The following is a 57,671-nucleotide window of genomic DNA, read 5'->3' as shown; positions in this document are numbered from 1 at the left end:
ATGATAGGTTGCAGCAGGTGCTGCTTGCTTATAAACAGTAGATTTCACGTAGTCATCAGCTTTAACATAAGTGAGCAAAGAATTTGCGTATGTATTAAATGATCCCTTTCCGCCATAGATACTGAGCAGTCTCTCTATTTCCGCCTGGATCGCATGAATCTCATTCTTTGCGGCTGGGCTATGGTCTATATCGTGCAGTAACCGTCTCTCTAATCCATAGAAATATAAAAATACATATCCGATATCCGCTTCTGGGTCGTTTTTCCCTGAAGATAGCCATTTTAAATATGCCCCCCTTGCCTCCGGAGAAATTTCCGAATATGAGGGCCAATAATCCGTTTTACGAATGCGATAGTCACAATTATATTTTTTTATCGGCAATTGGGGGTCTATAAGAGCACAATCTACGTTATATCCGGCGGGCGCCCTCAATCCATTACCTACATACACCATCCCACCAGATATCATATTCTCACAGACATTTATCGTGCTCCCCTGTCCAATCCAGAAGCTATCACTATCGGTCCGCGTTCCTTCCCCACGAGAGTAATTGCGCTGAGAAGGGTATTGATGTGAATTAACAGTGTTGTGATTGGGTGAGTCCGTCGTTTCAGAAGCTTTGTCCTTTGAAGAAAAGATTTTTACTAATACCCAGATTACTATTCCAAAAAGGCCCAACCATAAGAAAAATGACCCTAATTTGATTATTACCCCAAGTAAGACCAGTGCTCCTAATAATTGCAGCATACCGTTCCCCCTATGTACACATAATTATTAATATATTCTATTTATTCCAATATTCACCTTTAATAAGATATACGAAATAAATGAAAATATACTGTCCTTTCTCATCTGCTCTAAAAGCAGCGAATGATAATCTTTCTCGCTCGAAGATTATCTGTGAATTTATGGGATTCAATACAAAAACACGGGGGCAGGGATGTTGTATTGATGAAGAACAGCAAAATAATCTTTCAGGGGTAAAGTTATGTTAATTCACTGAATTGGTTCTAATTTGAGATCAATTCAGTCATCACAATCATCTGTAAGCTTGTCACATGAATATTTGTGAGAGAGCCACCCTGTGCAGGGGGGCTCTCTCACAAAGTACTGGAATAATAGTCCACGGAAACCCTCACGATGTAACAAAACGTTCATGATAAATCATCCATTCGGCCATTTCCATCCTATTACTCTCTAAAAATAACGATTAGACAAAATAGTTAAATGTCCAGTGACAATGAACGCCCTTGGCGGTTTTAGTAATAGTACCATATATTTTTTGACTTTCATGTTTTAAGACAACCATCTGGCAAAGCGCAAGCGTTTCTTCATCCGAGCGTGGTTTCTTGCGGAAACCCTTGTTAGGTATATGCCCACCACGTACCGACTCTGCTTTTCGAGCAGCAGCTCTCACAGCTAAATCTTCCTTATAATCCATATGACACCTCTGTTAAGAACTAAGAAACCGTATTAATATAATAGTGGTAAAAATCATCATTGATCTGAGCCCTCCCGTACAACTTGCCTTGCTTTAAATGCTGTAACAAATTGATTAATCTGCTATAAATCTTTTTATTATTCCATATATATTTTTTTCAATAAATTCGATCAATATTGGAATTTTTTTCTTACTGAAATAACGTATGCTTTAACAGATCGCACTTGTTATGTAGGTTTGTTATTGAATCTCTAGTTGCAGTTGTCTGCAATAGACAATCAGACTTCGCATCAAGTTCATCACATTTATGCATTAACATTCTTAAAAGCTGATTATTCTCGCCTAGTTTTCTTTCTATGCTTGATAGCTTATATTCAATATTTTCTAATCTATTGATTATTTGAGATTCTTCTGCTAAAAGTTGCTTTAGCCCGTCTAGGAGTTGCTGATGTTTTTCCAAGATTTTCACCTCCATTATCAATTCTTCAACGTAAATGAAATAACCTTTCTACATAGAACCTAATATCTCCAACGACCTTTACAATCTCAGCACTGCCAATCGCAAAAATTGCTACAGGCAATGCTTTTTAACCTACCTGTTGTACAGCAATCATCCAAACCTCGAGTTCATTATCTTTTAACTACTGTAATTCATTCATTAATAAACTTGCAGAGATTTCGCAGTTTCTTCGCAAGCGTTCCTGTGTATACAAATACTTCCGTAAGATCATTAAAAAAATTCCGCTATCAGATACAGATATAGCTACAGTTACATTAAATGTTGACTTTTCCTTAACGCTTATCTTTTCAATTAATCATGCTAGAATGGATTTATCTACTATTTAAGTAATCTGTTTGATTTCGAAATAGTTTCAGTTGTGGTAAAATAAATTTATCCTTCAAGTTGAACAACGTCAATTGTTCTTACAAAAAGGATATCTCTTCAATCTCTATTTTAGATTGACTTCCTTTCGGAGCATTTCCATAATGAAAACTACTGCACCGCCGACTTCTCTCCCGCCTTCACTTCCCATTGTATATTCATCAATTGGCGATAAGATATTGAGGCAAGAAGATATATACCACCCCTCCTTAGGGTTGGTACTTAGTTTGATTAAGAGGAATTTGTGCCCATTTGTTACAATGAGCTCTTCTACACCTCTCAAAACTTTAGCATGCCTGATACCCTCTTCTATGCATTTTGTTAATGGGTGCCCCAGAGGCTTCACTTCCATAATTCTAAAACAAGTAAAATTTTTTGTGGTGAAAAAACCAGCATCTGCATTGCAATATTGGTATCTGATGTGTGTATCTGACCATTCTAGTGCATCTAATATAGGCGATATAAGATATACAATGGTCTGTTGTTCAGTAATTTGTACCCTCTTTTCCATGTACCATTTGCATTTATTTCGTACCACATTCATTATATTGATAAATCTTGTGGCTGTATTGAGAGAAATTTCGTTTATTATTAATCTATTTATTATGTCTTGATCACTTAGGATCATGGGAGTATCGGGTAGATCTTCTTGCTTCACAGCTACACCATTTTTGATAATTTCCCATATTTCATTCCATACATTCGGATTGGCCTGCCCAATTCGACCCAAAAAGCAATGTCGGAACCCACCTTCGTAGGTGATCATTTCATCTGAGGGATTAATCTTCCATATCACTTTGCGTGCATGTTGCATATCTAAACCCAGTAGATCCTGAAAAACTAAATGGTGATCATATCCTCCTTCCACTTCGCCAACGGCACAAATTTTCCAACTTCTGTCGCTTAGGTAATCTATCATAACTACTTTATCTCCTGGTAGCATTTTAGTGCTGATTATATCAAAATAATCATCCTTGTCCTTATAAAGCGCCTTTTCTATTAGAATACATCCATATTTAAGGCAATATTTATTTATCGTTTTCCCTGAGTAATGCCAGAACTGCACCTTGTTATCTACCATATAGGCACCCCATACTCTTTTTCCATGCCTTCTCATCCTTTTTTTTGAATTATAGTCAATATTATTTGCCCTTTGGTCAAACCTTATTCCATTATAATTCGTCTTCATGTAACATGAAATATATGGAATTTAATTATGAAGCATCTTATTTTAAAAGTATCGTACAAATCTATATAGATAGGTGAGGAGTACCTGATGATTGGTCACAAGCTTAAATTGTTACGAGAATCCAAAAAACTTAGCCAAAATCATGTTGCCGATGCTATTGGAATAGATAATACTTCATTAAGCAAGTACGAGAATGATAAAAACATTCCAGACCTTTATACACTTCACGCGTTATCAAAATTTTATTGCGTACCATTAACTTATTTTTTACCAACGAAACATACCGAGCAGATTGAACTCACTAGCGTCTTAGAACATCAAGTTTCATTTGACGGTTATATATTAAATGATTACGATAAAAGCAAGATTTTTAGGATTTTACACATTCTCTTTGAAGATAAAAAAGGAAGCTAACCCGTTATATCGGGTTAGCTTCCTTTTTTGTTCTTGACGGCCAATCTGCTGCCGAAGCTCCTTTTTTATAACACTTGATTATATGTAAGCACAAAATAAAACCATAATACGAAATTGCAAATATGTCGTCAATATCATTAGACCTCACCGAATCCCTAATCATTATAAAAGATTACATTCAAGATTTTTTAAGAGTTCAGATTACCCAGAACCTTTTGTCTGAATTGAACTAAAAGAAGTATTTATCTCTTCAACTAAAATCCTAATCTCTTCAACAATTCGTTGTCTACGTTCAGCAGGTTGTATATCTATAATGGACACCTCGTTCTCCATACTTCGCCATTTTTTTTGTTGTGATAACCATCCATCAAGGGCCTCAATAATCTCAATTTCTTCTTTAGACAGCATCCCTCGATGCTCCTGAAGCCAACTCTGTTCTTTGCCAAAAGAAGCTTCAGCAATCGCGGTCAATATGGAAATTCTGCACATTTTTAAGCCCGCATCCTCTACTGTCTTTGCAAAACCCATCCATTCCCCACCTATTCGTTTTACATCTTGGGAAGACAGCATTGTCCAAGGATTTTTCTTCGTTCTAATGTTTTTAATTGCTTCTAATACACCGTCCAGATTAGAAAGAGGTCGGCTACTACTCGGAAGAGCTGAGCGGTGATCCCATAGTTTTATAATTGCCTCACAACATTTTTCCCGAGCCTGACTGCGTAAACTTGGATCGGTCATCACATTATCGGCTGCGTCAATTAATTCAGCAACATAGTGTGCCATCCATCTTCCAAGTGTATCAACGCCAGGCTCTAGAGCAAGCTCCTCAACGAGTTTTTTCCCTAATGCAATAACGTTCTCGGAGCGTTTCGAGAGTTCCGTCCGCGTGGATGAGGTAGATTTTTGCTTTACCTGGGACATATTTTCCTTTTCCCTCCTTATCGACCCAGCGGTCAATCGTACATTTAACGATAAGGCAACGTTGTCTTTCATTGAGATAATCCAACAGAGTATTCACATCTACCCGTAGTCGATGCCCCACTGAATAAAATTCTCTATATTCACGATCAGTCAGCGGTTGTTCGTTCCAACACTCCAGAAGAGTCACCATATAACCACTCTTCTCTTTCCGCCAATATTGCTTCCTATCAGGCGAATATTCGAGGTTAGCCCATTCTACGAAATCTACTCCTGGAATCACCAGAGAACTTGATATATGGTTACTTAATGGATCATCTTTGTCTATGCCTTCACTATTTGCTTCCATTACTCTAAGCCATCCTTTGAGTTCAAATCCTTCTGAAAAAATTTCTAACTCATCCTTCTCATCAGAAGGAACACGGTAGTCATTAGGATTAACAGCAGTCTGCAATGCGCGCAAAAGTGCGGATGCAGTATCGGGATTTACTAAAGCACTTGAAATATGCATCGATTCAGAAGCCCCGTGGATCGCACGCCTATAGGACCCATGCAATACGAGAAATTTGGGAACTGGCGATTCAGTCAATCCTATGAGTGGATCAAAAGCGTCTGGTGAAATTTCTTTATCCCAGTTTTCACCTACTTTCTCATCCAGCTGCCAATAGATATCCTCAAGCGGTAAAGAATCACGTATATCAGCTAACCAATAAGCAGGCCATGTTAATGTCCACCTTCCAAGCCAGTGACCATATAGATCATTCTCCCATTTGTCATATAAAACCGGACGAGTTTTTAGTAGTTCATCTGCTACACAAAACATTGAATGCCATTCAGCGTAGGTTTGAACAGTCTCAATAGTTGGTCCACTGCATTGTCCATGGGAATATAGAGCATAATCATATCTTTGTCGTATCCAGTCCCTCTTATAATCTATGTCTGCAGGCATGCCCCACCTATCACAAATCCATATTTCAGCCAGCTGAGCTATTGTATCTCGGTCTTCTCCAAACACTCCTGCTAAAGGATTGTACCAATATGGCAGGGTGTCCATGGTATTGAAACTAAACCGAAGCTTTTTAGAACTCGTGTGACGATTACATGAATAGTGTCTATTCTTTGCCTTATTTAGGGGTAAAGTACTTTTATTAATAGCTGATAATGCAGTTATCTCACTTCTGGAGTATATCCCCGGCTCATGTTTGTTTAGTTTCAATGCAGTAGATTGAGCAAAATGCCGTAAGAGGGCATGAGGTACGTCAGGTTCTAATGCTTCTTGCATAATTTTTATTGCATGATTCTTAATGGAGGTTGGATGTTCTCCTGCAAGACGTTCGAGAAGAATAAAAGTCCATAACCGAGCTGACAACCAAAAGAACCCATGTTCATAATCAATCATTGTAGCGCAGCACTTATCATCACATAATGCTACTAATAAATCAATTATTTCATGATACCCTTGATGCACCATTCGCCGAACTGCATGCGCCGCTCGCCAGCGTAAGCGTTTATCGGGGTGCCCCAATAGTCTCCAAATGAGCTTAGCAACTATTTCAACACTATTTTGAGGTGGACGAAGTTCTTCCCGCCACACCCCATCTGCACACGCCTTTGGTATTTTAGTAGAAAGCCGTTCAAGCAACCATTGTAAAAAAGTTTCGGTTTCTGTAGCTGAAAGAGAGATCCTCAGCTCTTGAATTACTTCATACGTTATCTCAGCCGAAGACCCTACAAATTGGGGAAGAACGCCAACAACTACATTGTATAGTTCTGCGTCATTTACTCCAAATATCGATTGGAATTGTTTCAATGCGTTAGATCTAGAATGATAACTAGTCATCATCTCAAAAAAACGTCGTCCTACGAAATCTGCACCTTTTTTCTCCCGCCAATCACGTACACTGGGATGAATTAACCATCCCTCTATCCGATTGTTAAGAGCCTCTAAAAGTAAATCCACCGAAAGTTTTTCTGCTTTAACCATTAGCAGCGCATCTAGTTGTGTTGTATAATCTCTCACGGTACAACAGTGTTGCATCCGACATAATAACTCTTTTTGAAATTCACGTCCATATCTATCAAACTTGCGGACTTCATCAATTGCTAATTCAATTTCATCAGCGGTAAGGAACGACCGACTCTTAAAAATTTCTTCCCAATTAGGCACTTCTAAATCATTTGCCGTTTTACACGCAGTATCATATACATTGGGCTTTTTATGCATACTTTCAAGAAAACTCAAAAGCTCTATTAGGGAAATAACGCCCTTACTATGTTCAACATTATGCATTTTTGCCCAATGAACCACAGCCGTTGCTCTTGACTTACGCTCACTAATTGGAGCATGGAAACAAATATCTTTCGCAATTAGGGATAATAACTCTATGGCACGCACTTTCCCTTCCGATGCTAGTACAGCATCAAGGATTGTCATTGCAAGCTGCTCATACCTGTTTTTATGATTTTCCGATAAAATACTTAATGAATACGCCACCGTGGGGGATATGAAGCTCCTACGAACAGCAACCTCAAGTACTTTAAATATTTCATCTTCAATATTCCTCACGCCTCGATCATCCCACCTACTCAATATAGCGAAAACAGAGGCCGGATCAAGGAAGAACACTCCTTTGATAGCTTCTTCCCACGGGAAATGATCCCAACCATCCATACGTCGATGGCAGTCCTCTACGAAGCGTGCAAATTGATATGCTAGTTCTGCATTAGAATATAACGAATTATTCGATACCTTATTAGCAATAGAAGATATACAAATTATTTGAGTAAATACTTCCTCATCAATCTCCGAAGCAGCTTCCACGGCAAGTTTGAAGTAATATCGAGCAACATCCGGGGCAATCATCTCGGCAACCCGAGTACACTGCACTAATAATTCAATTTGCTCCTTAGATGTTCTAGGCGCTATTTCTAAATCTTGACGTACCTCATCTAGCAAACTAAGTGCCTCCACGTGAAGCGTTTGCAAAGCGACTACTTTCCCTGCCAGCAGCAACTGAAAATTAGCAATATCTCCAACCCTCTTTTGGGATATTATTCCTATTATTTTTTTTACCCACGAATTAGGAATTTCACGAACCATAATTGCTGCATCAGTTAGAGCCTGTACCATTAAGCTATAAATAGGTAACGCATTATGCCTAAACTCAACCATATAGTCCCGTTCAATTTTCCCAAGGCACTCATCCATTCCACTTTGAAAATGTGCCGATGAAATATTACCTAAAACTACATCAGCTCTTAATTCATACGCAGGTAATAGAAAACCAAAAACGTGATCAAATTCACTCCGTTTTGTTTTAAGAGCTTCTAATTCTTTGTATGAAAGATCTTTTTTCACATCCCGTAGCTCATCGGGAAGAAAAATGTCCAATGTGATTTGCTGATTAGTCAGTTTCGCTTTTAGCGCCCGTGAACGGAGTATGCCGACGACGCGGTCAACCTCATCACCAGATAAGTATGGCATATAGTTGAGGATCGGAGGAGAAAATATATCTACTATAATGGGTAGAAAGCATCGTAATGATTGTACTCTAGCGACTTCTTCGCAAAGCGTAATACCTGCCAAAGAAATGCTCACATGCGGTTTGTCCCCACGCAAGCAAAATCGATGCCATACCTTCGCCGCTCTCTCTACCAATACTAGAGGAGGATTATTGTTAGTTTCCTTATAAGCTTTCAAAATAGCAAGACATATATCAGCCCGAATAGGGATCGCAGAGAAATGTCGTTCAAATACATCAACCCCGTCTACGCGCAGGATTTTTGCTGATAGACGATATACACACTCATATACAAAACGTTGACGAGTAAATCCATTTAACCAGCTTCTAATCTTATCCGCTCCGCGTAGTCTTAACATTGCCTCTAATCCGGATGCAATATCTTCAGATTTAATAGGATATCTATGTAGTCCTCGCTCTTTTTCTTCACATGTCGAGCGCCATCTGAGCCAACCGAAGGCTTCTTTTAGCTTCTCATCAGCTTCTTCTCTTGTTGATTCAAACCTTGACAGCACTGCCGCACTATGAAAAAGACTAGAAATCGGCCATTCTTGTTTTTCAATATCTAAATGAAGTCTTTGAACAGTCTGAGCATCACCAAATGTCTCGGCTAAATCAGCATTCTCAATAATCAACGTTCTTACTGCTTTATCTGCTTTAACCGTTTCCGCAGCAATCCAAAGAAGCTTTATAACCACTGAACGTTCTTTCTCATTTTTCCCCAACTCGATAGCAGACCTAATGCGTTTAAGTAGGAGTTCTTGTCTTTCTATTGGATCAGCAGTAGCACTCTCAATATTTTCTTGAAGTACTAAATCGCTTAGATCTTTAAAGCGATTTGTACGGGCTAAAAAAGTATCTATATGGTAAGCGGCGTAACTATCTACATTACGATTTTTATAAAGTAAATCACTAATACGATGTATCATTCCGGCCGTATCTGTAGTCCGTTGACGTAAATGATCCTCGAAATCCTGGTCGCTAAAGGATATCGAACCATCATTTTCAATTAAACCAAGGCGAGTTTCAACACATAAACTCTTTATGGTATCCGGTACAACTCCAGCAAGTTCAGCCGCATAAGCTAGAGGTACTGGTCTAGGCAAGGCAACTAGCGCTTCGCAAATCCGGTCAATTTCTTCAGATACCCCATGCCGTTGCTTCGCCTCATTCAACCAGCTTTCAATCAGCCCCCCCAAAGATTTACCATCTGGGCGTAACGGAGATAAAACAGCATCAATACCCTGACTCCTCAATTCAAGGGCATACCCCTGCACTCGTGGAATACCTTGAGTTAGTCGATAAAATTCTTCTGCTTGAAAATCAGTTGCATCAGGGAAATATAGTCGTAAATGTTTGGAGCTTTCTGCTGCATCAAACCCCACAAGTTCCAGTAGTTCATGATCTGGTAAGTTGAGCATTATCTTATTCTCAGTACGACAAGTAACCACCAATCGAGAGCCATTTGGAAACGGTTGCCTTACAATATCATCAACGAAGCTCTTTTCGTTCTTGTCCCTAGCAGCGCTAGCACTATTATCTGCAGCATCGATAGCAATTACAACTAACGCTTCTGGATTCGATGTTCTTATTAAAGAGATGGTAGTTTGAATTCGAACTAACAATTCTCGCATATAATCTTCAGAAGTTAAATTGAAGTGTAAAAGAAGAGGCCCTCCCACTTGAACGGCAAGTTCATTAACGATTTGCGAAATTGCCCTGCTGTGTGAATGGCGTGTATCTGCTGGATTTAGGTAGGTTCCTCCCCCATAACAATCAAATACAATTACAATAGAGTGCGATGGCAACTTGTCTTTGATTGACTGAACAAGCGTGGTTTTCCCCTTTCCACCCCCAGAATGAATACAAATTATTTTTTTCGTACTTGTTTGAATAATTCGTGCAAGTTCTGCAGATTCATTTCTCTCAAGTATTTGCTGAGGCAACTCTAAGCATGGTTGTGCTGGAAATATTTTTTTATAGTTACATCCAAATATAGGAAGAATATCATATTTTGTTAATGGTGGTTTATTAGCAGCCTGCGGCATCATACAATCCCAAATTAAATCCTTCAACTGTGTATATTGGGCCTTTACATCTCCTGGTCCAAAGCACCCCAATTCTTTGATCAAATTAACACTCTGTCCAAAGCGAGATTGTTCGCCACATTCAGAAACATCCAGTACTCTTAGAAAATCAAGAAACATCCGCGAACTAAGACTAGAACTGTTATATAAACGTTCAATTTCCACGTATTCGTCAGCAGAAATGCTATTTAACAACATTCTTGTAGTCCCCGGATTTTGTTTATTAAGACATTCCTTTACTGCTGCAAGGGAACGGCTCAATAGTTCACTCGCAGGCCGGTTACTTACCAGTTTTAATATCAGCTTCTGTATAACTGCGCCTTGACCATAGTCACTATAATAGCGTTCAAATGTTTGGGCAAGCCTGTGAACAATTGATCCTGTCCAATTATTAGTCGTAGTTTTTCTCTTGCCCCTAACTTTACCCTCACTTAATCGCGCAGCTGTCCATTCTTTTTCAGGGGTTCTAGTACTGTACTTAAGCTGAGACAAAACTATTGTTTTGGCTAAAGTAAAGCGTTCTCCTCCATAATATTCCGCAAGGTCAATTGCTAGTAATTGATCACCCTCTGGATCTAGAAATTTTGCCTCTTCTGGATGTGGGCCTTCTATGCTGAGCGCAAGTAAGTCTGATTTGGGTATTAGAAGACTTAGTGCTTTTCGTCCAGCCCATAGTAGGTGAAAGTCATCACCAGCACTAGATTCTCTAGCTCCCGGTAACTGTTTTGTCTCGTCCATATCTTTTCTCCCCATTCTAGACTTGATTATCATATGAATTATAAATTTGCATCTAAGTTATTGTTTACTACCTGATTAAAGTTCACATTTATATCAAAGCCCTTTGCGACATCCTAAAGCCTATCTATATGAGTACTTCTCTAACAGCTTACATTGTCTATGATATAGTTTGGGAAATCAGCTATTTTGGCATTGCTCTACTAGTGATTATAACCCATTGCACGATAATTTCGAAAAGTAGATATTAATACTGTATTTACCATTAAAATACAAACTCCTGCAATTTTCCTCTTATTGAGTAGATTCTCTCTTTCCCAGTATCCCGCTAATTTAATATAGCTGTAAATATTCCAGAATTAACCAGATTTACACTAATCTCATAAGTGCCTTATTTCTTGGCGACATACATAACAATCATAAACTTATATTCAGAAATAATTCATATATGAGGCTAGCGGTGAGGACTTTATCACTTGTACGTTCTGTGCAGGTCAGGCCGACAATATGCCTACCCCAATTCATCACCGAAAGAAAGATATATTTTATGAATTAATGATGCATATGTAGTTGGGATAACCACTGTCCAACATTATTTGCAACTTAGAGATTTGTTCCAAGAATATTCTTTTAGGAAATTTCTAGTTTGATCATCGGTATGATTCTCCAGTGAGAGTTCTTTCCCATTCAACTTTTTACATTCTTACAGCAAATTACAAAATAAAATGGGATATTCAATGCCAGTTGTGGCTAGAATATCCCATTTTTATTGTTTGCCTTAAAAAATATTGCAAAATAACAAAATTTTTATTAATAAAAATAACGAGCTTTTTTGACAATATTTTACCTGAAGAATTCCATAATTATTATCTAAATAAGTTTATTAAGATTAATTTGGCTTATTTACTATGAAATTCTCTTAATTTTATTTTACCATAAATAGTTTATTCTACCCATAAACACAAAATTATATGTATCAAGAATGATTAAAATTTTATATTTATGGAAATATATTCTACAAGATTCCCTCGATATACTAATCTGATCGATTACTATCCTGAATAACAACCGTAAAAAAGCAGGGTAAAAAATGAAATTAACAGATCTAGATAATAGTCTTTATAAATGAGAATTGATGATGGGCAAGAAACATAATGGACTACTTTATACAATTACGTAAATATAGTTAAAAACTGGAAAGGTCGTGGTACATATATCCATAGATATATCTAACGTAAACCTACCTGCGACAGTAACATCTGGATACTCATCTGTCCCTAAATATCGTTACCGTCTGATAGAGGAAACATTTAGCGAAAAATATAGAGGTCAATTGCAGAATAAATTTCTACTGGAACTCGCAGCATGCTATATGGCAAATGAAGGCAAGACCGTAACTTGCATAAAGGGAGTAAATGGGGCCTTCGGGGCTTTATGTGAGTATTCACTAGATCGCAACGTGCACTCATTGAACGATGTGGTTAATTCTCAGACTATCCCAAAATTTCTTGATTTTATAAAACGATCATATCCCAATAGTTGGAATATGTCTTATGTTGCATTGCGGACCTGCCTTAAAGTGCATTTCCCAGATGTCGTTTGGCCTCAATTACAAAAATTTACCACTACTCCAACTGAAGGTCATTCTCCTTATGCCTTTGGATGCATGATGGTTGCACTAAGACAAGAAATCGATAGAATCCGCGCAAAATCAGGGCGTTTTGAGAGAGCAGTAGAAGCAGGGAGAATCTTAACGTTTGAGGATTTGGAGCCTTGTATTAATACGTCGAAACCGGGTAAATTGACTGCACAGCAACTGGAGCAATTAGCTGATGATTTAAAGCAACTAGGGCAGAGTCTAGAAAATAGAAGAGTGCTTGCTGCTAAGTATGGAATTAGTCTCCCTTTACTAAACGAATATATTAAGATTTGGGAAGCCGGCGGTAAGATAAAAACGAAATCACAAATCTTGTCCCTCACGAAAGAAGACCTTATAGCAACGGTTCATTATTATATCCCCCACTGGCCTGTTGCAACTGTTGTGGCAAGGCTAAACTCTAGAGAAATATATAAAGTTTATAAAGAAATCAGGGGTATTTTACTTGCCAAATTTGACAGCAGAGAAGATGCAGAAAAATTCGCAGATGCAAATGGTGGCATTGTTATAACTAATGATAGCTTTTCAATTTCCGCTAATATTAATCCCGGAGAATACCTCCTTGCCGGCTTTCAAAATTCAGCATTGTGCAAAAAAATGAAGTCGATTGTTTCGAGCGTGCCAGAACTTATTGAGGAATATTTTCTGACATACTATGACCTAACCTGTGTAATTTTATATTTTGCATGTCTGACTGGTTGGAATTTAGAAACTATGCGGTCAGTAAGTGTTCATAGCCTAGGACTTATCTTCAATACGAATAACCCAATGGACCTATTTAGCACTAGCCACATAATTATAAAAGGCTATAAGAGACGGGGACAAGCAGATGACAAAGAAAAGGAATATAACCATATTAGCGATAAAAATGATCGATATGGATTGTACTGTGTGCTATCTGATATTTATAAATTGACTAAACCTTTCAGGCGTTTTCTAAATGGGGATGAACAGAATTGTATTTTAGTAGCAATGAAGAGGGATCATTCTCTTTGTATGTTTGGTCCAAGTAGCAACTGTGTGAACGAACCGTTGAACTCTGGTGGCTCCGGCAATATTAAACTCTTCTTTATGAGAAACGAAATCTTTGAGGATGAGAAATCAAAAAATCGGATAGAAGTAACGAACGCCATGAAAATTAGAACGACATATGAGTCAATGTTGGAACATATGGGTATGTCTGCTGAAATTAGACGTTTCTTTATGGGACATATGACAGTGGATACTACTATGACTTCTTATGGCTCCGACATGGTGTCCCGTGGTATCAGACGTAAGTTGCTCCGAGAAAATCTAGACCAACTTGCGGCCAAGGCTTTTAGAGGAGAACTCTTCCGATATGAACAGGTAAAGAAAGGCCAATCCAATGACAAAATAATTCAGCTTTTTATCCATATCGAAAACACTGTATTTGTATGTAAAGATAGAACTAGGCCGACTTGGCCCGGACATGAAACATATATCGTGTCCAACATCTGCGACTTCTTCGAAAAGTGCTTATTTTGCGAGCAATGCTATGTTACAGAGGACAGCCTCCCGGTCTTATTGCGATGGAGAAGAGACATCAGGGAATATTTAAGTGAAGCCGAAAATGACATAAGTTTAGATATACTAATCTACTTACAGGCTATCGAAGAGGTTCTGGAGTTGTGTAGTATTCGAGGAAATTTGTGGACAGAAGCTCTGATAGATGCAGAAATATCAGAAATAGACCCGGCGTTTACAGCGCCACCATTTTGGTCAGGAGGATAAATTATGGAATATCAAAAAATAAGGGCCGCATTCAATCGGTTTCTCGAGAAACAAATTGACAGTTTTTCTGAAGATGTACAGCAAACTGATTTGAAAGAGATAGTTGAGGAATTTGAGGGAGAGCTACTTACGACTGAATTGATTGGGGCTAATTGCGTTAAGATGGCAAATAAAGCATGCTTGACAGTACCTAACGACGAAGACGTGATAAGTTATAAGCCCGATGGGAATACCCCCTTATCTCTTTTTAAAGATAATAAATGGGCATTAATCGAAGCAAAAAATACAGTTACCATTAACTTTGGACAAAGGCACATCGATATCGGCGTTGATTTATCATCCCCAAATGCCGACCCACTACGGCGACTTCAAAAACTTATAGCGTATTTCCACGTCCCCGGCAAAGCATTTTACTTTCGATCAAGCAAGATAAGAACTACTCAAAACATCGCTGCACAATTCTTGCATTTATACGCATACTTATACAAAAACGGATACTTATTAGTTGCTGATGGGGAATACAAAACTCTTGAAACGGTTAATGTTGAAGATTTAAAGACTGAAGTAAGGGCGCGAATGCAACGAGAAGAAGGGCGACATTGTACTGTCAATTTTGCATATTCAATTGCTAGATGGGCTTTGCTCTCCCAGTTAGAGGTTTTACCAAAGGAGTTCCGAGCTTCGTTTTCCCCAAGAGACTTCTGGTCTAGGGGCTTTAGCAAGGAGGTTGCACTATACGATGCAAGGATGACCCAAGGTTGGGAGGCTATCGATTTTGACGACCTCCAAACTATGCTAACTACTGCAAATAATTACATTCATATTTTTGCGCCCGATCTACTGTATCTATGGCGCAAGCAACAAGAGGCACATACCATCGTATATAAAAAGGGAAAAGAGGTAAGCAGACGTACCATCTATAATTGTGGGTCTACAAAGAGAATCTATCAAGAAATATTCAGTCACCAATTCGTAGAAAATCCCGAATCATCTAAGCCTTGGATCGAGATAACCGCCTTGCAGAGTAGTGATAGCGCGCAGATGAGCAAGTTTTTTATTGATCAAAAACCCTTCACTGTACAGTGGAAAATTTTACTTGGATCAGCTATCTTTATGTTACTCCTTTGGACTGCGATGAGGATAAGTGAACTAAGAACGCTTCAAGCGGATGCTCTACTCATTGACGGCAAACCTTTTGACTTAAACATGAACGTGATGCAACAAGTAGCGCAAGGACAACATTTCGATCTCCTCCGGACCGTTACGAAGACAGAGGTCGCACCTCTGGGTAAAGACTACCTAATTCCCGTGCCTCCAATTGGCGCACAAGCCTTCGCCATCTTGTTTGAATTTTTCAGAGAAAAACGCGAGCGACTGGGCCACAACTACCTTTTGCCTGTGGGTGGATTACATTATACTATTACTGGTAAAAATGATACTTTTTCTAATCCAGCTAGTATTGGTTTTATCTATAACGCATTCGCAAATTTTTGCCATGCTGCCGGTGCGGAGCACCAGCACCCACATAAATGCCGCAAATCGATTGCGACTTTATTAATTAACCACAACCCAAACTCGCTAGAACTCATCCGTGATTTGCTCTGCCACCAGAACATTACTATGACGCTTGTTTATCTAATGAGCCTGCCTGGTATAGCGGAAGATATTAAGAAATACATGTCGGAAAAGCAACGCGCAAAAATAATTCACTTTCTGGAGGATGGCTTAGATGGCAGGCTAGCTGGTGCAGCGGGCGACAGAACATTGGACGCTATAATGAAAAACAGAGTTTTATTCAAAGGGGAAGCTCTTGCAACAACCGTCAAAACACTTGTAAATTCTTTAACTACTGACTCAAACTTTGAGATTGTCAGAACACCAGCAGCGTGGTGTTTAAGATTTCCGTCCCAAGTTCCTTGGGCAGCACCTTGCCTACCTTCTAATGCAATACCTGGAGAGTATCCTCTTCCAAACCCAGCTAGGTGTCAGCCTTGGTTATGCAGGGATGCAGCCCATACTACAAAAGATATCTCTAGAGTAAAAGCCGCACTCGCCTGGACATCAAAAGCGGCATCAGACTCCAAAGCTACTATTTCAAAAGCCCAATACGAAGTACAACTTGTATATTGGAATGACGTACTCTATCAACTGGAAAATGGTCGTCCCGATGTAATTGATCTTAACATTATACCCCAAGCATTGGCCTATGGAGAACAGTGATGGAGTTTACTAAACAAATGTATGTGGTAATGGAGACAATTTGGCATCTGCGGGCAACCACGAGAACACAAAAGCTGGTACATACAGATATTGAAGAGTTATCAAGCAATTTTACCAAAGACAACAGGCCAGTTAAGAGACAAAATTGGTATAATTCCAATGCGAGCCCCGAATGGAAGGCTATCAAAGATGCTATTGAAGGAAAACTACCATCCGACCACATTATCGAACAAACAATCACAGCATTTGGTAAAGCTGATAAAAAAACAGGTATGCTTGCGGCAAAAATATTTGAACTTACAAACGACAAGGAAAAGGCCAAGGTTGAGCTTACAAAAGTGCAACAAGAATTCCAAGAGTTTAAGAAACGAACTTGGCAAGAACAATATGAGGAGTCCCACTTCAGAGTCAATTTTGAGTATTATAAAAATTCGTCTGAAAACCTCCAAAAAGAAAAAAATATGGATATTAAGCTGATACAGAATTACCAAATTGAGAATGCAAGGCTAACGGAAGAAAACACCAAGCTCCGTCGAAGCATCTCAGTCGTAGGTATCGTCGAAAATCCTAAATATCATTTGTTCCAACCCAACCTTCGAGATATATCTGCCGACCTTAGCGATAAAGACCTTCAAGCGGCATATAGACAGGCTTCTATGGAATCATTTACCAAGATGAAAGACACCATGAAGAAGAAGCCAGCAGAAGATATTATTCTAATTTTTCACTATTTTAATATTAATATTGAAAATTTTCTGATCAGAAAACTATCTTTCAAATTTCCAGATAACAATTATGTTTTTGCTTGCTGTGACCTGACTGAAACATCTCGGAGAACTCGCTATCAAGAGATTACAAATATGTTACAGTTAATTAAACCTACAGTTTTTCTTATTATAGGTAAAATGATTAATTTAGAGCAACCATCCAACTTAGTTAAATTGCCTGATACTAAGGCTAATCGAGACATAGAAGATCGCCTTCGGACTAGTGTTGAAAAACTCAATATACTAGAGCCCAACTGCGTCAAAGAAGGATATGAAAACGTGTTTATTATTAGAGGCTAACTACTACCAAGGTGCTTAATACTTAACTAGAACTTTAGAAAGGTGGGGTTTTTATTGAATAATGTACAATCAACTAAGATCTTAAAAGGCCTTAGGGAGAACATATTTTCCGAATTTCTCGAAGAAATTAAAGCTGACGGCACATGGAGAAACTGGTTAAATAAGGATAGCGAACTTCATGTCTCAGGTGTTTGTAAGTTCCTCGGGCAGAAGGAAGGTAACAAGACATGGGATAGTGGATTTATGCGTGGCAGTGGCTGGGGTGTTCATTACAAAAACGAATTTAACAAATGGGTTTATGCAGAACTTTTTGGTAATATTGATGGAGAAAAATTAAGCAATTTGGAAATGACGGATATACTCCCTTCGTGGCTTAATGTAGCTGGCTTGCCAAAGGATGTTAAAAAATTCGTCATAGATCAAGTTAAGGAAAACAGGCGGCTCAGTGAAACGATCCTTTTTTTAAATAGTCAGCTCGAAGCCGTGAAACTTGATCTGCTAAACCTGGATACAAGATTGGCTACAATTAGAAGTGCCCATCATGTTATAGATGAACACTATATGATGAGCATACGGACATTGACATATGTCTAATTACACAAATCTACGATCTGCATTTGCGGCCAAACACTTTCCTGGAATTGGAGATGCCACAGTTAATAAATTATTCTCAATGTTTACTGCCCAAGATCTATTATCCAATATCGCAAACAAACAAACTGATGCATTTACCGCTGGAGGTATTAAAGAAAAGAAGGCTTTAGCTCTTTATTATGGATATTTGATTGCCCGCCCTTTAATTGAGGTTGCCCTATTTCTCGACAGGCATGATTTCTCCTTACCTATTGCATCTAAGGTATATGAATTGTGGGGTTGGAAGTGCATGGACATGATTAAAAGCAATCCGTACCGTCTCCTCGCAATGGCGTCATGGAAAGAAGTGGACCCTCTCGGTCTACAAAGCGGGCCTGAATTCCATCCCTGTCGCCTTGTCGCAGCTATTCAGAATTGCATATATGAAAATTATGAGCAAGGTAAACACACTGCTATAGATAAAGATACTCTCCGAGAGATGACTATGGGTCTTATTAGTTGTTGTAGCGAAAAATTCAATGTGGCTCTGCAACTGGCTATTGATACAGGGGCGATTGTTAAGCACCAATCTTACTTCCAGGCACCTGTTGTGCATCTTTTTGAACGTCGCATCGAACAATTTCTTTTGAATAAGAATAAATCTATACAAATCTGCGAAAGAACTATAAACAGTTTTTTGGACCGACCCCAATATAAAACATTAACTCAGGAGCAATACACTGCTGTAAAGAATTCTCTTATATATAAAATAAGTGTCGTTCATGGTAGAGGCGGTAGGGGAAAAACCTATACCCTGTCTGTAATTGCTGATATCACTGAGGCTCTGCTTAAAAAGAAATTAATTCTATGCGCGGTCACAGCAAAGGCTTGCCAGAGATTATCTGCTGGAACTAATAGAGTTTCTTCAACAATAGCTTCCCTTCTGCATTTAAAAAATCATGCAGTCTTCTCGGATAGTATTGTTATCATTGACGAAGCCTCTATGCTGTCACTTAGTGATGCATACCATCTTTTTCGCAAGCTCCCATCATCAGCGCATCTTGTCCTTCTTGGTGACCCCTATCAGATACCCTCAATTGGTGCTGGTCGTGTTTTTTATGATATTATTCAAAGTAACTTAGTCCCTAATGTAGAACTAACAGTCAATCGTCGCCAGGATCAAAAAACTGATAACCAACTTAATCAAATTATATCTGGCGAATTCCCCGTCTTTGAAGATTATAAAAATACCGCGGGAACAGGGATTTACAAAGAACTTGTTCATGACGTTAATGCAGCCGAAGCTCGTGCCGTCGAACTTTATTTAGAGCTTGCTCGGCGCGGAGAAGAAGTTCAACTCATTTCACCATTGAAGCATTTTGTTGGCGGAAGTGACTCCATCAATGACAAGGTTCACATGGCGCTATTCCGAACAACGGAATACAGCAAATACACTCCCGTTGTATGGAAAAAGAATCTCAAGATTAAGTATGGCATCAGGCTAACGAACGGTAGTGTCGGCTTCGTGAAGGGACGCGGCAGCAACGGAAATTACCTCGAAGTGGCTTTTGAAAACGAGGGTGATGTCCAATTAACTTATGATGAAGTCAATAACTATCTGGGCATGGCGTATTGCCTGACGGTCCACAAAGCTCAGGGCTCTGAATGGGAAAACGTAATCGTTTTACTCCCGCTTAGCGAACGTATGCTTGACCGGAATATGATTTATACGGCACTATCAAGGTGCAAAAAACGTACAATAATCGTCTATCATGACCACAAATTCATAGAGGAAAAAATACGAGCGTTGCCAGTCCATCAAAGGCGGCTCAGTTTGTTGTTACAGGGAGGCTCCGAATGTCTAAATTTAGAATTGAGGATATAGACGAGAAGGTGTTAGGAAGTAGATACCAACACGTAGTTCTGATATACGAACCACGGGAAGAAATACTTTCATACCCTGCTATCTGGCTGAGTGAACATGGTTATACAACAGGCTTTGAGTATGCAAAAATTCTACAGCGATTCTGTAATTACTTGGCGGATGGCCCTTGGTCCTCTGACGAAGTAATGTTGCTATCATTCTGGCGTTTTACTACCGCCAATTCAATAAAAGCATGGAAGACAAAGCGGATAGAGAAAAAATATGCTGAAGGAAAAGTCAGTCCCTCGATAGGAACTATTGACAGAGAAGGAAGTATTATTTGCAAATTCCTTGATTGGGTCAAATTCGAAAAGAAAGTCAATACGCTTTGGGATGGTAATCGAAAAACGGTTACCAAAGCAAGGGCTATACACAATGACCTTCTTCGAGGAATCGCCGGACCAAAATCTAAAGAAGTAGTTGATGTGAACACAAATGTTTCTTTTTCCCCCGATAGTGAAGATTATCCCATTGAGGGGCTTGCGAAAAGACAGCAAACTAAACCTCATGAGTACCTGCATGACTCACAATTAGGAGACTTGTTCCGAGCATTCCCAGATGTGGTCTATAAATATATTGGCCTTATAGCCTATATAACTGGCGTGCGAGACTTTGAAGTGTTAGGAATTCCCTACTGGCGCACAGACAGAGACGGAAATGTTTTTATATCAGACCCAAACCTAATCCGAGAGCGACTTAACGAAGAAACAATAATCTTAAAAGTGCTTGGCAAGGGTAAAAAGCTACGGAACGTAAAAATTGATATGAAATCATGGCTAGAAATTATGGAATCATGGTCCCCTATATATGAGGAACGAAAAAAGCTATATGAGAAAAAAACTGGTGAAAAACTTCCACTCCATATCCTATGGCTAGACAAATCAGGTAATCCAATCTACTGCCCTCCTCAAGATCAAAGGAAGCACTACAAGCCACTGAGGAAGTTACAAGATGCTTTTTATTACGTCAATAAAGGTCGAAAAAAAGATCCACTCCTCGTAAGGTTTGGTCGTAGCGTCGATTATTACTGTTTACGGCATACTTACGCTACTAATTACGTACTTCAAATAATGGAGGTCAGGAGAGAGCGTGAAAGAAATGATTATATTAATGACCACAGTCTTCGCCATGACTTAGCAAACCAAATGGGCCATAGCAGTATTGATACGACCTTCTCGAAGTATATAGATAATGCAATAGTAATCCTCAAAGACCGGGAAGCTGGAAAGGCAACATGTATTTTTCCTAGTTTACATGAGTTGTTGAACTCCAGGAGAATGCGGGACTTGAATAGAACCTGAGCTGCTTGAATTTGCCAAAGAGTCCATTTCTAATGCGATAATTGTATTATCAAGTTTGTACATAGAAAGTCCGAAACTAAAGGAGAATAGATATGAGTGAATTTATTAGTAATAGAAAACCGATTTCCGACGATCCTATGTTGGAAATTATCAAATCTATCTATGAACACCAAATGTTCATACCGCATAATCAACGGCAAGAAATGATTGATCTTTGGAAAAATAGGCGCAAGATCATTATCCGCGAAGATATAGAAGATGCCTCTGACGAACAAGATGAAGACGAAAGCCTAAATCACGTTTTGACCTTTGTTTCGTGGTATGAAGATGACCCTGGGTCCTTAGAAACATGGGATATTGTAGATTGGGCATATGATGGAGGGGCGTTTTTTCTTATTGATGGAAAAAATCCAAGATATATTGATGCAGAATCGATTGTTCTATACATCAAGCGATTCACTGAATGGTATTCCTCAATGCGCTCCCCCCTTTGGGCAAAATATCTAAAGAAAATTGGCTATGATGTTGAACATCTTCTGATGGAACGGAGCTGATTGATAATTGAACCTGAATGACGTGGGATACTCAAAAAATTGTGCATTGTAATACCGTCACAAACTATATCACCGTATTTTCGTATGAAGCTTTTAATATCCACGATCCAAAGAATATCTAGACAATACCTAATGAAAAATCACTTTAGCAGTCGAAAAGCCCAGGCAAGTATATTGATACTCGAAGGAGTATCAATATACCATGTCTGGGCTTTTAACAATATATCTTTTCGGTTTCCTAAAGATTCTTCTCTATGTGTCTCCTTTGAGAAAGCCCTAATCATAGACATAGATTTCTTTTGTAAATACCATATATGGTATTGTCGAATCCGCAATACTATATCTTATAATCTTATATTCAGGGAAAATCTATTCTATTGAATTTGTCAATCGTCCTCTTTTCGAGAAAACTATATTTTTGTCAATATTTCAGATTACGAGAAAAAATCACCAGGTAACATAATCCCCAATGTTTTTTTACTGCCATCAGCAAAAACCACTGTACGACTGGTCACTTTCCCATCAAAATATACATTTGCCTTCTTAATCACTGTTACATTTTCAAATTGTCCCATCTTTTGCACACTCCTCGATTTGTTGTTTTTTTCTATAATTCAATTAAAGTATAAGCACGTTGACCCAGCCCTATTTCTTGCCCATATTCTAACTGGATATCACCTTTAGTTCCTGGATGCAAACCATCAAATTTTTCTTCACCAGCTGCATGACCTTTGGATAATAAAGAGGCCGTAAGACCAATTTGCTTATTAACCAAATCATAACTTGCTTGATCAATAGCGACTGGATCAGTCGAAGCTAAAAAGCCAATATCAGGGACTATCGGTGCATCACTCCATGGCACACAATCACAGTCAGGAGTAATGTTAATCAAAAAGTTGATATAACCAATACGTCCTTCCATACTCTGCACTACACCATAAGCATACTCTGTCATTTTTTCCATAAAGCCTGTTACTTCAGATCCCCAATCCATACCAATGGCTTTCACTGGGCATACTGTCATGCATTCCCCACAGCCAATACATAACTCTGGATTGATGGATGCCTTTTTATCCGTAAGAGTAATGGCTTCTTCAGGACAGACGGGAGCGCATTTGCTACAGCCAATACATTTATCTTGGTTAACGACAATCTTCACAGAATGCTGTTCCTTCTTACCAACAGCTGGCGCACCACCCATGGCCATATTTTTGATGGCTCCACCAAATCCAGCCATCTCATGACCTTTGAAATGAGACATGACAACCATACTATTAGCACTCACAATATCTTTAGCCAATTTTACTGTTTGAAAATGTTTTTTATTAATGGTAACTTCTTCAATATTTTGACTGCGTAACCCATCAGCAATAACGAGTGGCGCACCGGTTACAGAAAAATCAAAGCCATGTTCCAAAGCTGTTACTAAATGATCGACAGCATTGTGTCGACTCCCCGAATACAGTGTATTGGTATCGGTCATAAAAGGTTTTGCACCTTTTGCTTTCAATTTATCTACAATTTGACGGACAAACACTGGATTAATATAACTGTCATTACCACGTTCACCAAAGTGAAGTTTGATCGCTGTCAGGTCATTTTTGTTCACAAAATCATCAAAACCAGCTGCCTCATATAACTTTCTGATTTTGCTAATTTTATTCTCCCGTGGACTGCGAGCGCGTAAGTTTACAAAATACACTTTACTTGACATCGTATTGTATCCCCTTTCTTATTTATTTTAATTTCAATTTAGCAAAGGCTTCTGCTAAAGCTGAGTTAAAAGGTTCATCTTTGGTCTTATTTTGTTCTCGCAAATATTTTGAAACTTCGCCTTTAGAGCTTTGAGAGTGTTCTTTCTTTTTACGTTCATTAAACGCAGATAATTTTTCTCGATAACCGCAGCTGCAGACAAAAATTTGATTTTCCCCTTCGCCCCGAAGTTCTAGTTTCTTATGACAAGTTGAGCAACGTGCATTTGTCACGATGGATATATTTTTCTTATAGCCACATTCTCGGTCCTGACAAACAAACATCTTTCCTTTTTTCCCATTGACTTCGAGCATGAATTTTTCACATTGAGGACACTTATTCCGTGTAATATTATCATGTTTAAATTTGTCTTGGCTATTTTTAATGTCTGTTACTACGACTTTTGCATATTCTTTCATTTCAGTAATGAAAGTATTTTTATTAAGAGAACCCTTAGAAATATAACCAAGTTTCTGCTCCCACTGAGCTGTTAAGGTTGGAGATTTTAGATCTTCAGGCACGAGCTCTAGAAGTTGCTTGCCTTTTGCCGTGATAAAAATATTTTTACCATTCTTTTCAATGACAAAGCTATTAAATAACTTTTCAATGATATCCGCTCGCGTTGCAACGGTGCCTAGACCACCTGTTTCACCAATGGTTTTCTTTAAGGCTTCACTCTCCGTACTCATATATTTGACGGGATTTTCCATGGCGGATAGCAAAGTCGCTTCATTAAATGGTGCTGGTGGTTTCGTTTCTCCTTTAGTGAGAGAAACACTCTCAATTTTTAACACTTCACCTTTATTGATACTTGGTAATAATTGCTCAACGATCTCCTCTTTAGCATCTTCATCATCTGCTGTATGATCATAGATTTCTTTCCATCCTTGATTGATGATTGTTTTACCTTTCGCAATAAAAATCTCACTGCCAATTTTGGCTTTCAAGGTGATCTGCTCATACTCAAATGGCGGATAAAGAGCTGCTAAAAATCGTTTTACAACCAAATCATATATTTTTCTCTCTTTGTCACCAAGAACACTGCGGTTCACGGCTTCCTCTGTAGGAATAATCGCATGATGATCAGACACTTTGTTGTTATCAACAAAACCACTGTTCCCTTTAATCGGTTGTCGCAAAATAGTTGTCGCCAATTGTGCATAAGGTCCAACTCCGCACGCTTTTACCCGATCTTTTAAAGTGGCCACAATATCAGTAGAGATATAACGGGAATCAGTACGAGGATAGGTCAATAATTTATAATTTTCATATAACCGTTGCATAATCGACGTTGTTTCTTTTGGTGAAAAACCAAAGAGTTTATTACCATCCCGCTGGAGTTCTGTTAAATCATATAATTGAGGAGAAAACTTCTTTTTATAAGCTTTATCTACCTCAATGACTTCTGCTTGTTTATTTTTTATGTTACTTAGGATTTTTTCACAAAGATTTTGATCAAAGGTCCTTGTGTTTTTACTTTTACTATCTTGCCAGATCAGTTTTAAATTGTTACTTCCTGTTGCCGTAATGCCATAAAATTCTTTGGGCTTAAACTTCTTAATTTCTTCTTCGCGACTGGCAATAATGGCAAGAGTAGGCGTCTGCACTCTGCCACAAGATAACTGAGCATTATGTTTGCAGGTCAATGCTCTTGTTGCATTAATGCCCACTAACCAATCAACTTCAGCCCGTGCAACTGCTGAAGCAAATAAATTTTCATACTCTTTACCTGGTTTTAGCTTAGTAAAACCTTCTTTTATAGCCTTATCTGTCACTGAGGAAATCCACAATCGTTTAATCGGTTTATGTACATGAGCCTTCTCGATGATCCATCGGGCAACAAGTTCACCCTCACGACCAGCATCTGTAGCAATAATAATCTCACTTACATCTTTGCGATTCATTTGTTCTTTCACAATATTAAACTGCTTACCGCTTTGTTTAATAACAACCAGTTTCAACTGGGATGGCAACATCGGCAAATCTTCTAATCGCCAGGATTTATATTTTTCATCATATACTTCAGGATCAGCCAATGTAACCAAATGACCAAGAGCCCAAGTGACTATATATTTTGCTCCTTGAAAATAACCATTACCTTTTTGATTACACTGCAACACTCTGGCCAAATCTCTGCCAACTGAAGGTTTTTCTGCTAATACGACTACTTTACTCATCTATTAAAGTCCTTTCAAGTGCAAATATCGCTTATATTCATTCACCAATATCCACCAAAATAATAATACCCCAATTATACCCTTATCATTCGATATAAATCAAGTTTCTCTCCCCTGCCCCCTCCTTATATTTGCTCAAATACGATATGCAAGATGGGATAAAATAAGCCCCCAGATCAACATTGATCCAGGGGACTTATTGTCATTTTACTATTATATTTTGGGCCCTGCATTGATAATTGACTCAGGGATTTGAGCACCAAATCTCTTAAAGTTTTCAATAAATAACTGTGCTAATTCACGAGCTTTGGCATCATATTCTTCTTTATCCTGCCATACATTGCGAGGTTTTAGAATTTCTGAAGAAACATTGGGACATTCTGTTGGTATATATACATTAAAAATTGGATCAAGCTCATAAGGCACATCGGCAAGCCAACCTTCAATGGCCGCTGTAACCATTGAGCGAGTATAGGATAATTTCATACGTTTACCTACACCATAAGCACCACCGGACCACCCGGTATTGATCAAAAATACACTAGTATCATGTTTTTCTAATTTTTCTCCTAATAACTTAGCATAGGTTAATGGTGATAAGGGTAAAAATGGTTCACCAAAACATGCCGAAAAAGTAGCTTGTGGCTCTGTTATTCCCCGTTCTGTACCAGCTAATTTACTGGTATATCCTGAAAGAAAATGATACATGGCTTGTTCTTTTGTTAATTTTGAGATAGGAGGAAGAACACCAAAGGCATCAGCTGTTAAGAAGACAACTGTTTTAGGATGACCAGCAACTCCAGGAATAAGAGCATTATGTATATAATCTACGGGATAAGCAACTCGAGTATTTTCAGTCACAGTTTCATCATCATAATCAATTTCTCGATTTTCCTCATCCATCGTCACGTTTTCTAGTACTGAACCAAAATGTATGGCATCCCAAATTTGGGGCTCAGTTTCATGGCTCAAATGAATACATTTGGCATAGCAGCCACCTTCAATATTGAAAATACCATCGTCACTCCAACCGTGTTCATCATCACCAATCAGTTTGCGCAACGGATCAGCTGATAATGTAGTTTTACCTGTACCACTCAGTCCAAAGAACAATGCACTCTCATTATTCTCACCAACATTAGCTGAACAGTGCATAGATAAAACACCCTTATGGGGTAATACATAGTTCATAATCGTGAATACAGATTTTTTCATTTCTCCTGCATATTGAGTACCACCAATCAGTACCATACGACGTTCGAAATTCAGTAAAATAAAGGCTTCTGAATGAGTCCCATCAACTGTTGGATCAGCCTTAAAGTTCGGCATACAAATAATTTCAAAATCAGGAGTAAAGGATTTTAAATCGCCTTCAGGTCGTAGTAATAACTGATGAATAAATAGATTTTGCCAAGCAAACTCATTAATCACTCTAATGTTACTCTGATATTTTTTATCAGCACCAGCAAAACCATCAAATACAAAGAGTTCTTTATCTTTCATATATTCCATCATACGCTGATGTAATTGATCAAATTTTTCTATTGAAAAAGGTTTATTATTTCCCCAGGCAATTTCATCATGAATGACTGATACATCTACAATAAACTTATCTTTAGGCGATCTACCAGTGTATTTGCCAGTTGATACTCGCAGTGCACCATTCCCTGCCAATAAGCCTTCTTTCTTTTGTAAAGACATTTCGATCAGTTCGGCCGTCGTTAAATTGTGGTGAATCATCTTCGCCCCATTGATTATACATTTACTCATAATCATTCCCCTCCCATGATACCTTCTGACTTTACCTTGAAAGTAATAATAATGATTTGATCTCCTGTTATTATTTTACTTTTTTTAAAAAGCTCTTGTCAATATAATGAAACTAAAAAAACTAAATTTTGTATACAAAATTCAAATTATTTTATGTATCATCTTCAGTAATCCATCAATCGAAATGGAAGTTTTTTAATCGAATGAGAAATTATTCACAATCTTAGGCTAAGGTGGACTACCAAAACGACATCCTGATATAGTAAGAAACGATTTGACTTATGCCATATTCTTAAATGCAGGCAGAAACCTTACTCATTCTTACATGGAATTTATTTCTTAATTTTGCAAAAAGAATAAAGGAAACAATGCAATGTTTCCTTTATTCTTTTTTAATAAAGCTATATGATGTTGTACCTGTACCTTTTTATAGGTATATGGTCAACTACATTCCTAAAGCATTGATACTTGATCAAGGGTGGGGGTCGTAGTGCATATCCCCAATTCCCAGCACAACGCAGGTTGTACTCGTTCATACTTCAGTATCTAGTTATATAAAATTGTGGTCCACTTTCCATTTATCTCTGTAATAGAACCACCTCATTTCAAATTCATTTACTTACTCTTCTTTTTCCTCCTTCTTTGATATAGTCTTATTATAATCTTAATAATCGAAAAATTCAACTTTTATTTTATAAAACTTTTAAAATACTTTAGCCTAGACTTTTATGAAAATCAATATGAGCAATGAAACTCATACTATGATATGATAAATATGACAGTAATTATTTTTTGTTAAAATATGTATCATTATAGGGGGTTCTTCATGAACAACATCAAGTACAGATATTCATTTATCTTATTACTCATTGCACTCTTTCTATACTCATCTCCAGCTCATGCCGCAAAGAAAAATTTACCAGCAGAGACCTTCCATCTTACAGGACACGTATATTACGCAAATATTGAAGGAGGATTTTATGGTATTCTTGGTGATGATGGCATAAAATATCAGCCGACTAATTTACCAAGAAAATTCAAGAAAGAAGACCTCTCTTTAAAATTTGATGCAACGCTCAAAAATAGTGGTGTTAGTGCTTTCCAATGGGGAACGATCATCGAATTATCCAATGTTAAAGAATTGATCACCACTGTTTCAAAGGATGAACGCAAAGCTATTTCCGTATTATTAAAACGCATGGATGCATTCAATCAGAAAGATTTAGCTAAACTTCAGCAAGTCGACATTCAATCGCGGAAACTTACCAATGAACAATTTCAAAGTTGGGTCAATCAGTATCATCACTACACTCTACAATATGTTGATATATTTTCTGCTAATTCCACTGAAATTACTGGTGCCTGTTACTATACTCGAGAACTCGTCAATGGTATGACAATGTACGGTACCACAGATTTAGCAGCTATGGGATTCACAATAAACCAAACACCAAATGGTTGGAAAGTGACAGAAGTAGAAAGCCTTAAAAAACCAATCTTTAATTATCAAAATGATGCTCTTGCTGATATAAAGAAAAAAACAATGGAAAAATATAAAACTGATAACTTATCTACCTTCGGGCAATAAATCTTACCTATGGAGGAAAAAGAAATCAATGGAACTATTCTTGAAAAAAACAAAAATAATCATTCAATCTCTTCTTTCCGATAAAGTTCTCGCCAACCTTGCCATGCTCATCACAGTCACCTTATGGGGGATGTCATTTATCAGTATCAAAACTGCAGTTAAAGAAGTACCTCCTATTACATTAGCACTCTTACGTTTCATGATTGCTAGTGCAATTTTATTAACAATCACCAAAAAAATCCAGCCGAATGTCAAACTACAACGCTGTGATTGGGGGAAAATGACCATCGCAGGTTTCTTCGGTATAACTTTATATTTCTACCTTGAAAATACAGGTATTAGTCTCACTACAGCATCAAGTGCAGCACTGATTACGGCTATCATTCCTATTCTTGCCATTGCCTTAGATGTGCTTGTCTTTAAAACTAAAATACCTCTTATCCAATCTTTAGGAATCATCGGCGCCATGTCTGGAGCTTATTTAGCCATTACCGCCAATGGTCAACTCGATTTTTCTTCTCAAACCTTTAAAGGTAATCTGTGTATTGTTGGTGCAATGCTTTCATGGTCTTTATACACATTGCTCAACAAATCACTAAATGGTAAATATTCAGGTTTATTTCTGACTACCTATCAGACTTTGTTTGGAACTATATTTTTAATTCCTCTTTCATTATTTGAATATAGTCAATGGCACTTTTTTTCATGGAATGCTTTGAGTAACATTTTCTACCTTGCTATTTGCTGTTCCGCTCTTGGTTATTTTTTATATATTTATGCATTAAGCAAACTTGATGTTACCATCACAACCTTATACTTAAATCTAATGTCTATCATTGGCGTACTCAGCGGTCATTTTTTCTTAGCAGAAACTATTTTCCCCACTCAGATTTTAGGCGGAATCATGATTTTGATCAGTATTATCATTATCAATTTTGCGAACTCACCAACAAAAAAACTAGCTTACGAAAACTCTTAAATGTTATTTTTTCATCCTTCGTTATCAACTTTGCGGCAAAGCCAGGGTAATACACTTTCTAATAGCACCCCTTCTCGTTTAGGAGTACAAGCATCAAAAGTAGCTTTAATTGCTAATGCGACAAAGTCTGAAGCCAGTTCCATTGCTGTATATAGATCCTTTCCCTTCATCAATGAACCCGTTAATACACTAGCAAAAATATCTCCTGTCCCTGGATACTGAGCCATAATATAGTCTTTAGAAACTTCCCAGAAGGAGCCTGTTTGCTGATCATACCCAAGATTGATGACCTTCTTTTGGTCTACAATAATTCCAGTCATGACTACAATTGATGGACCAAGATCAGCCAAGCGAACAAGCCACTCCTTCATCTTTTCCATATCATAATGCTCTGTTTGATAAGGTTCACCTAGTAAAAAGCAAGCTTCCGTATAATTTGGTGTAATAATATCGGCTTTTTTGACTAAAACCTTCATCTGTTCCTGCATATAGGGCGTATATGTGGAATAAAGTTTACCTCCATCTCCCATGACAGGATCAACCACGACGAGAGGAGTATTTTGTGAAAATTCATCAATTAAATGACACACTAAAGCGATCTGTTCCTCTGACGCAAGAAAACCACTATAAATGCAATCAAATATAACATCTTCTCTCTTCCAGTGCTGAGAAAAAATTGGCATATGATTAGTAAAATCATAAAAAGCCGGCTGACCAAATCCACCTAAATGAGTACTGAATAGAGCCGTTGGCAACGGACATACTTGAACACCCATACATGATAAAACGGGTATAATTGTAGTTAAGGAACAACGTCCAAAACAAGAAAGATCTTGAATCGCAACTACCTTTGGTACAAAAGGTTTCATTTTTTTGACTCCTTGTGAGTTTTAAACATAGAATACCACACTTGACTTAAAATTAATATTCCATTACTTTTGCTATTACAATATGTTACAATTAAACAAAGCAATATTATTTATTAAATAATGGAGGTTAAGTATGGCTGGATGTAATGAACAGAATTGTACCTGTCCTAAAGTTGACTGTGCGCGCCACGGAAAATGTTGCCAATGCATCAATTTTCATCGTGAGAAGGAAAACCTAGTCTATTGTGTAAGAGAAATTGCTCAAAAAAATAAGTAAAAATTGCGAGAGATGCCCTACAGTTCTTTTTGAACTGTAGGGCATCTCTTTTTATTGCTTAGATTTGGCTAATTTCACTTGATTGCGTCCTTCTCTTTTTGCCTGGTAAAGAGCTTCATCAGCCTTAGCAATGATCATTGCTGAAATATCATCCTGGTCTGGTATCATAACAGCGATCCCAACGCTAACAGTAACACTTTCACTGATTGATGAACCTTTATGTTCGATCGCCAATTGTTCAACAGCCACGCGTACCTGTTCACCCATTACAATCGCATCTAACTCATTCATATCTGGTAAGACAAATGCTAATTCCTCTCCACCATAGCGAGCAACAATATCAATGCTACGTTTTGGTATACTTCTTAGCTCTTTTGCAATCAATTTTAAACACTCATCTCCAGCCATATGACCATAAGTATCATTATAGTTCTTGAAAAAATCAAGATCAATCATCAGTAATGCAAGGGATGTTTTATCTCGCTTTGCTCTTTGCCATTCTCTTTCTAAAAATTCATCAAAGTAACGGCGATTAGCAATTCCAGTAAGTCCATCAGATAATGAGATTCGTTGTAGTTCCTCATTCAAAATCAATAAATTAGCATTAGCTGCTTGATGTTTATTAATTTCCTCTTCCAATGCCCTTGTCCGTTCATACACTTTATCTTCTAGTTTAATATTCAATTGTCGAAGTACTTCTTCAACGAGCTGACGTTCAGAAATCTCCTCCTCAAGTGTTGCGTTCATATCTTGTATCTCGCTCACTTTATTCTCGAGTTTCAGCTCATTTTCCCTGAGAAGGCTGACAGTATGTTGTATTTTATGACTCATTTCTATAAAAGTCTCACAAAGAACAGATAATTCACGAGGCATATTTCTTGAATAGTTTTCGAGATCAATTTTTTCATAGTCTTCCCTCATAACAAGTTTAGACTGTTTAATTAACCAGTATAAGGGATCTTTTATTCGATTGGTTATCAATGTCACAAAGGGCATAATGAGTAGAACCAATAATAGACTGACACCAGCCATTATCCCTAACTGATAATAAATAGGTTTTAAAATTTCGGCTTCACTGATATTGCCAACGAGTGTCCAACCGCGTTCAGGCATATACTGATAAGCTCCCATCACCTTTTCGTCCATGTAATCAATCCAAGTCGCAGTGCCCGTTTCACCCAAATGGATATTACGCAACGCATCACTAGATAATTTAACTTTCATGATAGCTGTATCTTTCGTAAGTCCTTTCCCAATTAATACATTCAAGTATCTTGGTTCAGTGAGCATGATTCCGTCCTGGTTAACTAAACGAACCTCCTCTGTCTGACCAATCCAATTATCACTTAAAAGCATGGCCAGTGCTGTCGTTTTCACGGAACCAAGAATCACTCCTTGAAAAATGCCATCATAATTATAAACAGGAGCTGAAAAATTAATAATAGGTAAACCACTATTACGACCAATGACTACATCTGAAATATACTCATTTCCCAACTTAGCTACTTCAAAATAAGGTTGTCCAACGGCAGATCGGTATTTAATTTCTTTATTGAAAGTTGATATTTTAAATATTCCAGAGCTATCTATATAAGATAAGGTATCAAAGTCTTTGTTCCCCTGTTGCATGAGGGTGAGAGTATGCTTCATTTGCTTTTCATCTAAACTACGGAAAGCTTCTAAGTAACTCAGCCTGCGTACATTATCGGCCCGTTCCATCATCCAATGATCGATTAGCCTTTCTTGAGAATGTACTCTCTGACTAATCATCTCCAGATTTTTCTCCTTAACTATTTTGATCTGACCAACTGTATAAACTATCATGACTAGTAAACAGGGAACAATGACAAGAAAAATCGTCCATAATCTGAATTGATGTCCTAATGTTTGAGTCTTCATGTCTTTACTCCTTATTTTTACATTGCAGTTATCAGCTCAGATACTGAAATTAAGAAAACTTTACCATAAATCAAATATAATTGCTTATCTTTTTCGACAAACTATTTTATATACCTTCAATTATAATTAACTATTTTTCATATTAATAAATTGTCTACGAGAGTACATCCTTTCTTAAAACGAAAAAGCGGTGTAAACTTCTTAGCATCTAAGGAGTTTACACCAGATTATTTTGAACAAACAATATTATCTTTTTATGACCTAAAAGATCAATTAGCGCTTTACTTCAAAAGAATGATACTCTATTTTTAATTCTTCAATTTTTTCTACTAATTGCCCTTTACGTAAAATAACAATTAGTTTTTCTTGAAATTCGACCAGACGGTGAGCATGGTTTAGTAGTGCCTGTAATACCTTTAATGATTCAATCAGACGAACTGGCGACTGAGAAACTTCATCCTTCTTTGATTTCCAAGGTTTGATTTGTCGTTCAAAGGCTTGCTTTACCCCTGTAACTTCAGATGTTAACTTATCCAATGCAATGAGATCGTCAGCACTCAATTCTTTTAATGAAGATTTTCCTAACGAACGCATTGCTTCTTGCATCTCTAAAACCATTGATTTTAATGTATTTGTTACACTAGTCGTCGCCTGATCAACATTTAGTTGTGTTTTGGTTGGAGAATTATAAAAAATAAGAGTCGTCGGCGGTTCCCAAGGCAGCACTTTTTTGATTTGATTGTGTCCCAATGCAAAAAGAGGAACAGTACCAAGATAAATGGCATCTGCTCCTAGAGCTAAAGCTTTAAGACACTGCCCCGGAGTAAAATATCCACCTCCTGCAATCAAACTAATGGGTCTATTTCCTAAATAGCGTTTTGCACGATCCAACGCGATCAAAATAGGTATACCGAAATCATCTTGTTTAATTGGAGATGTTGCATGAGACCCTCCTCCTGTTCCATCAATCACAATGACATCAAATCCTAACTCTATCGCTACGGATAATTCTTCCTCAATTCGATCTGTTGCCATCATCTTTAATGCAATGGGAATCCCCTGAGCCCGCTGACGCAAATTTTTCATAAAACCAGGCCAATCCTCAAGTTTTTCAACTCCAGGTGGCGCTGGCAAGGTTACAGCAGCTTGACCAGGCTTTAAACCAGCAAGTTGTTGCGCTCTCCCTTCAAATTCAATAGCCTGAATCGTTGCAGTGCCTACATCTGCTCCTTGTCCCATCTTAACTTCCAGCATGTCAGCAGAAGATATTTGTTCCATGGTTCTTCCGCCCCATGACCATTGACAAATTTGTAAAACAAATTTCCCTGCTTCCTCTGGTTCTTCAGGAAGAAAAGGTCCCTCGCCCGAACATATAGCCGTATCTAATTTTTTTGAGGCTCTAGCCAAAGCGATTTTAGCTTCTTCACTGAGAGCCAAGCCATAAGCCATCCCAGCAATCATGAGAGGAATTTTGATATTCATAGGTTTTTCAGCATTAGGTCCAATCGTTACACTCAAATCTACAGGAGCACCTTCCGGAAGAGATAGCCCTGTCATTTGACGAGGATTAAACATCAAATTATCATATCCAAGCACATGCTTAGGAGAACCTAGAGGACGCGTTATTACGGTTCCACGTTCAGCGCGCAAACTTAATTCTAGTAAATTTAGAATTGAAAAACGTGTAAGAGACGGTAGCAATTCCATAAGATTCTGGGTATATGTATCTGTAAGCAGTATTGATGTGATATGGATTGTTATTTTTTTTACAATATAGCGCATGATCGGTTTAATTAACACAATACTCATTAGGAGAAAAATGATCAAAACAAGTATTGCTGGGAATACCCCTTTTAGATTTGTAATGATTATTTCTATCATGATTATCCTCTTAAAAAATTACTATTTCCTTTATTATAATGCAATGAAGCATTTTACCCCTTATTGGATTCGAACAATACTTAGGCATTTTAGATAACCTAGTATGATCGTTATTCTATCCGAATACATCTATAATTAAACACCTATAACTCGGTGAAAAACCCCATAGTCCATTTTTACCGTCGAATGATTACTTATATCGAAATTATAAAACCCACAAATTACATTTTAAGTAATCGTGGGTTTTTTCGCTAATCATATTTTTTTCGACCTATTGCCCAGCTAATCTTTTATAGTTTTCCAATCGTTCTTTCGCATCTTGCTCAGTTTTATCAAACAAAGCTTCTGCCATTTCTGGGAATTGTTTTTTCAATGATGAATAACGGACTTCACCCATCAAAAATTCTTTGAAATCCATAGTAGGCTCTTTCGAATCAAGGATAAAAGGATTTTTACCTATATCTTTTAGCTGTGGGTTATAACGGTATGTGGACCAATAACCACTATCCACCGCTCGTTTGGCTTCTAGCTGGCTGCAACCCATTCCTAATTTAAGCCCGTGGTTGATGCACGGTGAATAAGCAATGATCAATGATGGACCTGGATAAGCCTCAGCCTCAGCAATCGCTTTAAGGGTTTGGTTCTTATCAGCCCCCATAGCAATTTGTGCAACATAGATATAGCCATAACTCATGGCGATCATGCCCAGATCTTTTTTCCGAGTCTTTTTGCCGCTAGCAGCAAATTTGGCGATAGCTGCAGCCGGTGTCGCTTTTGAAGACTGACCACCTGTATTGGAATACACTTCTGTGTCAAAAACTAGGACATTTACATTTTCCCCTGAAGCCAATACATGATCGAGACCTCCGAAACCGATATCATAAGCCCATCCATCACCACCGAATAACCATTGAGATCTTTTTACCAAAAAGTCTTTGTTTTCATAAATTTCCTCAAGCAATGGATGATTGCCTTTAACCTGTTCTAAAACTGCAATCAGTTGATCAGCCCGCTCACGCGTCCCATCACCATTTTCTTGGTTATCTAACCAATCCGTACATGCAGCTTTAAAAGCTTCTCCCAGTTCTAATTCCATTGCTTGCACAATATGATTAGCCAGTTGTTTTCTGATCTGTTTTACACCAAGAAGCATACCCAGACCAAATTCAGCATTGTCCTCAAACAAGGAATTCCCCCAGGCTGGCCCATGTCCCCGATGATTTTTGGTATAGGGTACCGATGGCGTACTGCCTGCCCATACTGAAGAACATCCTGTAGCATTAGCCACCATCATTCGATCACCATATAATTGAGTCACAAGCTTCGCATAGCCTGTTTCTAAACAACCGGCGCAAGCGCCAGAAAACTCTAGAAGTGGCTGCTCGAACTGACTGCCCTTCACAGTAAATTTATTAACTGGATTGACCTTAGGTGACAAGTTCATGGCATATTCCCATAAGACATCTTGATTCATTTGAGTTGCCAATGGTTTCATTTCCAACGCTTTCTCCTTAGCTGGGCACACTTGAACACAGTTGCCACAACCCGTACAATCATTAGGAGAGATGGCCAATCTGAATTGTAAATCTTTGGCCCCTACTGCTGGTTTAGCAACGAAATCTGCTGGTGCCGTTGCCATTTCTTCACTATTAACAAGGATTGGCCGTATGCTAGCATGAGGGCAAACGTAGGAACACTGATTACATTGAATACATTTATCTGATAACCACTCTGGTACATTAATAGCAATACCACGTTTTTCATAAGCTGATGTTCCCAAAGGATAAGTACCATCTTCATACTCTTTAAAGGTACTGACTGGAAGGTTATCTCCACCTTGACGATTCATAGGAACAAGAACATTTTTAATGAAGGCAGGAACCTCTTTTGCCAGTTCACTGCTGCAAGCGCAAGCAAACTTGGTCTGGTCACTAGCACTGTCCTTGGCACTTTTCCAACATTCTGGAACTGCAACTTTTACCAATGCCTCGACCCCATTATCAATGGCTGCATTATTCATCGCAATGATCTTGCCGCCTTTATTCCCGTAAGATTCAATAACCGAATCCTTAAGGTATTGTATGGCTTCGTCCAGTGGGATGATATTAGCCAGCTTAAAGAACGCTGACTGCATGATCATATTGAAACGACCACCTAGACCAAGATCTTGAGCTATTTTCACCGCATTTACAATGTAGAAATTGATGTTGTTCTCGGCAATGTAGTGTTTTAGCGTACCTGGTAGTTTTTCATCCAGTTCTGCTACTGACCAAGTCGTATTCAGCAGGAAAGTTCCTCCTGATTTTAAACCAACTAATAGATCATATTTATCCACATAAGATTCTTGAGAGCAAGAAATAAAATCTGCTTTATTGATCAGATAAGGGGATTTTATCAGCTTATCACCAAAGCGCAAATGAGAAACAGTGATGCCACCAGATTTTTTGGAGTCATAAGCAAAGTAAGCCTGGGCATACATATCCGTCTTATCACCAATAATTTTTATGGCACTCTTATTGGCCCCGACTGTACCATCAGAACCGAGACCCCAAAACTTACAGGCTTTAGTACCAATATCAGTGGTTTCAAAATCCTTGCCTACCGGAAGGGATGTATAATTGACGTCATCGATAATGCCCACGGTAAAATGATCTTGAGGACGCTCGGCTTTAAGATTCTCAAACACACCATGAATATGACTTGGAATGATGTCCTTTCCACCAACACCACAGCGACCACCTACGATAATAGGCTGGGACTCTTTTCCATAAAAAGCAGTCTTAACATCCATATAAAGAGGTTCTGCTTGGGCACCGAGTTCTTTGGTGCGATCAAGAACAGCAATTTTGGTTACTGTCTCTGGAATATATTTAAAGAAATGCTCCAAAGAGAAAGGACGATATAGGTGGACATTTAAAAGACCAACCTTTTCTCCCTGAGCATTAAGATAATCTACCGTTTCTTCAATGGTTTGGCACATGGAACCCATGGCAATGATTAGACGCTCAGCATCAGGAGCACCATGATAGTTAAATAAGTGATATTCGCGACCCGTAATTTTTGTTATTTCCGCCATATAGCTTTCAACGATAGCGGGTAACTCATCCCAATAACGATTGGATACTTCTCTTTGCTGAAAATGGATATCAGAATTTTGTACTGTGCCTTTAAGTACTGGATGATCAGGGTTTAAACTGCCGCGACGGAAACGATTCACTGCATCACGATCTAATAATTTTTCCAGTTCATCATATTCTAATACTTCAATTTTTTGTATTTCATGAGAAGTACGGAAACCATCAAAGAAATTTAGAAAAGGTACACGGCCTTTAATGGCTGACAAATGAGCTACCCCTGCCAAATCCATAACCTGCTGTACGCTGCTTTCTGCCAGCATAGCAAATCCAGTTTGACGCGTAGCCATGACATCAGAGTGATCACCAAAAATGCTAATGGCGTTGGCACCAACAACGCGGGCACTCACGTGAAATACACTAGGTAGCATTTCGCCTGCAATTTTATACATGTTGGGGATCATTAGTAGTAAACCTTGCGATGCAGTATATGTCGTCGTCAAAGCTCCAGCATGAAGTGAGCCGTGTACTGCCCCAGCCGCGCCACCTTCCGATTGCATTTCTACAACTTCTACCGTCTGCCCAAAAATATTTTTCTTACCCTCTGCTGCCCAGTCATCCACATGTTCTGCCATATCAGATGAAGGTGTGATTGGAAAAATTGCGGCGACATCAGTAAAAGCATAAGAAATGTGAGCTGCAGCCGTATTACCATCCATTGTCTTCATTTTTCTCTTTTTGTTATTCATAACATCATTCTCCTTTAATTTCCAATATGAGTAATTAAAAACGCCCCTATACAACATATCATAAGTATGTTGTATAGGGGCGCACTATGCGCGGTACCACCCTGATTTATAACTTTATATCGGTCGAACAACCGACTCCCGATTAACGCCCAGGTCGCGCCTCTGCCTAATCCATACAGAAATCATACTGTATTTTTCGGAGAAGAGTTCATGGGTGATTTAATCAGTAACAACTCTGCACTGGTTCGCAGCAAACACCAGCTCTCTGTGGCAGTTGATTCATCACTTTTATTCCCAATCATCACTTTTGTATTTTTATTTATTCAATTTTAAACTTTCTAGAATAGATTATTGCATTTTATCGTTTCTTTGTCAATTAATATATTTTTCAAAAGGACATTTGTTCATTAGCCAAACATAGCAATTCCGAGTGGCGTAATCAACAATGGGTGAGGAGGAACATGAACTTCTCGTCCAAAAGCTTTACTAAATTCTTCGCCAAAACCACTAAAGGTAGCAGTACCACCTACAACATATACAGGATAATCTTGATATTCATCCTGCCCCGCTAACATTTGTTTAACAATTGTTGCCATTTTTTCAATGACAGGCAATATAACAGGTAGAATACGTCGATGCTGACTAACATCTTTTTTGAGAATCTCAGCTTCTTCCACAGTTATTTTATAAGCCCCTGCTATGGTTAAGGTAATATGAGTTCCCCCTGTTGCCTCATCCGCAGTGAAAATCAAATCTCCGTGTTTCAATACAGCAATCCCTGTCGTACCGCCTCCAATATCCACAACAATACCATGATTTATATTCAAAGCTTTGGCTGCTGCCACAGGTTCATCAATTTGGCAAATAGGTTCGAGTCCTGCTCCTGCAATCACATGCCCACAAGCTTGTGCATTACGACCAACAGTACCCGGTGGAATGGCCGTTGCCCCTTGGTCTAGGGTAATTCCCATGAGTTCTTCAACTTCAGCTTTTAATTCCTCAACAATCATCGTGGCTCCTCTAAAATCAACCACTAAACCATCTTTTACCACAGAGGCCCAACGCATACTTCCCGCTACTGGATTTCCGTGGCTATCAGTCACGACAAGTACCACATCTGCTGTACCAAGATCCACTCCTACTTTATAGGGCCCTGGCAAATCAGCAACTGTACCTGTTTCAATGAGATGATATAATTGATGAATTTTTTCATATTGTTCCATTTTTATCCTCCTACCCTCATGCATCTTCAGGCAATATTACTCTTATTATTAACCTTATTATTCAATATTTCCTGCTATGAAGAGGCGATTTAACTGTCTGGTTCTTTTCATATATTGCTCAGTTTTTAAAACCTCAGTTCCCTAAAAGGATAAAGAAAAAAAGACATACAAAACCTAATAGTAGTTGCATGTCTTTTATCATAATCTAAACGCTAAAACTTGCTCCCGATGGCAAGGTATAGTTACTTTCATTTTTTTCATAAGATTGCATCATGGAATCCAACAATTGCTGTCCGAGCAAACCGCCACTCATAGCCACGACATTTGTAGCGTTTGCTTGCATTTCACTTTCATGTTCTTTCATTTTCGTTGCAATCGTTTTGATGTCATCATCTGTGGCTGTTCCATCAAGCACTTTTTTCATCAAACTATCCATATCCGAAGTAGAAGCGGTTGTTGACGTTGAAGTCGAAGTTGTATCAGAGGACTGACTTTGCATCTCTGTAGCCATCTCTTTTAATTTAGCAGTCAAAGTCTCTATATCCGAGTCACTTGCCGTACCTGCTGCTACGCTATCAATTAAATTTTTCAGTTCATCATCAGAAGATCCACTCGGCGGCATGGGAGGTTTACCTCCGCCAAAATGAGCTTGCATATCACTAGCACGGTCTTTCATTTTCTCTGCGATTGTTTTTACATCATCTGCAGTCGCAGTGCCATTTACAACTTTGTCAATCAAGCTTTTCATCTCAGAATCAGAAGAAGTACTATCCGCTGAAGCCGTATTGTTAAATCGACTTTGTACATCTGTCGCCATCTCTTTGAGCTTGGCAAGCAATTCACTTATATCAGAATCACTCCCTGTACCACTTGCGACTTTATCAACTAGATCTCTCATCTCGCCAGCTTTACTTGAAATATCTTTATCATCAGTAGCACTTGTTGAATTTTTTTGCGAGTTCAAAAGACTAAATGCATTTAGATTGGAACTGGTTATAGTAGACCAATTATTTGTTGCTGAAATACTCACATTATTTCCTCCTATTCATATGTTAACGATTCTAGACTCCTCTGCTTTCTTTATCGCATAAGAGTCTTTGAAATTTCTTTGATAATTAAATGCTTTTCAAAGAATCTTCCTTTACAATAGATAGGTAAGATTATAATATAGGTAAACGTATACTAAAGAAGGTGCTTTGATGCAATTATTACTCGTAGAAGACGAACAGCGATTATCGGAAGCCTTATCTTATCTTTTGAAGAAAAAAGGTTACGCTGTAGACACTGCCCCCGATGGTGAAGTTGGATTAGACATGGCCGCAACTGGCGTCTATGATTTACTCATACTTGATCGCATGTTACCTCACCGTGATGGAATCTCTTTATTAAAAGAATTCCGTCTTATGGGATTTGATACTCCTGTATTATTCCTCACTGCCAAAGATACACCCGACAACCGGGTGGAAGGTCTCGACTCAGGTGCTGACGATTATCTGATTAAACCCTTTTCTACAGAAGAATTATTAGCCCGTATTCGGGCTCTTACCCGTCGTCAGACTAAAGAGTTAGTGGGCAATACGATCAGCGCAGCTGGTTGGGTACTCAATCCTTTGCGAAGCGAAGTCATAACAAATGACCAAACCATTAAATTAACCATTAAGGAATCTCTCCTCTTAGAACTCTTAATGCGTAATTGCGGACTTGTTGTCAGTAAAGATCGGATTATGGAAAAAGTTTGGGGTTATCACGCAAGCATTGAGCTGGCCAATGTAGACCTTTATATCCATTATCTCCGCAAGAAATTGAATACCTCCTTAATTAAGACCGTTAGAGGGGTCGGCTATTATTTGAAGGAGGATAATGATGTTTCGTAAACTCCGACTTCAACTTATGCTCGTTAACCTAAGCGTCATTGTTGTATTATTTTTCTTGTTAATTACGGGCACCTATTTTTTTGTACAAGATAGAATGATTAATGGCGGAAAACACATGAGAAATAAATTTTCTCATGATCTAATGATGGGCAAATTTAATAATTTTCCACCTGATCCAGGTCCTGGCCCCGGTCCTGATTCTGAGCACGACCACCCTCCTGGTCCAATTATGTTCTTTGTGAAGATAAACTCAGCAGGTGATATCAGCCAAACCTCTCCTATAACGCCTCTGACAAAAGATCAACTTTCGCGTCTTGCAACACAAACACAAGAAATCGGTTTAGATACAGGAAGTCTTTTATTTAATCAAACTGAATATTTTTATCAAATTACTCCCATTAACGATCAACAAGATGTTTTTATCATTTTTCAAGATTTTCAGCGAGATCGTGATTTATTAAAATCTTTAGTTACGGACTTAAGCCTTACGGGACTCATTGGTATGATTTTATCCGTATTTGGTAGTTTTTTTATGGCTAATAAAGCCATGATACCCATTCAAAAATCCTGGAAACAACAGAAGGATTTTCTGGCAGATGCTTCTCATGAATTTCGCACCCCACTGGCAGTCATTCAAACAAATCTCGAAATTGTACGTGATAATCCTAAAGAAACAGTAGAAAGCCAAGCACATTGGCTCAATAATATTCACGAAGAAACAATTTGCATGACAAAATTAGTTGAATCTCTACTTTTTTTAGCAAGAGCAGATTCACAGCAACAATTACTCACTCATAACTATTTCCTACTCGATCAAGCCGTTATGACGGCAGCGGAGCTTTTTCGCCCCCTTGCTACCGTCCAAGGAATTGCCCTTTACCTCAAAATCAACACTCAAATTCCCTATTCTGGTGATGAAGCCAAACTGCGACAAGTCGTTGGAATTCTACTAGATAATGCGATACGTCACACTCCATCTGGTGGAGAAATAACAGTTAATTTAGAGCAAATAAATCGTGAAATTCTATTATCAGTGACAGATACAGGAGAAGGCATTAATCCTGAACATCTTGATAAAATATTTGAACGTTTTTATCAATCTGATTCATCACGCTCGAAAGGCGGAACGGGCCTTGGATTATCTATTGCCCAATGGATTATAGAAAGTCATCATGGTAATATCACTGTTACCAGCACTCCTAATGAAGGAAGCATCTTCACAGTTTGCCTCTACTCCGATCAATAAAACTTATATAAAAAAACGCATGACTTACTTTTTTTTGTAAGTCATGCGTTTTTTATATAAACCTTAGATTTGATTGTTCTCATTTTTTATCCACAAGAAGATGCAAAGTCAATATGACCAATAACCTACCAAGATCGCAAGCAGAGTATTCATCAGATCAAAATAGATCGCAACGCCTACTAAAATGATAGCAATTCCTGATATACGTTGAATCCAAGGCAACCAAAAATAAATTGACGAAAGACGAAATAGAAACTTGTTATATAAAAATGCCAACAACATAAAGGGCAGACAAAATCCCATTGCATAAATAAACAATAAAAGAGCACCATGATTCACCATTTCTTCTGTACTGGCATACATCAAAATGGATGCTAAAATAGGACCAATACACGGAGTCCAGCCAGCCGTAACGGCAGCACCGAAGATAAAAGCACCAATCGGACCGGAAAAAGTATAATTTAATAAGGGCCGCCGTTCTTGCTGCAATAAGGGGATAACCAAGAAACCCGTTAGTTGAATACCCATAATGATCATAAAGACAGCACCAATTTTTCGAATCATCTCTTGATAATTGAAAAATAGCTGTCCAATAAAAGAAGCACTAGCCCCCATCATAACAAATACCATTGTAAATCCACACAGAAAGAAAAATGAATTACGGAACAAAATCCACTGACTTGAGGACTTTTCACTTCCCCTACTTCCACTATGACCGCCTAAAAATGCAAAATAAGTTGGTAATAAGGGTAAAACACAGGGTGAGAGGAGAGATGCGATTCCAGCTATAAAAGCAGCGATTAATGAAATATCCATATCAGTCATACTCCTATAAATTGTTAATTATAGTTTCCAGTTCATTTTTCGTCACTGGACCACTTTTGCGGAAAATAATAATACCATTGCGATCGATTACAATAGTTGTCGGAATAAATTTTATTTGAAATAAATTACCGACTTCTCCATTAGAATCCAGCAATACCAGCATGGAATATCCCTTTTTATACATAAAATCATTTACAAAATTAGCTTCTTCCCGTAAGTTAATCCCATAAAAAGCGACTGTATCACTATATTGTAGCTGAAATGCATTCAGCTCAGGCATTTCAGCTCGGCAAGGCGGGCACCATGTCGCCCAGAAGTTTATAATTGTTACTTTGTCAGATGGCATTACCGTAATACTACTTCCATTCACTGCATTCAGTGTAAATTGTGGCATCATTTTACCAACCGTACTCCCAGTGTCAGGTGCAGCGCTGCAGATTGATCCCAATACCAGTAGAAATATGACCATGATCCCCATAACAATTTTGAATCTCTTCATATTCTCTCTACTCCTTTTCACATTTCTAATTCCATCGGCCCCTACACAGTATATGAAACCATCGATCCATATAGATACTCATATGATAAAGTCATTCTTCATACCAGTGATAAAAGCCTGCTCTATTTCTATATTGCCAAAGAATATGATCAAAGTAGTATTAGATCCTTTTTACCGAGAAAAAACATGACTTATTTTTTTCGTAAGTCATGTTTTTTTTGATAACTTTTAGATTTGATTATTTTTAATACGCACGACAAGTTCCTCTACTTTTTTCTTTATTGTATCGCGAGTATCTCGAAATGCATCATCGGGTTTTCCACTTGGATCTTCTAGGCCCCAGTCTTCACGGTGGCTACATGGTAAATAAGGACATTCCACATTACACCCCATGGTGACTACAATATCGATCTCTGGAATTTGACTAATCAGCTTAGGTTTTTGATTGATTTCCATATCAATACCTAACTCTTTCATAATGCGCACCGCATCTTGATTGATCATGGAACGTTCCTCCGTACCTGCGGAAAAGCTTTCAAACACGCCGTGGCCCATAACCTTACCAAAAGCCTCAGCCATCTGAGATCTACACGAATTGTGAACACAGACAAATGCCACCTTTTTCATATCATAACCATCCTTCTCTTTTATTTTTGCTCATTCATTTCTTATCACTACTATACTAAAACTTTCATAAATGATCTAGCACTACATATAAACTTCAATTTTATTTCAAAGGTTTTTCAAATATTTTTTTCCGATATCATAAACGAGTCATAGAAAAAAGAGGCATTTCAGCCTCTTTTTTCTATGGAAACTCTCATTCATATCGCAAGGCATCAATAGGATCAAGTAGTGCTGCTTTACGAGCAGGATAAATACCAAAAAATAAACCGATCAATACGGAAACGCTAAATGCTGTAAAAATAGCAGTCAGGGAAACCACCGTATTCCAGCCAGCCATAGCCGAGACCACTCGCGCTAAAATGACTCCTAAAAAAATGCCAAGTAATCCTCCGGTAACACCAATGACAATGGCTTCGACAATAAATTGCAGCAAAATATTACGGTAGGTAGCACCTAATGCTTTTCTTATACCAATTTCTCGCGTCCGTTCAGTGACAGTCACCAGCATAATATTCATAATACCAATACCGCCTACTAACAATGAAATGGCAGCAACACTTCCTAAAAACAAGGTAATCGTGCCCGTCGTTTCCTTCATCGTCGTCATCAGTGCTGTTAAATTACGAACAGTAAAATCATCCGCTACATTTACTCCTAAATGATGACGAGTTCTAAGGAGAGTCGTAATATTTTCCTGAACCTTATCAATTACCTTTTCACTTTGCACCTGTATACTAATATTATGTAAATAGGTAATGCCCATTAAACGCTCTTGGGCAGTCGCTAAAGGTACAAGGACCAAATCATCCTGATCTGACCCCATCGATGATTGTCCTTTGCTTTCCAGCAGACCAATCACCCGAAAGGGAGCTTGACCAATACGAATAGTTTGGCCGACTGGGCTTATATTTCCAAATAAATTCGTAGCTACGGTTTGACCAATGACAGCGACTCGCCCACGAGTATCATCATCACTATTGGTAAAAAAACTCCCCGATGCAATCTTGAAATTACGTATTTCCAAAAAATCAGATGTCGTTCCTTGAACATTGGTTTTCCAATTTTGATTACCATAGATAATCTGAAATTGTTGGCTGACAGCAGGTGCCACATAGTTAATACCACCAACTTGTTGGGCAATGGCTTTAGCATCTTGCTTTGTTAAGGTAATATTAGACCCTGCAGCCAAACGGACACCACCTGGCGGTGTATTCGCACCCGGCGCAACAATGAGAAGGTTACTCCCCAAACCAGCAATGGAATTTTGCACTTTTTGTTGCACACCAAGTCCAATCGAAACCATACCAATCACGGCACCAACACCAATAATAATTCCCAGCATGGTCAGGATGGATCTTAATTTATTTGCCTTTAATCCCTCAAAAGCAATTAAGATACTTTCCCAGAACATGCTTCAGCCCCCTCTTGCTTCTCATCACGGACAAGTTGACCATCGCGAACGTGAAGAATTCGACGAGCATAGGCTGCAATCTCTGGCTCATGAGTCACCAAAATAATGGTCCGACCTTGAGAATTAAGCTTACCAAAAATGTCCATAATCTCATTTCCAGATTTCGAATCAAGATTACCTGTAGGTTCATCAGCCATAATAATCGCAGGATTATTCACTAGTGCACGAGCAATCGCTACCCGTTGCCTTTGACCGCCTGATAATTCATTAGGACGATGATGCTTACGTTCTTCCAAACCAACCATCCCTAAAGCCTGCTCTGCTCTCTCGATCCGTTCTATTTTAGATACCCCTGCATAAACCATAGGCAATGATACATTTTGCAGTGCCGACATCCGTGGCAATAGGTTAAAATTTTGAAATACAAAACCGATTTTTTGATTACGCATCACTGCAAGTTCATCATCATTTAACCCCCCTACCTCCAAACCATCAATCGAGTATGATCCGCTCGTCGGACGATCAAGGCAACCTAAAATGTTCATTAACGTAGACTTACCAGATCCTGAGGGGCCCATAATCGCAGTTAATTCACCAGCTATAATCTCTAAATTCACACCTGCCAGTGCATGTACGGTTGTATCACCCATATGATACACCTTGGTCACATTCTTTAAAGCAATTGTCATGTCTTCCTCCTCACTCTAAATTGGGGGTGGTGGCCCCGAATTTTGATTATTTGTTGTCGTACGTGCCTTGGCGACAGGTACGATGACATTGTCCCCCTCACGTAACCCACTTAGAATTTCTACTTGCTCATCATCACTTAGCCCTAAATTGACTGGTGATTTTTGACTTTTACCACTTACCATAACCTCAACATATTTTTGTCCTTTTTCTTCTTTGACTGCGGCTAAAGGTACAACTAAGGTATTCTTTCTTTCGCCTATATTAATAGTAACTCTGGCAGTCATTGTTGGATATAGCAGATTTTCCGTTGCATCAACGTCAACATAGACAGGATAATATACAACATTGGACGAAGTAGTGGCACTACGAGAAATTTTAGTAACTTTACCAGTGAAAGTCTTATTTGTATAAGAATCCACACTAAAAGAAACCTCTTGTCCAGCCTTTACTTTTCCAATATCTGATTCATCAACTAACACCTTAATCTGCATTTTAGACATATCAGCGATCGTCATAATCACTTGAGGAGAAGAAATACCTTGAGCTACGGTCTGACCAGCTGGCGTCGGTATGCCAATCACCATACCATCAATTGGTGCTGTAATGACATAATACCCGAGTTGAGATGCATAATTGTCAGCTGTAGACTGAGCCACAAGATAATTAGTTCGATCAGCATCTAATTGTTGCTGAGATTCCCCACCTACAGCTGCTAATTTTTTACTCCGTTCATAAATCGCAGCATAATTCGCTAATTGAGCTTGATATTGCGCAACTTGAGCTTTAATAGCTGTGCTATCAAGGACAACTAACAACTGTCCTTTACTCACAATATCATTTTCCTTAACATTGACTTCTGTAATAAGACCTGTCACCCGAGAACTAATCTCTACAGAGTTTACTGCTGCAATCGTTCCAGTTGCAGAGACCACGGCCTTGATATTACCACGCCCCATAACAACTGTGGGCTCAACATCAACAGGGGCACTACTCTTATTAAAGTAGACTGCTGCACCTGCAACAACCAAGGCCAATCCAATGAAGACGATATACCATTTTTTATATTGATTCACTTTTTGCCAAATCATAAACACCACCATTTTTCTTTACTTAATCCCGTCTTCTTCTCATTATAAAGGATAATTGTTACAATTTTGTTACAAAAAAAAATATATATGAACGAATAAGGAGATTTTTCAATGAAAAAATCCATTTTAATTGTTGATGATGAAGTGCGTATTAGAAAATTAATTGCCGATTTTCTAATACGCGAAGGATATAGCATACTCGAAGCAACAGATGGTCGTGATGCCTTAGACACCTTAGTAACGAAGCAAGTCGATTTGGTCATCTTAGATGTCATGATGCCCGAACACGATGGCTGGACTGTATGCCGGGAAATTAGAAAGACAAGCAATATTCCAATTATCATGCTTACGGCGAAAGATGAAGAGGTCGATCAACTTTTCGCCTTTGAAATCGGCGCTGATGAATATGTCACTAAACCCTTTAGTCCAAAAGTGTTGACTGCACGAGTCAATGCCCTCTTTCGCCGCATTGAAAAAGATAAAATAGCCATTTATGGTGGTCTAGAAATTAACGAAACAGCTCGCCAAGTTTCAATTGATAACCACTCTGTCGATCTAAGTCCTAAAGAATATGACCTCTTGACCTATTTAGCTGAGAATAATGGTAAAGCGTTAAGTCGGCAGCAAATTCTAGATCAAGTTTGGAACTATGATTATTTTGGTGATCTACGCACTGTAGACACTCATATTAACAGGCTCCGTACAAAACTGGAAGACAAAAGTACCCTTGTACAAACAATAAGGGGTTATGGTTATCGATTTGAGGTAGAAAAATGACAGTCTCCCTGCGAACAAAACTATTTATCATTTTGAGTGGCCTCATACTGTTTTTCGTATTCATGTCCTTAGGCCTAACCCGTATTGGCTTAGAGAAATTTTATATTTGGCAGAAAAAAGATATTCTGATCGCCAGTAGCACAACCATTGATGATTTATACCGTGGAAACCCAGTAGAAATAGCGTTAGAACTAGAGCGAGTAGGAAATACCCTCGGTACAGGAATCATTATTTTCACCAAAGAAGGGCACATAAAATATACTTCCTTTAGTTCCCTCAGCAATCCAAAACTTCATGATCCTTTTCCTCCACTCCCCCATATGCCTGATCGTTTTCCACTTACTCCACCGCCCATTATTAAAAATAGGGAAGTCATCGATAACCAGACCGTTTTGGAAGTGGAGCAAGACCCAGATTTAAAAATCGACTTCATGATTCTTAAACATCAACTTAAAAATGAGGATATTTTAATTTTAAAACAACCTCTTGCCCCTGTTTTTCAAAGTGTGACGGTAGCAGCGCAATTTATAATATTAACTGGTATATTATTTTTATTTGCTGGTTGTATGTGGGCTTTTTATTTTGCAAAAAAATTCACTCACCCTATCATAGAACTGAATCGTATTGCCCAAAGCATGTCACAACTTAATTTTTCACAAAAATGTATTATAACCCGCAGTGATGAGCTTGGCGCCCTCGGTAAAAGTATTAATCATTTATCAGATCAACTTGACGCAGCGATCTCGGAACTCAGTGAAAAAAACCAACAACTAATGGCTGATGTGGAAAAAGAGCGCACACTTGATAAAATGCGCAAAGACTTCATATCAAGCGTTTCTCATGAACTTAAAACTCCCCTCTCTCTTATACTTGGTTATGCTGAAGGCTTAAAAGAAAATATTCCCCAAGACGAAGACGGTAAAAATTATTATTGTTCGGTCATTATTGATGAGGCTGAAAAAATGGATCGACTCGTTAAAGATTTGCTCAACTTATCACAAATTGAATCTGGGTTCTTCCAACTCAATAAAAGTAATTTTGACATTTCACTATTGCTCAATCGCATCACTCTGAAATACCTCACCATTCTATCAGAAAAAAATATTACACTGGAAATGAATACTGAAAAGAGTTATCTCGTTCATGGCGATATATTACGAATTGAGCAAGTTGTACTGAATTTATTTAACAATGCCATTGATCATACAGAATTTGCAAAGATCATCAAAATTTCTCTACAAACACTAGGAGATTATAGCAGGGTCTCGATCTATAACTCAGGACGATCCATTCCCGAAGAAAGTCTGGAAAAAATCTGGACCAGTTTCTATAAGGTTGACAAATCTCGCACGCGAGAGCGAGGAGGGTATGGGCTGGGCCTCTCCATAGTCCGCGCCATTCAAGAATTGCACGCCTCCTCCTATGGCGTAGAAAATGTAGAAGGCGGGGTTCGTTTCTGGTTTGATATTAACAATACAAAAAATAAAGGAAAGGCAGCCAATTAATTGGTCGCCTTTCCTTATTTTTCTCTCTATGTTACAAACCACATTCATCCATCAGTTTCTTAGCTTCCACATATTGAGCAATTCCAATAGCAACTTTTTTAGCTTCTTTCATCGCGAGGACCACTGTCGCTGGTTCATGCACAACATCACCGCCAGCAAAAATACCATGGCGAGTCGTCATTCCATAAGGACGTTCTTTGGTGATAACAAACCCTTCTGGACTTACGTTAATCCCCGTCGTCGTTGATACAATCCGCGAAGCAGGTCTTTGTCCAATTGCGAGAATAACTTTATCGGCAAGGAATACTTCTCTTTCTCCTGTACCAATGACTTTGCCATTTTCACCAATCTCTTGTACTTCACATTCCAGACCTGTTAATTTATTTGTTCCCATACATTGTACTGGACTTCTGAGCCATTTAAACTCCACACCTTCTTGCTCAGCAATTTCAAATTCAGATTTAAGTGCAGTCATCTCCTGCTGTGTACGACGATATACAACACTTACATTGGCAGCCCCTAAGCGCAAAGCTGTGCGAGCAGCATCAATCGCTACGTTTCCAGCTCCAATCACCACGACCTGATCACCAGCATGTACAGGCACCTCTATTGGATCGACCTTACCGCTATTGGCTAACATAACGATTTGTAAGAAATAAGTAGCCTGAATAACCCCAGGTAAATCATAACCAGGTATTTTTAAGGCTTTAGGTAACGCTGTTCCTGTTCCAATAAATACAGCATCATATCCTTGGGCAAACATCTCATCAATGGTTATTCCTTGTCCCACCAAAGTATCTGTTTGAAAAACGACTCCTAACCGCTCAATACTTTTTATTTCGCGGCGTACAACTTCCTTACTTAGGCGAAATTCAGGAATACCATACATTAAAACACCACCTGGCTCAGACTGAGATTCGAAAACAGTAACAACAAATCCCAATTTTGCCAAGTCACCAGCAACAGTTAGTCCAGCGGGACCCGAGCCAATTACCGCGACTTTGCCTTTTATATGACTTTGTTTTTTCACTGAGCTTATTTCTAATTCAGCATCAACATCAGCAATAAATCGTTCTAATTTACCAATTTTAATCCCGCATTCTTTTTTACTTAAAATACATGCTGCTTCGCATTGTTTTTCATGAGGACAAACTCGACCGCACACGGCAGGAAGATTACTACGCCGTGCAATCACAGCACTCGCCTCACCAATATTGCCACCTGCTAATGCTTGTATAAAACTTGGAATTTCATTTTCAATAGGACACCCTGCTCGGCAGAAAGGTTTAGGGCAATTTAGACACCTCTTAGCTTCACGCACAGCTTCTTTAAACGTAAACCCCTCATCAATTTCATCAAAACCAAGATCCTTATCGTCAAAGTCTTTTTTCTTATCAATTAACATAATCTTTCCCCCTTGTATTGATTGAGCCAAAAATTCTTAACATCAATGTCCAAAGCTGGAATATAGCTGCCAATTTCTTTGCTACAATTTATATATAAAATACTTTAGAACAATTTTACTCTATTTTCCGCAAAAAAAATATGATCTAAAATAAAATTCCTGGAAAGAGCAGGTCATTCATGCCAGTTACATGCATACCTTTCTTCTCTCCAGGAATTTTTTTATCTTTTAAAAATCATTTTTAGAACTCATTAAACAGGTATATTGTCATATCATTGAAGAAATTAAGAATACCAAAACGCTATTTTTTATCTAACGTTTGTCTTTAGCCTCTGGATTTAAGCATGTTGGTGGCATTTTACCGTCAATCGCTGCAAAAATATTTTGTGTACAAAGTTCTCCCATGGCAATTCGAGTATCCATCGTAGAAGTCGCAACATGAGGAGTTAATACGACATTTGAAAGTTCAGTGAGGCCTGGGGCTAGTTCCGGTTCCCATTCAAATACATCAAGACCTGCCCCCCCAATTATGCCATCACGCAATGCTTCTACTAAAGCCTTTTCATCAACTACCGGCCCACGAGAACCATTAATCAATATCGCTGTCTTCTTCATCAGTTTTAATTCGTCTGTACTAATAAAATGCTTAGTCGATGGAAGAAATGGGAGATGAATGGAAACAAAATCTGATTGACTTAGCAGAGTATCCTTATCAACAAATTTCCCACCAGTGGCTATTTCAAATTCCCGGCTCGCCTGTATATCGGTATAGATAATATTCATGTTAAATCCTTTAGCACGTTGAGCCGTCGCCTTGCCAATGCGACCACCTCCAATGATACCAATGGTTTTGCCGCTAACCTGAGCCCCGATCATATTCATAGGACCCCACCCTTTTTGTCCCGATCTGACAAATTTATCACACTCGACAATACGTCGCGCTGTAGATATGAGTAAAGCAAAAGTATGATCAGCAGCTGCATCTGTGAGAACGTCTGGTGTATTGCTAACAAAAATTCCGTGCTTTGTAGCAGCATCCACATCTATATTATTATAACCAACGCCATAATTTGCGAATATTTTACATTTTCCTTTAGCAGCCTGACAAATTTCTTCAGTAATGGAAGCCGAAACAACCAGTACAGCGTCTCTTCCTTCAATTTTTTCTAATAATTCCTTAGTACTCAGTACTCTGTTTTCTGGATTCATTTCTACTTCACAACGTTCTTTAAGTAATGCCAATACTTCCTCTGCTAATGGATAAGTAACATATACCTTGGATTTAACCATTCTTTAGCCACCTCTATTTTTCATGTTTTTTCATTTTTAAGTACATCTACCTTGCCATCCATCCTCCATCAACACATATCACTTGACCATGAACATAATTTGATGCCTTTGAAGCAAGATAAACAGCCGTTCCGCCCATATCTTCCGGTATTCCCCATCGTTTTGCTGGAATCCTGTCCATAATCTGCGCACTGCGTGTAGAATCACCAATGAGTGCTGTATTCATATCCGTTGCCATATATCCAGGAGCTATGGCATTAACATTCACACCGCGGGCTGCCCACTCATTAGCCAGTGCCTTAGTTAGTTGAGCGATACCTCCTTTTGCTGCTGCATACGCAGGTACAGTAAGACCACCAGAAAAAGATAACAGTGAAGCAATATTGATAATTTTTCCTGATCCACGCTCCAGCATACGGCAGCCAAATGCTTGGCACATTAAAAACACGGATCGCAATTGAACTTGCATGATAAGATCCCATTCTTCAATTGGAAATTTTTCCGCAGGATAACGCCTTTGAATACCAGCATTATTGATTAAAATATCCACTGGTCCAAATTTCTCTTCAATTTCAGCTACCACTGATTCAGCAGATTCTAGTTTAGCCAAATCACAGCTTATTGCGTAACATTTTTGTCCAAGGGCTTCCACTTGCGCCGCTGTTTCCGGACAAGAATCTCCCCTTTGAATCGAAACAACATCGGCTCCAGCCTTTGCCATCACTACGGCCATACCTTGGCCAAGTCCTCTATTTCCGCCAGTAACCACGGCCAGTTTTCCTTTTAATGAAAAATCAGACATATTCATAGTTAACCTCTCCTATCCACTTTATATATCAGCAAAATCACGATTAAGATTGTACAGTCTCTTGTAATTTACAAATTTCAGGTTCTGCCTCAACCGAATTTGGCAATGTGAGAGTAATGGCAGCTGCTATTAGTAATAGACCAACCAGACTGTAAACACCTATATTGTAATTGTACATTTGAATCATTAATCCGACAATATATGGCCCGAAAAATCCGCCAAGATTACCCAGCGCATTAATAGCACCACGCGCACCGCCAGCAACTTCCCTGCTAAATAAGCGAGATGGAATGGCCCAAAACACAACACCTGCCGCCTTTATAAAGAAACCAGCACCAATTAGAAAAGTATAGGATAACCAAATATTCTCCTTACTTAGAACAGATAGTAAGAGACATAAGGCAAAACCAACTAATGGAATGATAACAAAAATTTTCCGCCGGCCTGTCCGATCAGATAGATTTGAGAAAAATATCATGCCTAAAATACAGGCAATCCAAGGCGCCGTTGATAACCAGCCTATCTGATTCATACCACCTTGAGTCAAATCCTTAAGCAAAGTCGGTAGCCACATAGCAAAACCATAATCTCCTGATTGATAGCAGAAATTCAATACAATCAATTTCCACATGCTTATATTAGGCAGAAGATCCTTGAGAGATGCCTGCTTCACATGATTTTTTTCCATGTTTTCTTGTTCTTCACGCAGACTATCCAAAATATATTCTTTTTCTATTTTACTAATCCAAGAAGCTTTTTCCGGTCGATCGCTGACGAGTATCAGCCATGGAATCAGTACAACTAGAGAAATGACTCCTTCAATAATAAACATCTCACGCCATCCAGACAATGAAATAATATAGCCAGAAAGAGGACCTGTGATAATAGCTGCAACAGGCGCAAACATAAGCACAATCGCATTGGCTCGTCCCCGTTCTTCATTGGGAAACCAATTACTACATAAAGTCAACACGACTGGCAACATCCCGCCTTCAGCAATACCTAAGCAAAACCGAAGAATCAATAATTGATTAACACTCGTCACATACCCGCTTAAAATTGAAACGATTGCCCAGAAGGGAATGGATGCGGTAATAAAATGTTTTCCGCTACGTTTAGCAGCAAAATGTCCTCCTGGAATTTGTAAAAATAAATAACCAAAAAAGAAAATTCCTGCCGCGACCCCCGCCATACTAGCTGTCAATCCTAGTTCAGCATTCATACCTCCAGATATGGCAAAACCAAGATTAACACGATCCATAAAAGAAATAATGCAAACAATCATGAGTGGAGGTAGAATACGCACCCAACGTCCATTAGGTATTTTGCGGATTTCTTCGATCATCACAACACCTTCTCTTCCTTCTTTATTCTGTAAACCATACCATCTTACAACGATATAACCACATCATCTTCATGTTGTTATTTTTCTTATAATATTGCTGTATTAACCTTGATCACAACCTTACGGATTGTTGTACAACCACCATACTCACATCCCGGTCGATGAACATCCTCTGGGAAAAGAACAGTAAAGCTACCAGGCTCCATAATAAGGTCTATTTCATTCTTTATCTGTAGGTCGTAATAAATAACATCCTTCGTATCCGCCAAATCTTCTGTCACTTCATTATTACCCAAGTCTGGTGCAAAACCGATGATTTCTTTTCCTTCCACAGAAAATTGTACATCAATATACTTTCGGTGCACTTCCGGTCTCACCTGATCTTTCTCTTTTGTCTCCGTATTAATTACCTGTGCAAAGATATCCTCTCCTTCAATTGGATACACTCCGATTGCCATAGATAAAAATTCATTTTGCTTACTCTTGAAATACTCGATCGCTTTAACGATAGCTGCTGGATACTTTTTCTCCATTCCCTCTGTTGCTGCTACATTTCCAAAAAACATAATCTGCACGCCCCTTTTTTAAATATATAGTTATATATTTTTTAATTTTAAAGAACCATAAATGAAAGCGCTTTCATTTATGGTTCTTAGTATACACATAATAATCTTACTTTTCAATATATTTTTTGAAAATTTATTAGAATCTCAATTACTTTATTTAAAATAATTTTTCAAATTTAATAAAAACAGGCATTATTCCTATAAAATTAGACTTTAACCACTGTATATTTTAACGCATCTTCTATCATATTATTTCTATTCCCTCTTAATTCTTGTTCATCTTTTCCTTTAATTATGATGTATTGTTCTTTAAAATTATTTTCTCGCTATTATATTTATCAATTTAAAAGCGACTTTTAAAACTTCTTAATGAAACCCCTTTCATTTAATATTATTGAAAGTCGTGAACAAAAAAACCAGACTTATATCTGGTTTTTTTGCTCTATTATTTTTCCTAGGTACTCTTTCGTATGATCAGGTCTGGTCGAATCATAATTGTAGAAGAGACCTCTTTTTTCTCAATTAAATCATGTAGCATTTTAGCGCTCAATGAGGCAACAGTTTCAACTTTATTATCCACACTTGTCAGTTCTGGTTCACAACACTTTGCAAAAATGGAATTATCAAAACCGGTCACGGCTACATCTTCTGGCACACGCCATCCCATTTCCTTCAGTTTTTTGATCCCACCAACCGCAGTAATATCTTCACCAAATATAATTGCAGAAAATTCTTTACCTGTAGCAATCAACTTTTCCACCGCCTCATAGCCACCTTCCAAGCCATGTACGGCTTCGCTAATGGAGGTTTCGTCAAGCATGAGACCATACTGATTCATCCCTGCGATAAACCCTTCTTTTTTTCGTTCAGCGCTGTAGGTCTCCATATCTTTAATATATACAATCTTCGTATGCTGCTTTTTATGTAAATATTCTACACAACGATAAATTCCATCAAAATCATCCACTAGTACTGAATAGCCGTTATCTACATCTAGATGTCCATTAGCCAGAACAATTGGTATATTTTTTACATATTTTGAAACATATTTTTTAACCTTTTGATCATTAAAAATGGAACCAATGAGAATGATACCATCCACTTTTTTTTCCATCAACATTTTAAAATAATTGATACTCTCTGTCGTCTTGCCCCCCGTATTGCATAAAATTACACTGTAACCTAATTTGCTGAAATCCTGTTCAATTGTAAATGCTGTGTGGGCATAGTGTTGCTTACGA

General features: G+C 38.3%; 43 protein-coding genes and 1 other annotated feature (2 of these 44 running past the window's edge). Of the genes, 15 read left to right on the top strand and 28 right to left on the bottom strand.

The genetic code is table 11. The features are described 5' to 3' along the window. From ACAN52_RS10010 to ACAN52_RS09995, 4 genes are all read right to left on the bottom strand, one after another. Nucleotides 1-747, bottom strand: partial view of a TerB N-terminal domain-containing protein gene (locus tag ACAN52_RS10010; RefSeq protein ID WP_378954585.1) — the 5' end (the start) only. The gene continues 1,590 nt to the left of window position 1, outside the view; only the first 747 of its 2,337 coding nucleotides appear in the window; the start codon lies at nucleotides 745-747; its stop codon lies beyond the left edge, outside the window. A 463-nt stretch (nucleotides 748-1,210) separates the two neighbouring features. After that, on the bottom strand, nucleotides 1,211-1,441 hold the full coding sequence (locus ACAN52_RS10005; protein ID WP_378954584.1) for a hypothetical protein: 231 nt from the start codon (nucleotides 1,439-1,441) through the stop codon (nucleotides 1,211-1,213). Nucleotides 1,442-1,631: 190 nt separating this feature from the next. Next, on the bottom strand, nucleotides 1,632-1,901 hold the full coding sequence (locus tag ACAN52_RS10000) for a hypothetical protein (RefSeq protein WP_378954583.1): 270 nt from the start codon (nucleotides 1,899-1,901) through the stop codon (nucleotides 1,632-1,634). A 490-nt stretch (nucleotides 1,902-2,391) separates the two neighbouring features. Then, the gene (locus tag ACAN52_RS09995; RefSeq protein WP_378954582.1) at nucleotides 2,392-3,405 is read right to left on the bottom strand and encodes a hypothetical protein; all 1,014 of its coding nucleotides are present in this window, start codon (nucleotides 3,403-3,405) and stop codon (nucleotides 2,392-2,394) included. A 195-nt stretch (nucleotides 3,406-3,600) separates the two neighbouring features. Here ACAN52_RS09995 and ACAN52_RS09990 point away from each other — a divergent pair, with 195 nt between their 5' ends. Further along, nucleotides 3,601-3,927 (top strand): helix-turn-helix domain-containing protein, encoded by a 327-nt coding sequence (locus tag ACAN52_RS09990; RefSeq protein ID WP_378954581.1) that lies wholly within the window; start codon nucleotides 3,601-3,603, stop codon nucleotides 3,925-3,927. 201 nt (nucleotides 3,928-4,128) lie between these two features. Here ACAN52_RS09990 and ACAN52_RS09985 read toward each other — a convergent pair whose 3' ends face one another. Both ACAN52_RS09985 and ACAN52_RS09980 read right to left on the bottom strand, forming a co-directional pair. Further along, nucleotides 4,129-4,848, bottom strand: a complete 720-nt coding sequence (locus ACAN52_RS09985; protein ID WP_378954580.1) for a hypothetical protein — start codon at nucleotides 4,846-4,848, stop codon at nucleotides 4,129-4,131. Further along, nucleotides 4,754-11,191 (bottom strand): hypothetical protein, encoded by a 6,438-nt coding sequence (locus ACAN52_RS09980; protein ID WP_378954579.1) that lies wholly within the window; start codon nucleotides 11,189-11,191, stop codon nucleotides 4,754-4,756. Before ACAN52_RS09980 ends, ACAN52_RS09985 begins: the two co-directional genes overlap by 95 nt. 1,330 nt (nucleotides 11,192-12,521) lie before the next feature. Between ACAN52_RS09980 and ACAN52_RS09975 the strand changes: the two genes are divergently transcribed. The 7 genes from ACAN52_RS09975 (at nucleotide 12,522) to ACAN52_RS09945 (ending at nucleotide 22,236) form a co-directional block, all read left to right on the top strand. Next, nucleotides 12,522-14,597: a hypothetical protein gene (locus ACAN52_RS09975; RefSeq protein WP_378954578.1), complete on the top strand. Its 2,076-nt coding sequence runs from the start codon at nucleotides 12,522-12,524 to the stop codon at nucleotides 14,595-14,597. Between the two features lie 3 nt (nucleotides 14,598-14,600). Beyond that, nucleotides 14,601-16,817, top strand: a complete 2,217-nt coding sequence (locus ACAN52_RS09970) for a site-specific integrase (RefSeq protein ID WP_378954577.1) — start codon at nucleotides 14,601-14,603, stop codon at nucleotides 16,815-16,817. Beyond that, nucleotides 16,817-17,884 (top strand): hypothetical protein, encoded by a 1,068-nt coding sequence (locus tag ACAN52_RS09965; RefSeq protein ID WP_378954576.1) that lies wholly within the window; start codon nucleotides 16,817-16,819, stop codon nucleotides 17,882-17,884. Before ACAN52_RS09970 ends, ACAN52_RS09965 begins: the two co-directional genes overlap by 1 nt. 54 nt (nucleotides 17,885-17,938) lie before the next feature. Continuing rightward, nucleotides 17,939-18,478, top strand: a complete 540-nt coding sequence (locus ACAN52_RS09960; RefSeq protein WP_378954575.1) for a hypothetical protein — start codon at nucleotides 17,939-17,941, stop codon at nucleotides 18,476-18,478. Then, the gene (locus ACAN52_RS09955) at nucleotides 18,471-20,342 is read left to right on the top strand and encodes an AAA family ATPase (RefSeq protein WP_378954574.1); all 1,872 of its coding nucleotides are present in this window, start codon (nucleotides 18,471-18,473) and stop codon (nucleotides 20,340-20,342) included. Before ACAN52_RS09960 ends, ACAN52_RS09955 begins: the two co-directional genes overlap by 8 nt. After that, nucleotides 20,315-21,682 (top strand): hypothetical protein, encoded by a 1,368-nt coding sequence (locus ACAN52_RS09950; protein ID WP_378954573.1) that lies wholly within the window; start codon nucleotides 20,315-20,317, stop codon nucleotides 21,680-21,682. Before ACAN52_RS09955 ends, ACAN52_RS09950 begins: the two co-directional genes overlap by 28 nt. Nucleotides 21,683-21,774: 92 nt before the next feature. Next, entirely contained in the window at nucleotides 21,775-22,236 is a 462-nt protein-coding gene (locus ACAN52_RS09945; RefSeq protein WP_378954572.1) for a hypothetical protein, read from the top strand. A 434-nt stretch (nucleotides 22,237-22,670) separates the two neighbouring features. On the opposite strand, the gene ACAN52_RS09940 is transcribed toward ACAN52_RS09945, so the two are convergent. From ACAN52_RS09940 to pckA, 4 genes are all read right to left on the bottom strand, one after another. Then, the gene (locus tag ACAN52_RS09940) at nucleotides 22,671-22,811 is read right to left on the bottom strand and encodes a pyrimidine/purine nucleoside phosphorylase (RefSeq protein ID WP_378954570.1); all 141 of its coding nucleotides are present in this window, start codon (nucleotides 22,809-22,811) and stop codon (nucleotides 22,671-22,673) included. A 32-nt stretch (nucleotides 22,812-22,843) separates the two neighbouring features. Then, on the bottom strand, nucleotides 22,844-23,950 hold the full coding sequence (locus ACAN52_RS09935) for a DUF362 domain-containing protein (RefSeq protein WP_378954569.1): 1,107 nt from the start codon (nucleotides 23,948-23,950) through the stop codon (nucleotides 22,844-22,846). Nucleotides 23,951-23,972: 22 nt separating this feature from the next. After that, nucleotides 23,973-26,165, bottom strand: coding sequence for a DNA topoisomerase III (locus ACAN52_RS09930; protein ID WP_378954568.1), 2,193 nt, complete (start codon nucleotides 26,163-26,165; stop codon nucleotides 23,973-23,975). Between the two features lie 213 nt (nucleotides 26,166-26,378). Further along, nucleotides 26,379-27,941: a phosphoenolpyruvate carboxykinase (ATP) gene (pckA, locus tag ACAN52_RS09925; protein ID WP_378954567.1), complete on the bottom strand. Its 1,563-nt coding sequence runs from the start codon at nucleotides 27,939-27,941 to the stop codon at nucleotides 26,379-26,381. 820 nt (nucleotides 27,942-28,761) lie between these two features. Here pckA and ACAN52_RS09920 point away from each other — a divergent pair. Then, a complete protein-coding gene (locus ACAN52_RS09920) occupies nucleotides 28,762-29,523 on the top strand; it encodes a hypothetical protein (protein WP_378954566.1) in 762 nt (253 codons plus the stop codon). A gap of 28 nt (nucleotides 29,524-29,551) precedes the next feature. Then, nucleotides 29,552-30,502 carry a DMT family transporter gene (locus ACAN52_RS09915; RefSeq protein WP_378954565.1) on the top strand — a complete coding sequence of 317 codons (951 nt, stop codon included), beginning with the start codon at nucleotides 29,552-29,554 and terminating at the stop codon, nucleotides 30,500-30,502. Nucleotides 30,503-30,513: 11 nt separating this feature from the next. On the opposite strand, the gene ACAN52_RS09910 is transcribed toward ACAN52_RS09915, so the two are convergent. Next, entirely contained in the window at nucleotides 30,514-31,371 is an 858-nt protein-coding gene (locus tag ACAN52_RS09910; protein ID WP_378954564.1) for a pyridoxamine kinase, read from the bottom strand. A 133-nt stretch (nucleotides 31,372-31,504) separates the two neighbouring features. Here ACAN52_RS09910 and ACAN52_RS09905 point away from each other — a divergent pair, with 133 nt between their 5' ends. Continuing rightward, nucleotides 31,505-31,648 carry a hypothetical protein gene (locus tag ACAN52_RS09905; protein ID WP_378954563.1) on the top strand — a complete coding sequence of 48 codons (144 nt, stop codon included), beginning with the start codon at nucleotides 31,505-31,507 and terminating at the stop codon, nucleotides 31,646-31,648. Between the two features lie 51 nt (nucleotides 31,649-31,699). On the opposite strand, the gene ACAN52_RS09900 is transcribed toward ACAN52_RS09905, so the two are convergent. The 5 genes from ACAN52_RS09900 to ACAN52_RS09880 form a co-directional block, all read right to left on the bottom strand. After that, a complete protein-coding gene (locus ACAN52_RS09900; protein ID WP_378954562.1) occupies nucleotides 31,700-33,547 on the bottom strand; it encodes a diguanylate cyclase in 1,848 nt (615 codons plus the stop codon). A gap of 273 nt (nucleotides 33,548-33,820) precedes the next feature. Further along, nucleotides 33,821-35,428 carry an FMN-binding glutamate synthase family protein gene (locus tag ACAN52_RS09895; RefSeq protein WP_378954561.1) on the bottom strand — a complete coding sequence of 536 codons (1,608 nt, stop codon included), beginning with the start codon at nucleotides 35,426-35,428 and terminating at the stop codon, nucleotides 33,821-33,823. 271 nt (nucleotides 35,429-35,699) lie between these two features. Next, the gene (gene nifJ / locus ACAN52_RS09890) at nucleotides 35,700-39,251 is read right to left on the bottom strand and encodes a pyruvate:ferredoxin (flavodoxin) oxidoreductase (protein ID WP_378954560.1); all 3,552 of its coding nucleotides are present in this window, start codon (nucleotides 39,249-39,251) and stop codon (nucleotides 35,700-35,702) included. A gap of 72 nt (nucleotides 39,252-39,323) precedes the next feature. Continuing rightward, nucleotides 39,324-39,562, bottom strand: a binding site (T-box leader). Nucleotides 39,563-39,658: 96 nt separating this feature from the next. Further along, on the bottom strand, nucleotides 39,659-40,474 hold the full coding sequence (eutJ, locus tag ACAN52_RS09885; protein WP_378954559.1) for an ethanolamine utilization protein EutJ: 816 nt from the start codon (nucleotides 40,472-40,474) through the stop codon (nucleotides 39,659-39,661). Nucleotides 40,475-40,679: 205 nt separating this feature from the next. Further along, complete coding sequence (locus ACAN52_RS09880) at nucleotides 40,680-41,504, bottom strand: hypothetical protein (protein WP_378954558.1); 825 nt, start codon at nucleotides 41,502-41,504, stop codon at nucleotides 40,680-40,682. A gap of 169 nt (nucleotides 41,505-41,673) precedes the next feature. Here ACAN52_RS09880 and ACAN52_RS09875 point away from each other — a divergent pair, with 169 nt between their 5' ends. Further along, entirely contained in the window at nucleotides 41,674-42,348 is a 675-nt protein-coding gene (locus ACAN52_RS09875; protein WP_378954556.1) for a response regulator transcription factor, read from the top strand. Continuing rightward, on the top strand, nucleotides 42,335-43,594 hold the full coding sequence (locus ACAN52_RS09870) for a sensor histidine kinase (protein WP_378954555.1): 1,260 nt from the start codon (nucleotides 42,335-42,337) through the stop codon (nucleotides 43,592-43,594). Before ACAN52_RS09875 ends, ACAN52_RS09870 begins: the two co-directional genes overlap by 14 nt. 108 nt (nucleotides 43,595-43,702) lie before the next feature. Here ACAN52_RS09870 and ACAN52_RS09865 read toward each other — a convergent pair whose 3' ends face one another. The 6 genes from ACAN52_RS09865 to ACAN52_RS09840 all read right to left on the bottom strand — a co-directional run bounded on the left by ACAN52_RS09865 (nucleotide 43,703) and on the right by ACAN52_RS09840 (nucleotide 48,734). Further along, entirely contained in the window at nucleotides 43,703-44,410 is a 708-nt protein-coding gene (locus ACAN52_RS09865) for a cytochrome c biogenesis CcdA family protein (protein WP_378954554.1), read from the bottom strand. A gap of 13 nt (nucleotides 44,411-44,423) precedes the next feature. Then, on the bottom strand, nucleotides 44,424-44,918 hold the full coding sequence (locus ACAN52_RS09860) for a TlpA family protein disulfide reductase (RefSeq protein ID WP_378954553.1): 495 nt from the start codon (nucleotides 44,916-44,918) through the stop codon (nucleotides 44,424-44,426). Nucleotides 44,919-45,146: 228 nt separating this feature from the next. Further along, on the bottom strand, nucleotides 45,147-45,545 hold the full coding sequence (locus ACAN52_RS09855; RefSeq protein ID WP_378954552.1) for an arsenate reductase ArsC: 399 nt from the start codon (nucleotides 45,543-45,545) through the stop codon (nucleotides 45,147-45,149). A 193-nt stretch (nucleotides 45,546-45,738) separates the two neighbouring features. After that, entirely contained in the window at nucleotides 45,739-46,956 is a 1,218-nt protein-coding gene (locus ACAN52_RS09850) for an ABC transporter permease (protein ID WP_378954551.1), read from the bottom strand. Next, on the bottom strand, nucleotides 46,935-47,645 hold the full coding sequence (locus tag ACAN52_RS09845; RefSeq protein WP_378954550.1) for an ABC transporter ATP-binding protein: 711 nt from the start codon (nucleotides 47,643-47,645) through the stop codon (nucleotides 46,935-46,937). Before ACAN52_RS09845 ends, ACAN52_RS09850 begins: the two co-directional genes overlap by 22 nt. A gap of 15 nt (nucleotides 47,646-47,660) precedes the next feature. After that, complete coding sequence (locus ACAN52_RS09840; protein WP_378954549.1) at nucleotides 47,661-48,734, bottom strand: efflux RND transporter periplasmic adaptor subunit; 1,074 nt, start codon at nucleotides 48,732-48,734, stop codon at nucleotides 47,661-47,663. A 111-nt stretch (nucleotides 48,735-48,845) separates the two neighbouring features. On the opposite strand from ACAN52_RS09840, the gene ACAN52_RS09835 reads away from it, so the two are divergent. Beyond that, nucleotides 48,846-49,511 carry a response regulator transcription factor gene (locus ACAN52_RS09835; protein WP_378954548.1) on the top strand — a complete coding sequence of 222 codons (666 nt, stop codon included), beginning with the start codon at nucleotides 48,846-48,848 and terminating at the stop codon, nucleotides 49,509-49,511. Then, nucleotides 49,508-51,016 (top strand): ATP-binding protein, encoded by a 1,509-nt coding sequence (locus ACAN52_RS09830; RefSeq protein WP_378954547.1) that lies wholly within the window; start codon nucleotides 49,508-49,510, stop codon nucleotides 51,014-51,016. The genes ACAN52_RS09835 and ACAN52_RS09830 overlap by 4 nt, the downstream gene beginning before the upstream one ends. A 31-nt stretch (nucleotides 51,017-51,047) precedes the next feature. On the opposite strand, the gene ACAN52_RS09825 is transcribed toward ACAN52_RS09830, so the two are convergent. The 6 genes from ACAN52_RS09825 to ACAN52_RS09800 all read right to left on the bottom strand — a co-directional run. After that, nucleotides 51,048-52,421, bottom strand: a complete 1,374-nt coding sequence (locus ACAN52_RS09825) for an NAD(P)-dependent oxidoreductase (RefSeq protein WP_378954546.1) — start codon at nucleotides 52,419-52,421, stop codon at nucleotides 51,048-51,050. 312 nt (nucleotides 52,422-52,733) lie between these two features. After that, complete coding sequence (locus ACAN52_RS09820) at nucleotides 52,734-53,711, bottom strand: 2-hydroxyacid dehydrogenase (protein WP_378954545.1); 978 nt, start codon at nucleotides 53,709-53,711, stop codon at nucleotides 52,734-52,736. 46 nt (nucleotides 53,712-53,757) lie between these two features. Then, nucleotides 53,758-54,519 carry a 2-dehydro-3-deoxy-D-gluconate 5-dehydrogenase KduD gene (gene kduD / locus ACAN52_RS09815; protein ID WP_378954544.1) on the bottom strand — a complete coding sequence of 254 codons (762 nt, stop codon included), beginning with the start codon at nucleotides 54,517-54,519 and terminating at the stop codon, nucleotides 53,758-53,760. Between the two features lie 43 nt (nucleotides 54,520-54,562). Further along, nucleotides 54,563-55,864 carry an MFS transporter gene (locus ACAN52_RS09810; RefSeq protein ID WP_378954542.1) on the bottom strand — a complete coding sequence of 434 codons (1,302 nt, stop codon included), beginning with the start codon at nucleotides 55,862-55,864 and terminating at the stop codon, nucleotides 54,563-54,565. Between the two features lie 86 nt (nucleotides 55,865-55,950). Next, nucleotides 55,951-56,430 (bottom strand): YhcH/YjgK/YiaL family protein, encoded by a 480-nt coding sequence (locus ACAN52_RS09805; RefSeq protein ID WP_378954540.1) that lies wholly within the window; start codon nucleotides 56,428-56,430, stop codon nucleotides 55,951-55,953. Nucleotides 56,431-56,884: 454 nt separating this feature from the next. Continuing rightward, on the bottom strand, nucleotides 56,885-57,671 hold the 3' portion of the coding sequence (locus tag ACAN52_RS09800; RefSeq protein ID WP_378954539.1) for a LacI family DNA-binding transcriptional regulator. 203 nt of this gene lie beyond the right edge of the window; 787 of the gene's 990 nt are visible here — the last part of the coding sequence; the start codon falls outside the window, past its right edge; its stop codon occupies nucleotides 56,885-56,887.

Source organism: Pelosinus sp. sgz500959 (genome assembly GCF_042610375.1).
Lineage (GTDB): Bacteria > Bacillota > Negativicutes > DSM-13327 > DSM-13327 > CTSoil-075.
This window is presented reverse-complemented; position numbering and strand designations above follow the sequence as displayed.

Excerpts from the sequence above, each read along its gene's own strand:
- ACAN52_RS09870 (WP_378954555.1), top strand. The coding sequence starts at position 42,335 with ATGATGTTTCGTAAACTCCGACTTCAACTTATGCTCGTTAACCTAAGC.
- ACAN52_RS09995 (WP_378954582.1), bottom strand. The coding sequence starts at position 3,405 with ATGGTAGATAACAAGGTGCAGTTCTGGCATTACTCAGGGAAAACGATA.
- ACAN52_RS09990 (WP_378954581.1), top strand. The coding sequence starts at position 3,601 with ATGATTGGTCACAAGCTTAAATTGTTACGAGAATCCAAAAAACTTAGC.
- ACAN52_RS09810 (WP_378954542.1), bottom strand. The coding sequence starts at position 55,864 with ATGATCGAAGAAATCCGCAAAATACCTAATGGACGTTGGGTGCGTATT.
- ACAN52_RS09980 (WP_378954579.1), bottom strand. The coding sequence starts at position 11,191 with ATGGACGAGACAAAACAGTTACCGGGAGCTAGAGAATCTAGTGCTGGT.
- ACAN52_RS09825 (WP_378954546.1), bottom strand. The coding sequence starts at position 52,421 with ATGTTAATTGATAAGAAAAAAGACTTTGACGATAAGGATCTTGGTTTT.
- ACAN52_RS09835 (WP_378954548.1), top strand. The coding sequence starts at position 48,846 with ATGAAAAAATCCATTTTAATTGTTGATGATGAAGTGCGTATTAGAAAA.
- ACAN52_RS09920 (WP_378954566.1), top strand. The coding sequence starts at position 28,762 with ATGAACAACATCAAGTACAGATATTCATTTATCTTATTACTCATTGCA.
- ACAN52_RS09895 (WP_378954561.1), bottom strand. The coding sequence starts at position 35,428 with ATGATAGAAATAATCATTACAAATCTAAAAGGGGTATTCCCAGCAATA.
- ACAN52_RS09850 (WP_378954551.1), bottom strand. The coding sequence starts at position 46,956 with ATGTTCTGGGAAAGTATCTTAATTGCTTTTGAGGGATTAAAGGCAAAT.
- ACAN52_RS09820 (WP_378954545.1), bottom strand. The coding sequence starts at position 53,711 with ATGGTTAAATCCAAGGTATATGTTACTTATCCATTAGCAGAGGAAGTA.
- ACAN52_RS09860 (WP_378954553.1), bottom strand. The coding sequence starts at position 44,918 with ATGAAGAGATTCAAAATTGTTATGGGGATCATGGTCATATTTCTACTG.
- ACAN52_RS09840 (WP_378954549.1), bottom strand. The coding sequence starts at position 48,734 with ATGATTTGGCAAAAAGTGAATCAATATAAAAAATGGTATATCGTCTTC.
- ACAN52_RS09930 (WP_378954568.1), bottom strand. The coding sequence starts at position 26,165 with ATGAGTAAAGTAGTCGTATTAGCAGAAAAACCTTCAGTTGGCAGAGAT.
- ACAN52_RS09845 (WP_378954550.1), bottom strand. The coding sequence starts at position 47,645 with ATGACAATTGCTTTAAAGAATGTGACCAAGGTGTATCATATGGGTGAT.
- ACAN52_RS09805 (WP_378954540.1), bottom strand. The coding sequence starts at position 56,430 with ATGTTTTTTGGAAATGTAGCAGCAACAGAGGGAATGGAGAAAAAGTAT.
- ACAN52_RS10005 (WP_378954584.1), bottom strand. The coding sequence starts at position 1,441 with ATGGATTATAAGGAAGATTTAGCTGTGAGAGCTGCTGCTCGAAAAGCA.
- ACAN52_RS09855 (WP_378954552.1), bottom strand. The coding sequence starts at position 45,545 with ATGAAAAAGGTGGCATTTGTCTGTGTTCACAATTCGTGTAGATCTCAG.
- ACAN52_RS09915 (WP_378954565.1), top strand. The coding sequence starts at position 29,552 with ATGGAACTATTCTTGAAAAAAACAAAAATAATCATTCAATCTCTTCTT.
- ACAN52_RS09985 (WP_378954580.1), bottom strand. The coding sequence starts at position 4,848 with ATGTCCCAGGTAAAGCAAAAATCTACCTCATCCACGCGGACGGAACTC.
- nifJ (WP_378954560.1), bottom strand. The coding sequence starts at position 39,251 with ATGAATAACAAAAAGAGAAAAATGAAGACAATGGATGGTAATACGGCT.
- ACAN52_RS09905 (WP_378954563.1), top strand. The coding sequence starts at position 31,505 with ATGGCTGGATGTAATGAACAGAATTGTACCTGTCCTAAAGTTGACTGT.
- ACAN52_RS09875 (WP_378954556.1), top strand. The coding sequence starts at position 41,674 with ATGCAATTATTACTCGTAGAAGACGAACAGCGATTATCGGAAGCCTTA.
- ACAN52_RS09950 (WP_378954573.1), top strand. The coding sequence starts at position 20,315 with ATGTCTAAATTTAGAATTGAGGATATAGACGAGAAGGTGTTAGGAAGT.
- eutJ (WP_378954559.1), bottom strand. The coding sequence starts at position 40,474 with ATGGAACAATATGAAAAAATTCATCAATTATATCATCTCATTGAAACA.
- ACAN52_RS09945 (WP_378954572.1), top strand. The coding sequence starts at position 21,775 with ATGAGTGAATTTATTAGTAATAGAAAACCGATTTCCGACGATCCTATG.
- ACAN52_RS09830 (WP_378954547.1), top strand. The coding sequence starts at position 49,508 with ATGACAGTCTCCCTGCGAACAAAACTATTTATCATTTTGAGTGGCCTC.
- ACAN52_RS09970 (WP_378954577.1), top strand. The coding sequence starts at position 14,601 with ATGGAATATCAAAAAATAAGGGCCGCATTCAATCGGTTTCTCGAGAAA.
- ACAN52_RS09865 (WP_378954554.1), bottom strand. The coding sequence starts at position 44,410 with ATGGATATTTCATTAATCGCTGCTTTTATAGCTGGAATCGCATCTCTC.
- ACAN52_RS09965 (WP_378954576.1), top strand. The coding sequence starts at position 16,817 with ATGGAGTTTACTAAACAAATGTATGTGGTAATGGAGACAATTTGGCAT.
- ACAN52_RS09940 (WP_378954570.1), bottom strand. The coding sequence starts at position 22,811 with ATGGGACAATTTGAAAATGTAACAGTGATTAAGAAGGCAAATGTATAT.
- kduD (WP_378954544.1), bottom strand. The coding sequence starts at position 54,519 with ATGAATATGTCTGATTTTTCATTAAAAGGAAAACTGGCCGTGGTTACT.
- pckA (WP_378954567.1), bottom strand. The coding sequence starts at position 27,941 with ATGATTATGAGTAAATGTATAATCAATGGGGCGAAGATGATTCACCAC.
- ACAN52_RS09900 (WP_378954562.1), bottom strand. The coding sequence starts at position 33,547 with ATGAAGACTCAAACATTAGGACATCAATTCAGATTATGGACGATTTTT.
- ACAN52_RS09935 (WP_378954569.1), bottom strand. The coding sequence starts at position 23,950 with ATGTCAAGTAAAGTGTATTTTGTAAACTTACGCGCTCGCAGTCCACGG.
- ACAN52_RS09955 (WP_378954574.1), top strand. The coding sequence starts at position 18,471 with ATGTCTAATTACACAAATCTACGATCTGCATTTGCGGCCAAACACTTT.
- ACAN52_RS09910 (WP_378954564.1), bottom strand. The coding sequence starts at position 31,371 with ATGAAACCTTTTGTACCAAAGGTAGTTGCGATTCAAGATCTTTCTTGT.